Source organism: Microbacterium sp. CFBP 8801, from assembly GCF_014839455.1.
Taxonomy (GTDB): Bacteria; Actinomycetota; Actinomycetes; order Actinomycetales; family Microbacteriaceae; genus Microbacterium.
The window spans coordinates 49,976-94,573 of the sequence record NZ_JACYNU010000010.1; the positions used below are offsets into that span (position 1 = coordinate 49,976).

Below are 44,598 nucleotides of genomic sequence, written 5' to 3' on the forward strand. Positions count from 1 at the left end.
CGCTTTCTCGTGCGTGCCCCTCGTCGCCCGGACCGGATGCCGTGACGACGAGCGTCTCGTTCGCCGATGCGCTCGCGCGCACCCCCGCCGCCCGGCCACCGCCTGCACGGAGGTGGCAGCCCGTCCGCGGCGCCCGGCTTGCGGCACCCGCACCCCGCCCAGGCCCGCTCCGCGCTCTCGATGTTGCGGAGTCCGCGCCCCCGACGCCGGACGCGGTCGGCCGACGATCCCGACCCGCTCCCCCACGAGAAAGCGCCCACCCCCTCACGTCGGGGTGGGCGCTTTCGCGGCGTGCGGGGCCGCCGTCAGAACGGCAGCAGCGGGTCGACGGCGATCGCGACGAAGAGCAGCGTCAAGTACGTGATCGACGCGTGGAACACGCGCATCGGCCGCGGCTCACCACCGCGCACGGCACGCGCGTAGAGACGGTGCGACTCGTAGATGAACCACCCGCCGAACACCAGCGCCGACACGGAGTACACCAGGCCCATGGATGCCACGGGGATGAGCAGCAGCGAGCAGGCCACCGTGGCCCACGCGTACAGGATGACCTGCAGGCCGACCTGCGAACCACTGCGGGTCGCGCCGAGCATGGGCACGTCGACCTCGTCGTACTGGTCCGCGTACTTCATCGACAGCGGCCAGTAGTGCGGCGGCGTCCACAGGAAGACGAGCACGAACAGGATGACCGGCGCCCACGACAGCGATCCGGTGACCGCCGACCAGCCGATGAGCACGGGGAAGCAACCGGCGATGCCGCCCCACACGATGTTCTGCTCGGTGCGGCGCTTGAGAATCATCGTGTAGATCACGACGTAGAAGAAGATGGCCGCGGCCGACAGTCCCGCCGCGAGCGGGTTCGTGAAGACCCACAGCCAGACGGTGGAGACCGCCGCGAGCGACCAGGCGAACACCAGGGCACCGCGCGGAGAGACCTCGCCGGTGACGAGGGGGCGCTTCTCGGTGCGCTGCATGTGCGCGTCGATGTCGCGGTCGAGGTACATGTTGAACGCCGCCGCCGACCCCGCGCTCAGCGAGCCGCCGATGACGGTCGCGAACACCAGCCCCAGGTGGGGCAGACCGTTCTGCGCCAGGATCATAACCGGCACGGTCGTCACCAGCAGCAGCTCGAGGACGCGCGGCTTCGTGAGGGCGATGTACGCCCGAAGGGTGCGTCCGACGGAGCGGCGATCGGTCGTCGCAGTGACGTGCGACGTCGTCGAGATGTCCATCGTCCCCCGGGGTAGCGCGTATAGAACCTCCACGATTCTATGCCATGTCCACCACACGACCGGCCGCCTGTCGACCCCCGTCACGAGAGGCAACGGTGCCGGTCGTTCTCGCTATGCTGGCGAAGAACGCGCGCCCCGCGCCGACACCCCACCCCACTCCCACTCCTACGGTGGTGAGTGCGGCGTCGGAAGTGAAACCGGGCGCTCAGTATCGAGAAAGGCGACCCTGTTGTCGGACTTCGAATGGGATGACATCGATCGGCGCGCGGTGGACACCGCCCGCATCCTCGCGGCGGATGCCGTCGAGAAGGTGGGCAACGGCCACCCCGGAACCGCGATGTCGCTCGCACCCGCCGCGTACCTGCTCTACCAGCGCGTCATGCGCCACGACCCCGCCGACACCCATTGGCCGGGCCGCGACCGCTTCATCCTGTCGGTCGGTCACTCCTCGCTCACGCAGTACGTGCAGCTCTACCTCGGTGGCTTCGGTCTCGAGAAGAAGGACCTCGAGGCGCTGCGCACCTGGGGTTCGCTGACCCCCGGTCACCCCGAGTACGGCCACACCGACGGCGTCGAGATCACGACCGGCCCCCTCGGCCAGGGCCTGGCCTCCTCCGTCGGCTTCGCCTACGCCGCCCGCTACGAGCGCGGCCTGTTCGACCCCGAGTCGCCCGCCGGCGAGAGCCCGTTCGACCACTTCGTGTACGTGATCGCCGGTGACGGCGACCTGCAAGAGGGAGTGACCAGCGAGGCGTCGTCGCTCGCCGGCCACCAGGAGCTCGGCAACCTCATCGCGATCTACGACTCCAACCAGATCTCGATCGAAGACGACACCAACGTCGCCTTCACCGAAGACGTCCAGAAGCGTTACGAGTCGTACGGCTGGCACGTCCAGACGGTCGACTGGAAGAAGACCGGTCAGTACGTCGAAGACGTCGCCGAGCTGCACGCCGCGATCGAGGCCGCCCAGGGCGAGACGAGCAAGCCTTCGCTCATCGTGCTCAAGACGATCATCGGCTGGCCTTCGCCCGGCAAGCAGAACTCCGGCAAGATCCACGGTTCGGCCCTCGGCGCCGACGAACTGAAGGCCACGAAAGAGGTCCTCGGCTTCGACCCCGAGCAGCACTTCGCCGTCGCCGACGACGTGCTCGAGCACACCCGCGCGCTCGTCGAGCGCGGCGAGGCCGAGAAGGCCGCCTGGCAGCAGAAGTTCGACGAGTGGGCCGCGGCTCACCCCGAGCGCAAGCAGCTCTGGGACCGTCTGCAGGCGCGCGAGCTCCCCGCCGACATCGCCGACGCGCTCCCGGCCTTCGAAGCCGGCAAGGACGTGTCGACCCGTGCCGCCTCCGGCACCGTCATCAACGCCCTCGCCGCCGAGCTCCCCGAGCTCTGGGGCGGTTCGGCCGACCTCGCCGAATCGAACCTCACCACGATCAAGGACGCCAAGTCCTTCATCCCGTCGGAGTGGTCGACCCACGAGTGGTCGGGCGACCCTTACGGCCGCGTGCTGCACTTCGGCATCCGCGAGCACGCCATGGGTGCGATCCTCAACGGCATCGTGCTGCACGGGCCCACGCGCCCCTTCGGCGGCACGTTCCTGATCTTCAGCGACTACATGCGCCCCCCGGTGCGCTTGGCCGCGCTGATGAACATCCCGACCATCTTCGTCTGGACGCACGACTCCGTCGCGCTCGGCGAGGACGGCCCGACGCACCAGCCGATCGAGCAGATCGCGACGCTCCGCGCCATCCCGAACTTCGCCCTCGTGCGTCCCGCGGATGCCAACGAGACGAGCGTCGTGTGGCTCGAGATGCTGCGCCGCACGGCCGGACCCGCCGGTATCGCCCTGACCCGCCAGAACATCCCCGTGTTCGCCCGCGGCGAGGGTGCGGCATCCGGTGACGAGTTCGCCTCGGCCGCCGGTGCCGTCAAGGGCGCGTACGTGCTGGCCGAGGCCGCGAACGGCGAGCCCGACGTCATCCTCATCGCGACGGGCTCCGAGGTGCAGCTCGCCGTCGAGGCGCGCGAGACGCTGGCCGCCGAGGGCGTCCACGCCCGCGTCGTGTCGGCTCCCTCGCTGGAGTGGTTCGCCGAGCAGGACGAGGCGTACCGCGAGTCGGTGCTGCCCGCCTCGGTGAAGGCGCGCGTCTCGGTCGAGGCCGGATCCGCCCTCAGCTGGCAGGGCATCGTCGGCGACGCCGGCCGCTCGGTCGCGATCGACCACTTCGGTGCGTCGGCCGACTACAAGACCCTGTTCCAGAAGTTCGGCATCACGGCTGAGGCCGTCGTCGAGGCCGCACGCGAGTCGCTCGCTGCGGCGAAGAAGTAATCGAGGAGATAACGACCATGAGCACTCCCACTGAGAACCTCTCGGCCGCCGGCGTCAGCATCTGGCTCGACGACCTCTCGCGCCAGCGCATCCAGTCCGGCAACCTCGCCGAGCTCATCGAGCAGCGCAACGTCGTCGGCGTCACCACCAACCCGACGATCTTCGCCGGCGCCCTGTCCAAGGGCGAGGCCTACGAGGGCCAGGTGAAGGAGCTCGCCGCGGCCGACGCCAGCGTCGACGAGGCGATCTTCTCGATCACCACCGACGACGTGCGCGACGCGTGCGACATCTTCCTCCCCGTCTTCGACGCCACCAACGGCGTCGACGGCCGCGTGTCGATCGAGGTCTCGCCCGATCTGGCGCACGACACCGAGGGCACGATCGCCCAGGCGAAGGACCTCTCGGCCCGCGTGGACCGCAAGAACGTCCTCATCAAGATCCCCGCGACCAAGGCCGGCCTCCCGGCCATCACCGAGGTCATCGGCGCGGGCATCTCGGTCAACGTCACGCTGATCTTCAGCCTCGAGCGTTACGCCGAGGTCATCGACGCGTACCTCGCGGGTGTCGAGAAGGCCCAGGCCGCCGGTCACGACGTCGCGAACCTGCAGTCCGTGGCCTCGTTCTTCGTGTCGCGCGTCGACACCGAGATCGACAAGCGTCTGGCCGCGATCGGCACCGACGAGGCCGCAGCCCTCAAGGGCAAGGCCGGCATCGCCAACGCCCGCCTGGCCTACGAGCTCTACGAGCAGAAGTTCGGCGAGGACCGCGCGAAGAAGCTGCTCGAGGCCGGCGCCACGGTGCAGCGTCCGCTGTGGGCGTCGACCGGCGTGAAGGACCCCGCCCTGCCCGACACGCTCTACGTCACCGAGCTCGTCGCCCCCGGCACCGTCAACACGATGCCCGAGAAGACGCTCGAGGCGACCTTCGACCACGGCGTCATCACCGGCGACACCGTGACCGGCGGCTACGCCGAGGCGCACGACGTCTTCGACCGCCTCGCCGCGGCCGGCGTCGACGTCACCGACGCGACGCAGACGCTCGAGGACGAGGGTGTCGAGAAGTTCATCGCCTCGTGGCACGAGCTGCAGGACACGGTCAAGACCGCTCTCGACGCCGGAAGCGCCCAGGCAGCCCAGTGAGCTTCGCGGTCAAGGTCACGGGCCACGTCAAGTCGGTCGTCGACGCGGAGCTGCCGGGCCTGACCGGTTCACTCATCGCGTCGGGGATCACCGCGGGCGACGCCAGCCTCTGGGGCGCCGCCGCGGAAGACGAAGCGTCACGTCGCCTCGGGTGGGTGCGAGCGGTCTCCGTCTCGCGCCCGCTCGTGGCCGAGGTCACGGCCCTGCGCGACGAACTCGTCGCGCAGGGCGTGACCCGCGTCGTGCTCGCGGGCATGGGCGGATCCTCGCTCGCCCCCGAGGTCATCGCGCAGTCGGCCGGCGTTCCGCTGGTCATCCTCGATTCGACCTCGCCCGGACAGGTGCTCGCCGCCATCGACGGCGATGCCGAGTCCGGCGGGCTCGCCCAGACGGTGCTCGTCGTCTCGAGCAAGTCCGGCTCCACCATCGAGACCGATTCGGCCAAGCGCGCGTTCGAAGCCGCTTTCCGCGATCTGGGCATCGACCCCGCCGGACGCATCGTCGTCGTCACCGACCCGGGCTCCCCGCTCGAGGAATCGGCCCGCGCCGACGGCTACCGCGTCTTCACGGCCGACCCCACCGTCGGCGGCCGGTACTCCGCCCTCACCGCCTTCGGCCTCGTGCCCGCGGGACTGGCCGGCGTCGACATCGGCGACCTCCTCGACGAGGCGGATGCCACCCTGCTCGAGGTCGCGATCGACTCGCCCGACAACCCCGCCCTCGTGCTCGCCGCGGCGATCGCCGGAGGCGGCGTCGCGCGGCGCGACAAGCTCGGGCTCGTCACCGACGGCAGCCACCTCATCGGCCTGCCCGACTGGATCGAGCAGCTCGTCGCCGAGTCGACCGGAAAGCAGGGAACCGGCATCCTGCCCGTCGTGCTGCTGCCCGTCTCGCCCGAGCTCGAGGCGAAGCCCGCCGACCTCCAGGTCGTGCGCTTCGTCGATGACGCCCACGCCTTCCACCTCTTCGAGCGGCACACCGGTGAGGTGCTCGTCAGCGGCTCGCTCGGGGCGCAGTTCGTCGTGTGGGAGTACGCCACCGCGATCGCCGGCCGCATGATCGGCATCGACCCCTTCGACCAGCCCGACGTCGAGTCGGCGAAGATCGCCACCCGCGGCCTGCTCGACGCCCGCCCCGAACCGACCGCGCCGGCCTTCGTCGTCGACGGCGTCGAGGTGCGCGTCTCCGACCCGGCCCTGGCCTCCAGCGGCACGGTCGCCGGCGTGCTGGCGGCGCTGTGGCAGACGGTCCCCGCCGACGGCTACGTCAGCATCCAGGCGTATGTGAACCGTCTCGACCTGTCGCAGCTGGCCGGGCTCCGCGAGCTCGTCGCGGCCGACTCCGGTCGCCCCACGACGTTCGGCTGGGGTCCGCGTTTCCTGCACTCGACCGGTCAGTACCACAAGGGCGGACCCGCCAACGGCGTCTTCCTGCAGATCCTCGAACGCACCGACCTCGATCTCGAGATCCCCGGTCGGCCGTTCACCTTCGGACAACTCATCCAGGCACAGGCCGCGGGAGACGCGAGCGTGTTGGCGGAGGGCCACGGCCGTCCCGTCGTCACGCTGACGCTGACCGACCCGCAGGTCGAGGTGCTCTCACTCTTCGAGGCGGCACAATAAGCATGGTCGTAGAGATCACACCGGGTCACAACCCCCTCCGGGACCCCGAGGACCGCCGACTGAGCCGGATCGCGGGGCCGAGCGCCCTCGTCATCTTCGGCGTCACCGGCGACCTCTCGCGCAAGAAGCTCATGCCCGCGGTCTACGACCTGGCGAACCGGGGGCTACTGCCCCCGGGCTTCGCCCTGGTCGGCTTCGCGCGACGCGACTGGGAAGACCAGGACTTCGCCGAGGTCGTCTACGAGTCCGTCAAGAAGTACGCGCGCACCGAGTTCCGCGAAGAGACGTGGAAGGAACTGCTCGAGGGCATCCGTTTCGTCCAGGGCGAGTTCGACGACCCCGAGGCGTTCCAGCGGCTGAAGAGCACGGTCGACAAGCTCGACACCGAGCGCGGCACCATGGGCAACCACGCGTACTACCTGTCGATCCCGCCCAAGGCGTTCCCCCTGGTGACGACGCAGCTCAAGGCGTCGGGACTCGTCGGAGAATCCGCCGACGACACCACCGGGTGGCGCCGCGTCGTCATCGAGAAGCCCTTCGGCCACGACCTCGCCTCGGCGCGAGAGCTGAACGAGGTCGTCGAGAGCGCTTTCCCCGCCGACTCGATCTTCCGCATCGACCACTACCTCGGCAAAGAGACGGTGCAGAACATCCTGGCGCTGCGCTTCGCCAACGAGCTGTACGAGCCCCTCTGGAACCGCAACTACGTCGACCACGTGCAGATCACGATGGCCGAGGACATCGGAGTGGGCGGCCGTGCCGGCTACTACGACGGGATCGGCGCCGCGCGCGACGTCATCCAGAACCACCTGTTGCAGCTGCTCGCGCTCACCGCGATGGAAGAACCCATCAGCTTCAACGCCTCCGATCTGCGCGCCGAGAAAGAGAAGGTCCTCGCGGCGGTGCACCTGCCCGAGAACCTCGCCGAGGCGACGGCCCGCGGCCAGTACGCCGGCGGATGGCAGGGCGGCGAGGAGGTCCTCGGCTTCCTCGAAGAAGACGGCATGGCCCCCGAGTCCGTCACCGAGACCTACGCGGCCATCAAGCTCGAGATCAACACCCGCCGCTGGTCGGGCGTGCCGTTCTACGTGCGCAGCGGAAAGCGGCTGGGCCGTCGCGTCACCGAGGTGGCCGTCGTGTTCAAGCGCGCCCCGCAGCAGCTCTTCTCGCGCAGCCAGACGCAGGAGCTCGGTCAGAACGCGCTGGTCATCCGCGTGCAGCCCGACGAGGGCGTCACGATCCGCTTCGGCTCCAAGGTCCCCGGCGACGGCACGCAGGTGCGCGACGTCACCATGGACTTCGGCTACGGCCACGCGTTCACCGAAGCCAGCCCCGAGGCGTACGAACGCCTCATCCTCGACGTGCTGCTCGGCGACCCGCCGCTGTTCCCGCGTCACGAAGAGGTGGAGCTCAGCTGGAAGATCCTCGACCCGATCGAGGAGTTCTGGGCCGCCCAGAGCGGTCCGCTCGAACAGTATTCGCCCGGGTCGTGGGGACCGGCATCCGCCGACGAACTGCTCGCCCGTGACGGCCGCACCTGGAGACGCCCGTGATCATCGATCTGCCCGACACCACCGTCAGCGCGATCTCGAAGAAGCTCGTCAGCGTGCGCGAAGAGGGCGGCGCCGTCGCCCTCGGCCGCGTGCTCACGCTCATCATCGTGACCCACCACGGGGCCGAAGAGAAGGTCATCGAGGCCGCCAACGACGCCTCCCGAGAGCACCCCATGCGGGTCATCGCCGTGCTGTTCGGCGATGAGGACGAAGAGCCGCGGCTCGACGCCCAGATCCGCGTGGGCGGCGACGCCGGCGCGAGCGAGGTCGTCGTGCTGCGCGCGCACGGCGCCGCCGGCTCCAACGCCGAGAGCCTGGTCACGGGCCTGCTGCTGCCCGACGCCCCCGTCGTGGCCTGGTGGCCGGCCGAGGCGCCCGCCGACCCCGCGCACTCCCCCATCGGGCGCATCGCGCAGCGCCGCATCACCGACGCCTCGTCGCAGTCCGACCCCGCCGCGTGGGTGGCCCACCTCGGTGAGCACTACTCCCCCGGCGACACCGACTTCGCGTGGACGCGCGTCACCCGCTGGCGCGAACAGCTCGCGGCCGTGCTCGATCAGCCGCCCTACGAGCCCGTCACCGCGATCGAGGTGCGCGGCGCCGCCGACTCCCCCTCCACGGCGCTGCTGGCAGCATGGTTGGGCATGAAGCTCGACGCCCCCGTCGACTACGCCTACCTGCCCGCCGACGAATGGTCCAGCGGCATCAAGTCGGTGCGGCTCACCCGGGCGAGCGGCGACACGCTGCTCGAGCGCCCCGAGGCGAGTGTCGCGGTGCTCACGCAGCCGGGTCAGCCGACCCACGACCTGGCCTTCCCCCGGCGCACGCTCCGCGAGTGCCTGGCCGAAGAGCTGCGCCGCCTCGACCCCGATGTGCTCTACGGCCGCGTCATCACCGAGGGCCAGGAGCTGCTGCTGGCCGCGAGCGAACGGAACGCCTCATGACCGACACCGGAGCGACCAAGAACGTCATCATCAAGCACGACACCGACACGCTCGCCGAGTACGTCGCGACGCGCTTCATGAACCGCATCGTGAAGCGCGTGGCCGAGGGCAAGCGCATGCACATCTGCCTCACCGGCGGCACGATGGGCGGAGCGGTCCTGCGGACCGCGGCGCGCGACGAGCGTGCGGCGCGGGTCGACTGGTCGCTCGTGCACTTCTGGTTCGGCGACGAGCGGTTCGTCCCCCGTGATTCCGACGACCGCAACGAGAAGCAGGCGCGCGAGGCCCTCCTCGACCATCTCGACATCCCGGCCGAGAACATCCACACCGTCGCCTCGAGCGACGAGGGGCTCGATCTGGATGCCGCGGCGATCGCCTACGCCGACGAGCTCGCGCAGTTCGCGCCGTCGGACCGCAGTGAGACGGGGCCGTGGCCGTCGTTCGACATCTGCTTCCTGGGCGTCGGTCCCGATGCGCACATCGCGTCGCTCTTCCCCGATCGTCCCGAGATCTCGGTGACCGACCGTGCCACGGTTCCGGTGCGCGAATCGCCGAAGCCGCCGAGTGATCGCGTCTCACTGACGCGCCCGGTGATCAACTCGTCGAAGCGCGTGTGGATGGTGATCGCCGGCGCCGACAAGGCCGCCGCCCTCGGACTCGCCCTCGCGGGAGCCAGCTACCAGAGCGTGCCCGCCGCCGGGGCGAAGGGCCGTCGTCGCACCGCGTTCTTCGTCGACGAGGCGGCAGCCGATCAGGTGCCGCCGCAGCTCATCGAACGCGAGTACTGAGCGCGAGGACGCACGCTCCTGCGAAGAAGGACCAACGATATTCCCAGGTCGGATCCCGAAAGTCACGGCCTTGCGTTGTCTGTGGGCGCGGTCTAGGTTGCGGTTGGGGGCACCGTCACATCGAGATCTTGATCTCGCGTGGCGGCCGACGCAGTTGGGAGCGTCCGGATGCCTTATTTCGGTCGAGAACGAGAGAAGTGGTTTGCAGAGAGAATCGTCCACTCGAGAGTCGAGTCGGCGGGCCTGTTCGTAGGTGATCGTGGCACCGGCAAGTCGGCCCTCGCGTCCGAGTTCGCCCGCCACAACGGAACCGCCGTCGCGGTCGTCCGCCAGAGCGAGCGCATGTGGCCGTACTCGGGTCTCTCGGTCGTCGCGTCGGGTTTGAGCGGGCTCCGCGCGGAAGCTGTCGACGGCGTGCTCTCGCGCGGTCGCGACTGGCCCGAGCAGATGCTCGCCGAAGAGCTCAGCCGTGTACTCCGCCTGGTGCGGGACGAACCGGTCGTTCTCGTGATCGACGACCTCGACCTGATGGACGCCTCGAGCAAGACGGTGTGGGCGTACGTCTGCGGACGACTTCGCGGGACGGGCGTGAGCGTGCTCGCCACCGTGGGTCCGATGGGTCCACAGCACGCGTTCGCCGGGCTGCCCCAAACGAGGATCGACGACCTCTCGTTCGGTGAGGCCGTCGATCTCTCGCAGCTCTTCCTGGGGTCAGAGACGGCCCTCGCCGTCCTGCACATCGTGGTGTCGTCCACGAACGGCAATCCCTCGGTGATCTCGCGCGTGCGACTCACGCCGGAGGAAGCCGCGGGCGACGCCCCGCTCCCCCAGCCGCTACGCCTCGCCGACGAGGAGATCAGTCACCACAGGCTCGCACCTCGACGCGGTACCCCCGCCGTCAGTGACCTCATGGATCTCCTCGCGGTCGGACCGTTCTTCGCGCACGACCTTCTGCGGGCGGAGGCCGTCGAGCTCGGGGGCGACGTCGACGAGATGGTGGAATCCGGTCTCATTGCGACGCACGACGGCTTCGCCCGCATCTCCGATCCCGCGCGGCGTCTGAGCATTCACGCCGCGCTCCCGGCCGACGCGCGTCGTCGACTGCACGCCCACGCTGCCCAGGCCCATCGCGACAGTCACCCCGCCGTGCATCGTTGGCACGCGAGTTTCGCGGATGGCTCCGCCGCGGACGCTACGGAGCTCCTGCGGATGGCGGTGCACCTCGCTTCGGCGGGCGACCACACCGCCGCGGTGGAGTTCGCCGAACGTGGGATGCGAGGAGCCGATGCCGATGGCGAGCGCAACCCCCTCCTCGTCTCGCTCGCGGAGGCGCTGATCCTGCATGGACACGCCGTGCTGGGCCAGCATTACCTCCACCGCATCGACGGCATCCTGGACTCGGCAACCAATGCGCGAGCCGTCCGGGCACAGGTTCGCACGACTGACGTCGCCGACCACGCGATCGACGACGCTCTCGTCGATGAGGCGGTGCACCGTTGTGCGTCGGAAGACGCCGTCCGCCTCCTCGCAGAGGTGGCCCGTCTGCGGATCGCACGGGGTGAGATCGAGCACGCCGCCGTTCGCATCGCCGAGGCTCGGTCCTTGGGCGTCGCGTCGGTCGAAATCGAGCTCCTGGACCGCATCGTTCGCGAATCGGGCCACGCCGGCAGCGGGGAGGATTCGCCTGTCACGACCGATCTCGCCCGTCCGGAGGCGGCCCTGTCGCTCGACGAGTCGACCCTGGCGATCGCCGTCCACGTGCTGCGCGAGGAGTACCGCATGGCGCTACGACTCTGTACTTCGCTGCTCGATCGAAGGCCGCGCCTCGAGCCCCTCTGGAGAGAACGGGTGCTGCGACTCGTCGTGGCGGCAGAGGTCCGCGGCGGCGACGCGTCGACCACCCACGATGCGGTGGTGGCCTGGCGGCGCGAATGGCCCCCCGGCCGTACGCCGGATGCCGGCTGCGTGCTGATCCTCGCCTCGGCCGCCGCTCTCGGCACAGGCGACGACGTCGATGAGCTCGTCCGACGTGGTCGGGTTCTGTGCCGACGAGAGGGAATCGCGGCGCTGTTGCCCTGGTTCGACGTCGTCGACGGGGGGCGTGCCCTCGCCGAGGGACGCTACGACGATGCGGTCGTGTCGCTGCGGTCGGCCACCGACACACGCATCGGGACGGATCCCGCGGTGCTGCGTGCGCACGCCGATCTCGTCGAGGCACTGTGGTTGAGCGGTCGGCGCACCGAGGCCCGCTCCGTGCTCGATCAGTTCGAGCGTGCCGCGACGAAACGGGCACGGCGATGGTCGATCCTGGCCGTCGCGCGGGCGCGTGCCGTCTGCCGCTCCGAGCATCTCGGCATTTCGGCCTTCCGCGAGGCCGAAGCCGTCTACCGTCCCGACGACGCGCCCGACGAACATCATCGACTGCGGGAGGCTCGGCGGCGCACGCTGCCGCACAGCGTCCCCGAGACTCGGGCACCCCGCGTCGGGGACATCGCGGTCCCCGGCACGGGGTTGACGGAACACGAGCGGGAAGTGGTCGCCCTGGTCCAGCAAGGGCTTCGGAACCGGGAGATCGCGGCATCCCTCTTCGTCTCGCTGAGAACCGTCGAGCTCCGTCTGACCAACGTCTACCGCAAACTCGGCATCAGTTCACGCATGCACCTCGTCGCTCCGCCGCGCAGCGGTTCCGCCGGCTGAGGAAGCATCCGTGGGCCCGGTCGCGCGACGGTCGGGACTCTTCCAGCGACCGTCCGAAGCACGACCGAAGGCCGTCGCGAGGGCTCGGAGGCACAGCAGGGCATCGAGCACACGCATGAGGGGGTACAGCAGCACCGTCGATCGCGGCCGGGTGCCCGAGAGCGCGCAGGCGAACAGCGTCGAAACGAGATCCGCCGCCACGAAGGCGAGCAGGAGCGGAACGACCGGCAGCACCGTCATCACCTGTCGTGCCAGCTCGCCATCACCGCCCGGTACGACCAGTGCGACCACCGTCGCCGCCGTGGCGACCAGGAGCACCGGCAGGGTAAGCGCGAGGACGAGACTCGACAGGATCGTCTCCGCGATGAAGACCGCCAGTGCCGCCCAGAACACCCCGAGATGGATGCCGTGACGCCGGACCGTCTGCCAGAATCCGAGGTTCCACCGCCCGACCTGCCGCACGTAGTCGCCGAAGAGCGCCGGATCCTGCGTCTCGGCGATGGCGCACTCGGGATGGAACGCGATGCGACCGAGGGCCTTCGCGTGCACCTCGAATGTCATGTTGAAATCCTCGATCGACAAGCCGGGGGCGTCGATGTCGATACGACCGAGCACGTCGGTTCGGTAGAGGCTGGCGAAACCCGGCACGATCGCCACCGCGTCGGCAGCGGGCGCAGCCTGGCCGAATTTGTGCAGGTACTGCGTACACACGTACGTGCGCTCGCGATACGCGGTCAGGAATCGACCCATCCGGGTGTCCGGCGTGTCGTGGGCGGTCGTCGCACGTCCCGCCACCGCCACGACATCGGGGGTGGTGAAGAGGGGGAGCCCGGTGCGCAGATAGTCGGTGCGCGGCCGGGAATCGGCGTCGAGGAGCAGCAGCAGCGGAAAGCGCTCAGCGATCCGGAACCGCCCGAGCCCGGCCCGTATGGCCCCGGCCTTGCCGCGGTTGGGTGACACCTCGAGAGCCGTCGCCCCGGCCTCCCTCGCACGCGCGACGGTCGCATCGGTGGAACCATCCGACACCACGAAGACATTGCGTCCTGGAACGAGCGCCCGGGCGGCGGCCACCGCGTCGGCGATGACGAGTTCCTCATTGTGAGCAGCGATCAGCACAGCGACGTCGTCGGATCGAAAGTACATCGAGGGCACCAGCAGACGGGGATCGCGACGGTGGGCGCGAGCGATGCGGAGTGCTCCCACCACCCCCCACACCGCGGTGGAGACCCCCACGGTGCAGACGGCGACGAGCACGGCCAGTGCGACGGTCATGGCATCCTCTCCCCGGCGGACAGGGCCGCGTGCTCCCGACCGTACGCGGTCCGCGCGGGCCGGCCACCGCAAGGTGGATTGCGGTCTTACACACGCGTCATTGCGGTTGTCGGTACACCGCACGATGGCGTCCCGTTGCTTGACCCCCACCGGCCGGCGGGACCAATGTGGGCCGCGGATCGACGCCGAAGTCGACTCGATCCGGCCGAATCACCCGGACCGTCCGAGGGGACGCCCCCATCCCCTCGGACCCCCATTTGGAGGACCCCATGACGACTCTCGACGTGCCCACGTCCACCACGGCGATGCCGACGCCGCCGCCGACCGAGCGGACCTCCGCGTCCTTCGCCTACGACGTCGCCATCGTGGGTCTGGGCTACGTGGGTCTTCCGACCGCGTTGGCCTACCACGCGAGCGGCTCCCGCGTCCTGGCGCTCGATGTCTCACGGACGCGCCTTCGAGCCATCGCCTCGGGCAAGGCAGATCTCATCCACTCCGATCGCCAGCGGCTGAGCGCGGCCCTCCCCGACTCCGCCGCCTTTCGCCTGACCGGCGACGCGGCAGAGCTCTCGAACGCCGCGGCGATCGTCGTCTGCGTCCCCACGCCCGTCGATCACCAGCAGGTGCCCGATCTCGCTCCGCTGCGGGCGGCGTGCGCCACCGTCGTCGCCGCCGTCCGTACCGGTCAGCTCGTCATGTTGACGTCGACCACCTACGTGGGATGCACGCACGATCTCGTGGAGCAGCCGTTGCGAGACAGGGGCTTCTCGATCGGGCGCGATGCGTTCGTGGCTTTCAGCGCCGAACGCATCGACCCCGGCAACGTCGGTTTCGCGCAGGAGGTCGTTCCCCGAGTGATCGGCGGGGCCACTCAGGAGTGCGAAGAAGAGGGAGCCCGACTGCTCGCCCGGTACGCAGCACGCGTGCATCGGGTTTCCAGCCTGGCAACGGCGGAGATGACCAAGCTGCTCGAGAACACGTTTCGCGCGGTGAACATCGCCCTCGCCAACGAGTTCGCCGACATCTGCGGTGCGCTGGAGGTTCCCATCACCGAGGTGATCGAGGCGGCGAGCACCAAACCCTACGGTTTCATGGCGTTCTACCCGGGTCCGGGCGTCGGAGGGCACTGCATCCCGTGCGACCCGCATTATCTGCTGTGGCAGCTGAAGGCCCTCCGCTTCGACGCGGGCATCATCACGGAGGCCATGACCCGGATCTCCGCACGTCCGGCCCGCGTCGTTCAGCGTGTGCGCGACGAACTCGGACGCGCGGGGAAGGGAACGCTCCACGCGCGGGTGCTCGTGGTCGGCGTCGCCTACAAGCCTGACGTGGCAGACCTCCGCGAGTCGCCGGCGCTGGAGATCATGGACGGGCTCCTCGACCTCGGCGCGGAGGTGCAGTACATCGACCCGCACGCGCCGAGCGTGCGCCTGCACTCCGGACGCACGCGCGAGTCGCTCGCCGATCCCGCGACGTTCGCTCCCGACCTCGTGCTCGTGCACACGCGTCACCGCGACACCGACCTCGAGTGGCTCGCCCCCGATGCACTCGTCCTCGACGGCACGTACCGAAGCGACGACATCGCCGGTCGCGTGCTGCTGTGACATCCACCGACCATTCCGCGCGCATCCAGGAGATCCCCATGAAGACCCTTGTGACCGGAGGGGCCGGCTTCGTCGGCAGCCACCTCGTCGACCACCTCCTCCGGCTCGGCGACGAGGTCGTGGTCCTCGACGACCTGTCGACCGGCTCCGCCCGCAACCTCGCCGCCGCCGCCGAGAACCCTCGTCTCGAGATGGTCCACGGCTCGATCCTGAACACACAGACCGTGCGTACGGCGATGCAGTCGTGCGACCGGGTGTTCCACCTCGCCGCGGCGGTGGGGGTCAAACTCATCGTCGAGCAGCCGCTACGAGGGCTACGCATCAACATCCACGGCACCGAGAACGTGCTGACCGCGGCGATCGAGGCGCGGGCCTCGGTGCTGATGCTCTCCACCAGCGAGGTGTACGGAAAGAACACGGCCGACAAGCTCCGCGAGGATTCCGACCGCATCCTGGGGGATCCGCTCCTGTCGCGCTGGACCTACGCCGGGGCCAAAGGCATCGACGAGGCGTTCGCGAAAGCCTATTGCGACGAGGAGGGACTCGACGTCGCCATCGTGCGGTTGTTCAACACGGTCGGTCCGCGTCAGACCGGACGCTACGGCATGGTCCTGCCGAATCTCGTCGGGCAGGCGCTGCGCGGCGAACCGCTGACGGTCTTCGGCGACGGGCTCCAGACCCGATGCTTCTCGGCTGTCGAAGATGTGGTGCCGGCCCTCGAGCTCATCGAGCGCGACCCGCGCGCCCTCGGCGAGGCGTACAACCTCGGCGGAGCGCGCGAGATCTCGATCCTCGAGCTGGCAAGCGAGATCATCGCCACCTTGAACAGCCCCAGCGCCGTCGAGATGGTGCCGTATGCGCAGGCGTACGCGGCCGGGTTCGAGGACATGCGGCGCCGTGTGCCCGACAACACCAAAGCCCACGATCTCGTGGGGTACGAGCCCCGGACATCGCTGTCGACGACGATCGTCCGCGTCGCCGACGACCTGCTCTCGCGTGAACGTCTCGGATCCGATGCCATGTCCCTGGCACGCACCGGCGCCGTCCGCGGAGTGAACTGATGTGCGGCATCGCCGCCTCGGTCGGTCGCCACGGCGCGGCCTCTCGGGTGAAGGCCGCCCTCGAGCGTCTGGAGTATCGCGGCTACGATTCCGCCGGTATCGCCGCGCGCTCGGCTGACGGTGGCGTCGCCTACGCGCGGACCGTGGGGGGCGTGGCATCCCTGGGCACGGCCCCGGATGATCCGACCACCGCGGCCATCGGGCACACGAGATGGGCGACCCACGGCGGTGTGACGGAGCGCAACGCCCACCCGCTGCGCGACTGCACCGGTCGCCTGTTCATCGCCCACAACGGCATCATCGAAAACGCCGACATTCTGCGAACCGAGCTCGTCGCTGCGGGGCACCGGCTGACCAGCGATGTCGACTCCGAGGTCATCGTGCACCTGCTCGAAGACGCGCTGATCACTGCCGTCTCCCTCGCTGCCGCTCTCTTCGCGGCGGCAGAACGACTTCGAGGCAGCTGGGCCGTGGTCGCACTCGACACCCTCACCGGAGAGATCGCCGCCACGGCGCACGGCTCGCCGTTGATCGCCGCAGAAGCTGCCGACGGCGTGTACGTCGCGAGCGATGTGGGCGCCGTGGCCGACCGGGTCACCGAGTTCCGTGTGATCGACGACGACGATGTCGTGGTGCTCGATTCCGCCGGCATCCGATGGTGGGGCGCCGGGCAGAGCGCACCGACACCGGCGGCGCGTACCGTGCCACGCTCGCACCGCTCCCCCGTCGCGGGGCGTCACTCCGATCACATGGGCAACGAGATCGACGAGCAGCCCGCCGTAGCCCGGTCCATCGTCGACTCGCTGGCACCGCGCATCGCCGAGGGAGCGCTGTGGAACGACCTGGCGCTGCCTCCGATCGAGACGTTCGAGCGGGTGGTGATCCTCGGTTGTGGAACGTCTTTGCACGCCGGACGCGCGGTGGGCGGTGTGTTCTCGAAGCTCGGACGCCTCCCGAGCCGAGCCCTCGTGGCCAGCGAGTGCGCGGATGCCGTGTGGGAACCGCGCACCCTCGTGATCGCCCTCAGCCAATCGGGCGAGACCGCAGATGTGCTGCGCGCATTCGAGGCACTGCCGCGTACCGGCATCACGGTGCTCGCGCTCACCAACAATCCGATGTCTACGCTCGCGCGTCGTGCCGATGCGGTGATCGACTGCCTCGCCGGTCCGGAGATCGGCGTGGCGGCGACGAAGACCTTCCTCGCCCAGGTGCTGACGGGCGTCTGCGTGGCGCTGTCCGGCCTTTCGACCTCGCCCCGGCTCGCCCCGCGCGTCTTCGCCGCACAGCAGCGCGCACTGCATCATGCGCCCGCGGCCATCGAGCGGGCACTGCGGGTCTGGGGCGACATCGTCCCCGGCCTGACGAACCGGTTCGCCGAGGCGCCGGGCTTCCTCTTCCTCGGACGCGGGGGCGGCGTCGTCTACGCGGCCGAGGGCGCTCTGAAACTCAAGGAACTGACCTATCGGTGGGCCGAGCATCAGCCCGCCGGCGAGCTCAAGCACGGTCCGCTCGCGCTCGTCGGCCAGGGCACACCGGTGTTCGTCGTCGATGACGGGGACCCTCGGCTCGATGTCAGCATCGCGGAGGTGGAGGCCCGCGGCGGCCATGTCGTGCGGGTGTCAGGGCCGGGGCCGCAGACGTCGCCCTCTCGTCCGAACACTTCCGACGCCCTCCTGCTTCCCGCGTGGGGTCCCCTGGATGCCGTCGTCCCCCTGCAGATGTTCGCTCGAGCGCTTGCTCTCCACCTCGGGCACAACGTGGATCGGCCCCGCAACCTCGCCAAGTCCGTGACCGTCCAATGAGGATCGCGCCCCGTGCGACCCCGTCTCGAAAGGTCCTGCCGATGCCCACGCAGTCGATGGTGCTCCTTCCGCCCGCACACCGTTCACGTCTCCTGGCCGCTCTGGCCGTCGTATCGTTCGTGCTCGGCGCACTCGTCGCCGTTCCGACTCCCGTGCACGCCGCCACCTCCACGATCGTGAGCCTGACGTTCGACGACGCGAACTCCAATCAGCTCGACGCGCTCCCGGCGCTGAAGACCAATGGGATGAAAGCCACCTTCTACGTCCCGTCGGGCTACGTGGGCGCAGCGGGATACATGACCAGGGCGAATCTGAACACGCTCAAGACCGCGGGACACGAGATCGGCGGCCACACCGTCAACCATCCCGATCTGGCCGCCATCGGCATCGACGAGGCGCGCCGGCAGATCTGCACCGATCGCAAGACGCTCACCACCTGGGGCTTCACCGTCCGGAGCTTCGCCTATCCGTTCGCCTCGAGCACATCCGCTGTCGAACAGGCCGCGTCCGACTGCGGCTACCGGAGCGCGCGATCGCTCGGCGACATCCGCAGCCGGTTCGGCTGCCCGACCTGCGCCTACGCGGAGTCGATCCCGTCGGCGACACCCTTCGCTCTGCGCGCTCTGGATCAGGTCGAGACGACATGGACGCTCGCCGATTTGCAGCAGGGCGTGCTCAATGCCGAGAACGCGGGCGGCGGATGGGTGCAATACACCTTCCATGACGTCTGCGCGAATGCCTGCAGTACGATCGCCGTCTCGCCCTCCACCTTCGCGCAGTTCCTCACGTGGCTCGCGGCACGCCAATCCCGAGGCACGGTCGTCAAGACAGTCGGTGACGTCGTCGGGGGGTCCGCTCGTCCCGTCGTCAACGGTCCCGTGGTCCCCGCCCCCACCGGGACGACCAACGGGGTGGTCAACGCCGGCCTGGAGACGGCGGCCGCGGGAAGCGGGCCAGCCTGTTGGATGCGCGGCGGCTGGGGCACGAACTCTCCGACGTTCACGTCGGGCACCCCGGCTCACGCGGGTGCCGTCGCCAGTGCGATCTCGATGACCGGCTACTCCTCGGGCGACGCCAAGCTCTTGCCCCAGTTCGATCTCGGTCAGTGCTCTCCCACGGTCACCCCCGGACGCTCCTACTCCCTCCGCAGTTGGTACCGGGCCACGGTGGTCACGCAGTTCGCCGTCTACCTGCGCTCCAGTACCGGGGCGTGGAGTTACTGGACGTCCAGCCCGTGGTTCGCCGCGACCTCGACCTGGACCGAGGCCACCTGGACCGCGCCGACGATTCCGGCCGGATACACCGGCATCAGCTTCGCGCTGACGGTGTTCGGCAACGGCCTGCTCCGCACCGACGATCTGTCTCTGTACGACAGCGCCGGGGCGCCCCCGCCGGCCATCGGAGCGGCACAGGCCGAGACGCCTCTCTCCCGTCACGCGCCTCCGCCCGTGGACGGCTCCATCGAGGTCTTCACTCCGACCGAGAGCGACGTCGCCGGGTGAGGCGCGGCGAGAGGACGACGGCGGCGGTGCTCCTGCTCCTCACCGTCGTCCTCGGCGGCGGATGCAGCACCGCCTCCCGTCAACCGCCCGATCGCGACACGGGCTACCCGTGGCACACGAACATCGCGGCGACGACCTTCTGGGTGGGCGAGGTGTTCGACCCCGACGCCACGGACGGGAGCCAGCGGCTCTCGACCTACGACGCCGATTGGCTCGGGTCGTACGGGGGATGCGACGGCGTCGCTCACGGGGGCGCGTGCGCGACCGAGCGGCGCACCGGGGAGAACGGCTACTTCCCCACCACGATGACGCCGCTCGAGAACCCGTTCTACCTCGACCTGCCGTTCGACGACGTGAACGACCCCGAGGCTTTCGACGCCCGCGGCGATGTCGTGCCCTGGGCCTCGACGGCGCCGTACGCGGACGCGGTCCACGATCGCACCGTCAGCCTGATGAAGAACCGCTGGGTCGTCCTCCATCGCGACGGGCGCGTATGTTACGGGCAGATCCAGGACGCCGGCCCCGGTGAGTACCACGACGCCGCCTATGTCTTCGGTTCCGACGACCGCCGTCCGGCGAACGCTCGCTACAACGGCGCCGGCCTCGACGTGTCGCCCGCCCTCAACGGGTGCCTGGGATTCGCCGAGCTGAACGGCGACGACGACCGGGTGGACTGGGCGTTCGTCGATGACGCCGACGTCCCGGCCGGTCCGTGGACCACGCTCATCACCGCGAGTCCCGTGCGGTGACCACGGGCACGCAGACGAAAGGGCCGGANGACGCCGCTTCTTCTTCGGTGCGACGCTCTTTCACGTACGCGAGGTGCGTCTTGTAGGGCTCGGCCTTCGCGAGGGCCGGCGGGTTGCTCTTGTCGCGACCGGCGGGAAGGCCGGAGTGCGGGGAGTCGATGGTCTCGGGGATCTCGGCATCGGCGATGCCCGCCGCGAAGTACCGCACGGTCTCGTTGCCGAGGGCATCCCAGTACGACACGGCCACGCGGTCGGCGTGGAAGCCGTGGTCCTGCTCGCCCATCGGGCCCGCGCCTACGCGTGAACCCCGGATCGCGTTTCCGCCTGTCGCCATGTCAGATCTCCGCGAACTTGGTCAGCAGACCGAGGCCGACGATGGTGACGAACCACACCAGCGCGAGCACGATCGTGAATCGGTTGAGGTTGCGTTCCGCCAGGCCCGACGAGCCGAGCGCGGAGCTCATGCCGCCGCCGAACATGTCGGACAGACCGCCGCCGCGCCCCTTGTGGAGCAGGATGAGCAGGGTCAGCAGGAGGCTGGTGACTCCCAGGAGCACCTGCAGGACGAACTCGAGAATCTGCACTGTCGAAAGCCTTTCGCGAGCGGCCCAGTCGACCGCACAAGCGTCAAGTATACGGGGAGGCGCGCCGGGCGCACGGATGCCCGCGGCGAAGCGCCGCGGGCATCGGTGCGGGGGTCAGACCCCGACGTGCTTCTGGAAGCGGATGATCGCGGCGAACTCGTCGACGACGAGGCTCGCGCCACCCACCAGGGCGCCGTCCACATCGGGCTCGCGCATGAAGCCGGCGATGTTGCCCGACTTCACCGACCCGCCGTACAGCACGCGCGTGCGTGCGGCGGCGTCGGCGCCGAGCTTGTCGGCGACGACGGCGCGGAGCTTCGCGCAGACCTCCTGCGCCTGGTCGGGCGTCGCCGCCTGGCCGGAGCCGATGGCCCAGACCGGCTCGTACGCCACGACGATGTCGGCATCGGATGCCACGCCCTCGAGCGCGACCTCGAGCTGACCCACGGGCACGGCGCTGGCGCCGAACTTCTCGAGGTCCTCCGAGGTCTCGCCGACGCAGATGACCGGCACGACGCCGTGGCGCAGAGCCGCCTGCGTCTTGGCCGCGACGACCTCGTCGGTCTCGGCGTGGAACTGACGACGCTCGGAGTGACCGATGATGACGTACCGCGCGTTGAGCTTGGCCAGGAACTGGCCCGAGATCTCACCCGTGTACGCACCGGAGTCGTGTGCCGACAGATCCTGGCCGCCGAGGGCGAACGGGATCTTGTCGGCGTCGAGCAGCGTCTGGACGGTACGCAGGTCGGTGAACGGCGGGAAGACCGCCACCTCGACGCTGCTGTCGTCGTGCTGGGCGTCCTTCAACGTCCAGTGCAGCTTCTGGACGAACGCGACCGCCTGCAGGTGGTCGAGGTTCATCTTCCAGTTGCCTGCGATGAGGGGGGTTCGCCTGTTCTGCGCAGCAGACGATTCCGTGTCGATTACGACCATCCGAGGACCTCCAGTCCGGGGAGCTTCTTGCCTTCGAGGAACTCCAGGCTCGCGCCGCCACCCGTGGAGATGTGGCCGAACTCGTCATCCGAGAATCCGAGTTGACGCACGGCCGCGGCCGAGTCGCCGCCACCGACCACGCTGAGGCCGTCGACCTCGGTGAGAGCGGCAGCGACCGTCTTGGTGCCGGCTTCGAACGCCGCCATCTCGAACACGCCCATGGGGCCGTTCCAGAAGACGGTGCGCGAGGCGCGGATCGCGTCGGCGAAGATCTCCGCCGTGCGGGGGCCGATGTCGAGACCGAGACCCGAGGCGCCGAAGTCGGTGTCCTCGAGCGCGTCCGCGTCGGCGATCACGTGCTCGGCGTCCGCCGAGAACGAGGCCGCGACGACCGCATCGACCGGGAGGACGATCTCGACGCCGCGCTCCTTCGCCGTGGCGAGGTAGCCCTTCACGGTGTCGATCTGGTCCTTCTCGAGCAGGCTCGAGCCGACCTTGTGCCCTTCGGCGACGAGGAAGGTGAACATCATGCCGCCACCGACGAGGAGCTTGTCGACGCGGGGCAGCAGGTGCTCGATGACGCCGAGCTTGTCACTGACCTTCGATCCGCCGAGCACGACCGTGTACGGACGCTCCGGGTTCTCGGTCAGGCGGTCGAGGACCTCGAGCTCTTTCTGGATGAGCAGACCCGCGGCCGAGGGCACCAGCTGGGCGAGGTCGTAGACGCTCGCCTGCTTGCGGTGCACGACGCCGAAGCCGTCCGACACGAGCGCGTCGCCGAGTCCGGCGAGCTCCCGTGCGAAGGCCTGACGCTCGGCTTCGTCCTTCGAGGTCTCGCCCGCGTTGAAGCGGAGGTTCTCGATGACGGCGACCTCACCGTTCTCGAGCGAGGCCACGGCATCCTGAGCCGACTCGCCGACCGTGTCGCGCGCGAACGCGACCGGCTGGCCGAGCAGCTCGGACAGCCGCTGCGCGACCGGCTCGAGCGAGTACTTCGGGTCGGGCGCGCCGTCGGGGCGGCCCAGGTGCGAGCACACGACCACACGCGCGCCGGCGTTGATCAGTGCGTTGAGAGTCGGAAGCGACGCCCGCACGCGGCCATCGTCCGTGATGATCCCGTCCTTGAGAGGAACGTTGAGATCACAACGGACGATGACGCGCGTGCCGGCGAGCGACCCCAGCGAATCGAGGGTGCGCAGAGCCATGAAGGTTTACAGGCGCTCGGCGACGTACTCGGTGAGGTCGACGAGACGGTTCGAGTAGCCCCACTCGTTGTCGTACCACGACGAGACCTTGACGAGGTTGCCGCTGACGTTGGTCAGCTCGGCGTCGAAGATCGACGAGTGCGGGTTGCCCTGGATGTCGCTCGAGACGATCGGGTCTTCGGTGTACTGCAGGATGCCGTTGAGGCGACCCTCGGCAGCGGCCTTCTTGTAGACCTCGTTGACCTGGTCGACGGTCAGACCCTCGGTGGGCGTGACGATCGTGAGGTCGACGATCGAGCCGGTGGGAACCGGAACGCGGTACGACGAGCCGCTGAGCTTGCCGTTGAGCTCGGGCAGCACCAGGCCGATGGCCTTGGCGGCACCGGTCGAGGCGGGAACGATGTTGATCGCTGCACCGCGGGCACGACGCAGGTCGCTGTGCGGGCCGTCCTGCAGGTTCTGGTCGGCCGTGTAGGCGTGAGCCGTCATCATGAAGCCGCGCTCGATACCGAAGGCCTCGTTGAAGACCTGGGCGAGAGGAGCGAGGCAGTTCGTGGTGCACGACGCGTTCGAGATGATGACGTCGGTCTCGGGGTTGTACGTCTCTTCGTTGACGCCCATCACGATGGTCGCGTCGTCACCCGTGGCGGGAGCCGAGATGAGGACCTTCTTGGCACCGCCGGTGATGTGCTTCTTGGCGTCTTCGGCCTTGGTGAAGCGGCCGGTCGACTCGATGACGATGTCGACGCCGAGCTCGCCCCAGGGGAGGTTCGCCGGGTCGCGCTCTTCGAAGACCTTGATGGTCTTGTCGCCGACGGTGATGGAGTCTGCGGTGTACGAGACGTCCTCGGCGAGAACGCCGCCGACGGAGTCGTACTTGAGGAGGTGCGCCAGCGACTTGTTGTCGGTGAGGTCGTTCACCGCCACGATTTCGAGGTCGGCACCCTGCGCGAGAGCCGCGCGGAGGTAGTTGCGTCCGATACGGCCGAAGCCGTTGATTCCGATCTTGACGGTCACGGAATATCTCCTGAATCAGTTGTGCGCGAGAAGCGCGTGATTGCGGTGTTCGCTGGCGGACAACGGCGTCCCGGTGAGGTGTCCCACCGGGACGCCGCACCGTTTACGACAGTACCAGCAGACCCGTGGTCTTCTCTCGGGCCGCGGCGAAGCGGTCCTGGGCGTCGGCCCAGTTCGCGATGTTCCAGAACGCCTTCACGTAGTCGGCGCGGACGTTCTTGTAGTCGAGGTAGTAGGCGTGCTCCCACACGTCGAGCAGCAGCAGCGGAACCGTGCCGGCGACGATCTGGCCCTGCTGGTCGAAGAACTGCTGGATCAGCAGGTTCTGACCGATCGAGTCCCAGAACAGACCCGCCCAGCCCGAGCCCTGGACGCCGAGAGCGGCGGCGGTGAACTGCGCGCGGAACGCGTCGAACGAACCGAACTGGTCGTCGATGGCCGACTCGAGATCACCGGTGGGCTTGTCTCCGCCGTGGGGCGAGAGGTTCGTCCAGAAGATCGAGTGGTTGGTGTGACCGCCGAGGTTGAACGCGAGGTCCTTCTGCAGACGGTTGATGTTGGCGAAATCGCCCTTCTCGCGCGCGTCGGCGAGGAGCTCGAGGGTGGTGTTCGCGCCGTTGACATAGGTCTGGTGGTGCTTGCTGTGGTGCAGCTCCATGATGGTCGCACTGATGTGCGGCTCCAGCGCCGAGTAGTCGTAGGGCAGTTCGGGCAGCGTGTAGGTCGCCATGTTCTCTACTTCCGATCGGTCGCTGCCGAGGCCTCTTCACCGGGAAGGCGTGCCGAGGAACCGAGCAGCGAGGGTGACGTTTTCATCCTAGTGACGGGTAACGCACGAGCCACGGGGTTGCTTCCCCGAATGACGGAGGATAGATCGCCCGGGCGCGTCGCTCAGCGTGACGAGAGCGCCTCGGATGCCGGAACACACACGGCGAGAAACGGGCGGCGTAGACGCGGGCTCGATGCGCGCCGACTCGATCCGCATAGGAGGAGCACGAACGCTCCGCGGGCCCCACCACTCCGCCTGCGCGTCGACCGCGCGGCATCCGGACTCGGGGAGTCAGTCCTCGGCGCCGACCGGAACCGCGGCCTCGGTGCCGGGGATGCCCTCGACCTCGGCTTTCTTGTCGGCCATCGCCAGCAGACGGCGGATGCGACCGGCCACGGCGTCTTTGGTCAGGGGCGGGTCGGCGTGGTGACCCAGCTCGTCGAGGCTCGCGTCGCGGTGGGCCAGGCGCAGAGCGCCGGCCTGCTGCAGGTGGTCGGGAACCTCGTCGCCGAGGATCTCGAGCGCGCGCTCGACGCGCGCGCACGCGGCGACGGCCGCCTGGGCGGAGCGACGCAGGTTGGCGTCGTCGAAGTTGACGAGACGGTTCACGCCCGCGCGCACCTCGCGGCGCTGACGCATCTGGTCCCACTCCCCCGCGGTGCGGCGCGCGCCCATCTCGTACAGGGCACCCCGAATGGCTTCTCCGTCGCGCACCACGACGCGCGGCACACCGCGCACCTCTCGCGCCTTGGCGGGGATGCCGATGCGGTGCCCCGCGCCGACGAGGGCCATCGCGGCCTCCGACGACGGGCACGAGATCTCGAGCGCCGCCGAGCGGCCGGGGTCGCTCAGGGTGCCGCTCGCCAGGAACGCACCGCGCCAGATGGCGCTGAGGTCGGGACGCGATCCCGTCGTGAGCTTGTTGGGGAGGCCCCGCACGGGGCGACGGCGCTGGTCGAGCAGGCCGGTCTGACGAGCGAGTGTCTCGCCCGCCTCGATGACGCGCACCGCGTAGTGGCCGCCGGTGCGTCCGCCCGACCCCTGCACGTGGTGCAGCTCGGGACGCACGCCGTACAGCTCCATGAGGTCGCGGGCCACCCGGCGGGCCAGGATGTCGGAGTCGAGTTCGGCCTCGACGGCGACGCGGTTGGCGATGGAGTGCAGACCACCGGAGAAGCGCAGGAGGGCGGTGAGCTCGGCGATCCGCGCGGTCGGGCGCGGGTCGCGGACGGTGATGAGCTCGGCCTTCACGTCGGCGGTCAGGGGCACGGTTCTCCTCGGGTGGGGGCAGCGGGGACGACGGTACAGCCTACTCGCGACCGAGGTCGCGGTGAGCCACACGGACGGCCACCCCGGGCACATCGGACAGACGTGCAGCGAGTTCACGGGCCATGACGACCGACCGGTGCTTGCCGCCCGTGCAGCCGATCGCCACCACCGAGTGCCGCTTGTTCTCGCGCTGGTAGCCCTCGAGCACGGGGTTCAACGCCGCGGCGTACGCGCCGAGGAACTCCGCCGCCCCCTCCTGCCCGAGCACGTACTCGCGCACGCGCGGGTCTTCGCCCGTGAGAGCGCGCAGGTCTTCGTTCCAGAACGGGTTGGGCAGGAAGCGCATGTCGGCGACGAGGTCGACGTCGGGGGGCAGCCCGTACTTGAAGCCGAAGCTCATGAGGGTGACCGTGTGGCGTGCAGCACCCTCGTCGCCGAAGAGGGCGACCGTGCGCAGCGACAGCTGGTGCACGTTCAGCGACGACGTGTCGATCACGACGTCGGCGGCCTCCCGCACGGGTGCGAGACGTTCGCGCTCCCGGCGGATGCCGTCAAGGATCGTGCCCTCGCCCTGCAGCGGGTGCGGGCGCCGCACGGCTTCGAACCGCCGCACCAGCACCGCGTCGCTGGCATTGAGGAACACGACGCGCACCTGACGGCCCGCCTGCAGACTGCGCATCGCCTCGGGCAGATCGCTGAACAGGCTGCGACCGCGGACGTCGACGACCACCGCGACGCGCGGAACCGCCCCGCCGGCGAGCTCGGTGAGCTCGAGCAGCGGACGCAGCATCTGCGGCGGGAGGTTGTCGACGACGTACCAGTCGAGGTCTTCGAGGGCATTGGCCACGGTCGACCGCCCCGCGCCGGACATTCCCGTGACGATCAGCACCTCGCCTGGCTCGTCGCGTGCCGGTTCCATGGGCGATCGCCTCCCGTTGTCGTGTCCAGCCTACCGAGACAGGTGCGTGTGGATGGCCTCGGCCAGTGTCGGCCCGATACCCGGCAGCTCCGTGATCTCGTCGGGGGTGGCGTTCTTCAACGCCGAGACCGACCCGAAGTGGCGCAGCAGCGCTTTGATGCGGGTGTCGCCGAGTCCCGGCACCTCGGTGAGCACGCTCGTGATGTCGCGCTTGCGGCGCTTGCGTTGATGCACGATCGCGAACCGGTGGGCCTCGTCGCGCAGGCGCTGGAGCAGGTACAGGGCCTCGGAGGTGCGCGGCAGGATCACCGGGTACTCCTCCCCCGGCAGCCACACCTCCTCGAGACGTTTGGCGATCCCGCAGAGCGCGATCTCCTCGTGCCCCGCGTCGGCCAGCGCGCGTGCCGCGGCCGCGACCTGGGGCTGGCCGCCGTCGACGACGAGGAGCTGCGGGCGATACGCGAAGCGGGGGCGCTTCCGCGCCGTCACGACATCGCCGTCGGCCGTCGCCTCTTCGGAGTCGGGCGACGTCACGATCGCGCCGTCGATCGTCTCGGGCTCGATCTCGTCGGGTCGGTCCAGATACGCCACGCGTCGCGTGAGCACCTGGTACATCGAGTCGGTGTCGTCGGTCGTCTCGGCGACCCCGAACGAGCGGTACTGGTCTTTGCGGGGAAGCCCGTCTTCGAAGACCACCATCGAGGCCACGACGTTGGTCCCCGACAGGTGCGAGATGTCGAAGCACTCGATGCGCAACGGAGCCTCGGTCATGCCGAGCGCCTCCTGCAGGTCGGTGAGAGCCTGCGACCGGGCGACGTAGTCACTGGTGCGACGCGTCTTGTGGAGCATCAACGCCTGCTGCGCGTTGAGGGTGGCGGTCTTGAGCAGGTCGGCCTTGCGCCCGCGCTGGGCGACCTGCAGCGTCACCGGGCGGCCGCGCCGATCGCGCAGCCAGTCCTCGAGCTGCGGGGCGTCGTCGGGCAGCTCGGGAACCATCACCTGGCGCGGGATGTCGGCGGCATCCGCATCGCCGTAGGTGCGCTGCAGCACCTGGTCGACGAGGTCGGCGCCCGAGATGTCGATCTCTTTCTCGATCGTCGTGGCGCGCACGCCGCGCACGCGCCCGCCCCGCACGACGAAGTGCTGCACGGTGGCGGCGAGTTCGTCTTCGGCGATGCCGAAGAGATCGGCATCGGTGTCGGGCGCCAGCACCAGGGCGCTCTTGCCCAGCACGGCGTCGATGGCCTGCAGACGGTCCCGGTAGAGGGCGGCGGCCTCGTAGTCCATCGCCGCCGACGCCTCTTTCATGCGGGCGGTGAGCTCGCGCGCGAAACGCTGGTCGCCGCCCGACATGAAGGCGACGAAATCGTCGACCATCGCACGGTGCTCGGCGATGGTGACCTTCATCGAGCAGGGTCCGCCGCAGCGGCCGATCTGCCCGGGGAAGCACGGCCGCCCCGAGGCCATGGCCTTCTTGTACGACGAATCGCTGCAGGTGCGGATCGGGAAGACCTTGATCATCAGGTCGATCGTGTCGTGCACCGCCCACACCTTGGGGTACGGCCCGAAGTACTTCGCCCCGCGGATCTTGGGGTTGCGGGTCACGATCACGCGCGGCGCCTCGTCGGCGAGGGTGATCGCCATGAAGGGGTACGACTTGTCGTCGCGGTAGCGCACGTTGAAGGGCGGATCGAACTCTTTGATCCACATGAACTCGAGCTGCAGCGAGTCGATGTCGCTGGGCACGACCGTCCACTCCACGCTCGCCGCGGTCGTGACCATGCGGCGGGTGCGTTCGTGCAGCGAGTGCAGGGGCGCGAAGTAATTCGACAACCGGGCGCGCAGATTCTTGGCCTTGCCGACGTACAGCACACGGCCCTCGGCATCGCGGAACCGGTAGACCCCCGGGTTGGTGGGGATCTCGCCGGCTTTCGGACGATAGGGCAGGTGCGACATCCGTTCTCGGGATGCCACGGCTCAGCCCGCCGCGCTCACGAGCTCCGGCTCGGCGCGTGCGGCGTCGAGCGCGGCGGCGTTGCGCTGCGTCCCCGTGCGTCCGGACTCCAGCAGCTCGGCCAGGAACGCACCCGTGTGGCTCGCCTCGACCTTCGACACCTGCTCGGGGGTTCCGGTCGCGACGACCATGCCGCCGCCGGAGCCGCCCTCGGGGCCGAGGTCGATCACCCAGTCGGAGCTCTTGATCACGTCGAGGTTGTGCTCGATGACGATCACGGTGTTGCCCTTGTCGACGAGGCCGTTGAGCACCTTGAGCAGCAGCGAGACGTCTTCGAAGTGCAGGCCCGTGGTGGGCTCGTCGAGCACGTAGATCGACCGACCGTTGCTCCGGCGCTGCAGCTCGGTCGCGAGCTTCACGCGCTGCGCCTCTCCACCCGACAGGGTCGTCGCCGACTGCCCGAGGCGCACGTAGCCGAGGCCCACGTCGACGAGCGTCTTGAGGTAGCGGTGGATGGCCTGGATCGGCTCGAAGAACTCGGCGGCCTCGGCGATCGGCATCTCGAGCACCTCGGCGATGTTCTTGCCCTTGTAGTGCACCGACAGGGTGTCGCGGTTGTACCGCTTGCCGTGGCAGACCTCGCAGTCGACGTACACGTCGGGCAGGAAGTTCATCTCGATCTTCAGCGTGCCGTCGCCCGAGCAGGCCTCGCAGCGTCCGCCCTTGACGTTGAAGCTGAAGCGCCCGGCCTGGTAGCCGCGCACCTTCGCCTCGGGCGTCTCGCTGAACAGGCTGCGCACGCGGTCGAACACGCCGGTGTAGGTCGCCGGGTTCGAGCGCGGGGTGCGGCCGATGGGCGCCTGATCGACGTGCACGACCTTGTCGAGGTTGTCGAGCCCGGTGACGCGCGTGTGCTTGCCGGGGACGCGGCGCGCCCCGTTGAGCTTCGAGGCGAGCACTTCGTACAGGATGCCGTTGACCAGCGTCGACTTGCCCGAGCCGCTGACGCCGGTGACGGCCGTCAGCACCCCGAGCGGGAAGTCGACCGTGACGTTCTGCAGGTTGTTCTCGCGTGCACCGACGACCGTCACCTGACGCTTCTTGTCGATCTTGCGGCGCTTCTTGGGCGCCTCGATCGCGCGGCGTCCCGAGAGGTACGCGCCGGTGAGGGAGTTCTCGTCGGTCAGGAGCCCGGCGAGGGGGCCGGAGTGAACGACATTGCCGCCGTCGACGCCGGCCCGGGGACCGATGTCGACGACCCAGTCGGCCGCGTGGATGGTCTCTTCGTCGTGCTCGACGACGATGAGGGTGTTGCCGAGGTCGCGCAGCGTCTCGAGCGTCTGGATCAGGCGGCGGTTGTCGCGCTGGTGCAGACCGATCGAGGGCTCGTCGAGCACGTAGAGCACGCCGGTGAGGCCGGAGCCGATCTGCGTGGCCAGTCGAATGCGCTGCGCCTCGCCGCCCGACAGCGTTCCGGCCGCCCGGCCGAGGCTGAGGTAGTTGAGGCCGACCTGCAGCAGGAAGTCGAGGCGGGCGCGGATCTCGCGCAGCACGGCGGCGGCGATGGTGGCCTCACGGGCCGTGAGCTTCAGCTTCGAGAAGAACTCCCGGGCGTCGGCGAGGCTCATGCGCGAGGCCGCGGCGATCGACGTGTCGTCGACGAGCACCGCCAGCACCTCGGGCTTGAGGCGATCGCCGTCGCAGACGGCGCAGGGGACCTCGCGCAGGTACTCCGACCACCGCTGACGCTGCGTGTCGGATTCGGCCTGCAGGTACTGCCGCTCGATGTAGGGCACGACGCCCTCGAAGCCCGACGCGTACCGCATCTCACGGCCGTAACGGTTCTTCCACTTGACCGTGACCTTGTAGTTCTCGCCGCGCAGCACCGCCTGCTGCACGTCGTGCGAGAGCTTGCGCCACGGGGTGTCGAGCGAGAAGTCGAGGTCGCGGGCGAGCCCCTCGAGCAGGCGCTCGTAGTACTGGAAGAGCCCCTTGCCCTGCGTGGTCCACGGGAGGATCGCCCCGTCGCGGATCGACAGCTCTTCGTCGCCGAGCATGAGGTCGACGTCGACCGACATGCGCGTGCCGAGGCCGGAGCACACCGGGCAGGCGCCGAACGGGGCGTTGAACGAGAAGGTGCGCGGCTCGATCTCGGTCAGCTGCAGCGGGTGGCCGTTGGGGCACGCGAGCTTCTCGGAGAACGACTGCCAGGCGTCGTCGCCCTCTTCGTCGACGAAGTTCACCTGCATGATGCCACCGGCCAGGCCCATGGCCGTCTCGACCGAGTCGGTGACGCGGCTGAGGTTGTCTCCGGATGCCACGAGTCGGTCGACGACGACGGCGATGTCATGCTTGTAGCTCTTCTTCAGCGTCGGCGGCTCGGCGAGCTGCACGAGGTCACCGTCGACGACGGCGCGGGCGTAGCCCTTCGCACTGAGCTCCTTGAAGAGGTCGACGAACTCACCCTTCTTCTGCGTGACCACGGGGGCGACGATCTGGTACCGCGTGCGCTCGGGCAGCTCCATGAGCTGATCGGCGATCTGCTGCACGGTCTGACGCTGGATGCGCGCGCCGCAGTCGGGGCAGTGGGGGACGCCGATGCGCGCCCACAGCAGACGCATGTAGTCGTGGATCTCGGTGATCGTGCCCACCGTGGATCGCGGATTGCGGTTGGTCGACTTCTGGTCGATCGAGACCGCCGGGCTGAGTCCCTCGATGAAGTCGACGTCGGGCCGGTCGACCTGGCCGAGGAACTGACGTGCGTAGGCGCTCAGGGACTCGACGTACCGTCGCTGGCCCTCGGCGAAGATCGTGTCGAACGCGAGGCTCGACTTTCCCGAACCGGACAGCCCCGTGAACACGACGAGCGAGTCGCGCGGAATGTCGAGGTCGACGTTCTTCAGGTTGTGGACACGGGCACCCCGAACGCTCAGCTTTCCGCTGGTGCCGGAGTTCGCTGACGACGAGGGAGAGGAAACGGGAACGATGGGCACGTGTTAAGTCTAGGTCGGGCCTCCGACATCGGCCCCGGGTTCGCACCCGGCGCACGGATGTGCATGCCCGCGCCGGGTCTTTCTCAGTCGCGCGGCGAGGCGGCGAAGGGCGCGAGATCATCGCGCAGGGCGACGAGCTGACGCTCGTCGATGCCGACGCGCGCCATGATCTGCGCGGGCACCGCGAGCGCGCGTTCGCGCAGTGCCCGACCCTCGTCCGTCAGGTCGATGTCGAGCACGCGCTCGTCGGTGGCCCGCCGGGTACGCGCGACGCGCCCCTGCGCCTCGAGTCTCTTGACGAGCGGCGAGAGCGTGGCCGGCTCCATGGCGAGTTCGGCAGCGAGGTCGCCGAGCGATCGCGGGGCGCGCTGCCACAGCGCGAGCATGACCAGGTACTGCGGGTGCGTCAGCCCGAGCGGCTCGAGCACGGGGCGATAGATCGACACCACGTTGCGCGCGGCCGTCACGAGCGCGAAGCACACCTGGTTCTCGAGCTTCAGGGGATCGTCCACACCACACCTTCCCATTCGTTAGTACACTAAAGATCATGACACGAAAGGATGCCGATCGCCCACCGCTCCGCGAGCGCGTGCGCGAAGCCGGTGGCTGGTACCAGTACCTCAACACGCGCCTCATCAAGGTGGCCGGCCCGGCATCGGTCGGCCCGTACGAGACGACCCCCGAGCCGGTTCGGACCGGTCGGCCCTGCCCGCTCTGCGGGCACGCGATGACGGAGCACTCGGTCGACCGCACCGGCCCGAAGCCCCTGCTGCACTGCCCCTGACCACGTCCCGGACGTGCGCACGCACGCGCGCGACCGATGCCCGCGGTTCGTGCGCACGCCAGCCGAGGCGCAGCGCTCATCAGCCGCGCGTTGATCCGAGACACAGCGCATGACAGCCGTGCGTTCAGCCGAGGCGCAGCGCACCCCGGCCGCGCCGTCACCTGAGACGCGGACGCCCGTTCTCGTCGAGGGGCCATCCCGGATTGACCGCGATCTCCCACGGATGCCCGTCGGGGTCGACGAACACACCCGAGTACCCGCCCCACGGCGTCGGCGCACCGCCACGACCGAGGCGTGCACCGGCGGCAACGGCGGCGTGCAGGATCGCATCGACCTCGGCGGCTCGCCGGACGTTGTGGGCGAGTGTGATCCCGCCCCATCCCCCGGCGTCGTCCACGGCGGAGTCCTCGGCGAGCGACGCGCGGGCCCAGAGCGCCACCACCATGCCCCCGGTGTCGAAGAACGCCACCTCACCCTCGACGGAATCCGCGTGGCGTCTCCACCCGAGGCCCTCGTAGAATTCCAGCGACCGAGCCAGGTCGCGCACGCCCAGCGTGATCAGCGACACTCTCTGCTGCATGAGCCCTCCTGCGGCATCCCCTGTGGCATCATCCCCCGCGACGTCATCGCCTGCAACGTCATCGCCTGCCGCATCTCGTGACTCCCCCGGCTGCGCGACGGTTCTGCCACCGGGTCAGGCGTGACCGGCCCGCTCCATCGCCCGCAGCTCCTTCTTCATGTCCTGCACCTCGTCGCGCAGTCGGCCGGCGAGCTCGAACTTCAGCTCCGCCGCGGCCGCGAGCATCTGCTGCGTCAGATCGGCGATGGTCGACTCGAGCTGGTCGGCACCCTCGGCGGCGATACCGGTCCGGCGCAGCGACGGAGTCGGCGACTTGCCCTTGCCCCCCTTGTCGGTGCGCGCGAGCAGCTTCTTGGTGTCGGAGGCCTCACGGTTGAGCACGTCGGTGATGTCGGCGATCTTCTTGCGCAGCGGCTGCGGGTCGATCCCGTGCTCCAGGTTGTAGGCGACCTGCTTCTCCCGGCGGCGCTCGGTCTCTTCGATGGCCTTCTGCATCGAGTCGGTCATGCGGTCGGCGTACATGTGCACCTCGCCCGACACGTTTCGCGCCGCGCGGCCGATCGTCTGGATCAGCGAGGTGCCACTGCGCAGGAACCCCTCTTTGTCGGCATCCAGGATCGCCACCAGGGAGACCTCGGGAAGGTCGAGCCCCTCGCGCAGGAGGTTGATGCCCACCAGCACGTCGTAGACGCCGGCCCGCAGCTCGGTGAGCAGTTCGACGCGGCGCAGGGTGTCGACGTCGGAGTGCAGGTAGCGCACGCGCACCCCGTGCTCGCCGAGGAAGTCGGTGAGCTCCTCTGCCATCTTCTTCGTCAGGGTCGTCACGAGCACGCGCTCATCGCGTTCGACACGCACCCGGATCTCTTCGAGCAGGTCGTCGATCTGCCCCTTCGAGGGCTTCACGATGATCTCGGGATCCACCAGCCCCGTGGGGCGGATGATCTGCTCCACGACACCGTCGGCGATCCCCATCTCGTACCGCCCCGGCGTGGCCGAGAGGTACACCGCCTGCCCGATGCGCTCCTTGAACTCGTCCCAGCGGAGCGGTCGGTTGTCCATGGCGCTGGGGAGGCGGAAGCCGTGCTCGACGAGCGTGCGCTTTCGCGAGGCGTCGCCCTCGTACATGGCCCCGATCTGCGGAACCGTCACGTGCGACTCGTCGATCACCAGCAGGAAGTCGTCGGGGAAGAAGTCGAGCAGGGTGTGCGGCGGGTCGCCGGGCATGCGGCCGTCCATGTGACGCGAGTAGTTCTCGATCCCGGAGCAGAAGCCCAGCTGCTGCAGCATTTCGAGGTCGAACGTCGTGCGCATGCGCAGCCGCTGCGCCTCGAGCAGCTTGCCCTGGGACTCGAACTCTTTGAGTCGCTCCTCGAGTTCGTGCTCGATGGTGCCGATGGCGCGCTGGACCGTCTCGGTACCGGCCACGTAGTGCGAGGCCGGGAAGATCGGCACGGAGTCCATCTTCTCGATGACGTCGCCCGTGAGCGGGTGCAGCGTGTACAGCGCCTCGATCTCGTCGCCGAACATCTCGATGCGGATGGCGTACTCCTCATACACCGGGATGATCTCGATCGTGTCGCCGCGCACGCGGAAGTTCCCGCGCGAGAAGTCGACGTCGTTGCGGTTGTACTGCATCGAGATGAACTTGCGGATCAGCGCATCGCGGTCGTAGCGCTCCCCCACCTGCAACGCGACCATGGCGCGCAGGTACTCCTCGGGCGCACCGAGGCCGTAGATGCAGGACACCGTCGACACCACGATGACGTCGCGGCGGGACAGGAGGGAGTTGGTGGTGGAGTGCCGCAGACGCTCGACCTCGGCGTTGATCGAGCTGTCCTTCTCGATGAACGTATCGGTCTGCGGGACGTACGCCTCGGGCTGGTAGTAGTCGTAGTACGACACGAAGTACTCGACGGCGTTGTTGGGCATGAGCTCCCGGAACTCGTTCGCCAGCTGCGCGGCCAGGGTCTTGTTGTGCGCCAGCACCAGGGTGGGGCGCTGCACCTGTTCGACCAGCCACGCCGTCGTGGCCGACTTGCCGGTTCCGGTCGCGCCCAGCAGGACCACGTCGGTCTCGCCGGCGTTGATGCGCGCGGCGAGGTCGGCGATCGCGTGTGGCTGATCGCCGGAGGGGGTGTATTCGCTGATGACCTCGAAGGGGCGAACGGATCGGGTGGCCTGCATGCTTCCAGCGTAGGCGGGGCCTCCGACATCGGGGGCGGGTTGCGTTCGCCCTGGGCGAGCGCGCCGGCGCGCTCGCCCTCAGCCGGCCTCGGCCACGCGCGCCCAGAGCTCGTCGACCTGGTGGCGCGTGGCGTCGAGGTCGGCAGCGGTGTCGATGACCACATCGGCCAGGGCGAGGCGTTCGTCGTCGCTGACCTGCGATGCGATCCGCGCACGCGCATCGTCCTCGCTCATCCCCCGGGTCTCGACCAGACGCCGCACGCGCACCGCCGCCGGGGCGTGGGCGACGACGACGAGATCCCACTCGTCCCCCGCCCGTGCCTCGGCGAGCAGGGGGACGTCGTAGACGACGACGGCCTCGGGGTCGGCGTCGAGCGCCGCGCGGAAGCGCCGGACCGACTCCGCCCGCACCGCGGGATGCACGAGCGCGTTCAACGCGGCCAGTCGATCGGGGTGCCCGAACACGCGAGCACCCAGCGCCGCGCGGTCCAGCGATCCGTCGGCGCGGAGCACCTCGGGGCCGAACTCCGCGGCGATGCCGTCGAGGACCGGGGTCCCCGGCGCCTGCACTTCGCGCACGATCGCGTCGGCGTCGACGACGACGGCGCCCTTGGCGGCGAGAAAACCGGAGATGGTGGACTTGCCCGAGGCGATTCCGCCCGTCAACGCGAGAAGAGGCACGATCCGAGGATGCCATACCTCGGCCCTCGCGCCCGGAGACGTCCCGCGGGCGGAGCGTGGTCTAGCATTCGTCCAGAGGCGGGATCTTCTCCGGCCCCCACCGAGGAAGCACGACGATGACCGACCCGAACATCACGGTGGTGATCGAGGACGACCTCGACATCCGCACGCTGATCGCCGCGGTGCTCGAGAGCGCGGGCTTCGTCGTGCACACGGCCCCGAACGGCTTCGACGGGATCGATCTCGTCCAACGTTACGATCCGGCCGTGACCACGCTCGATGTGAGCATGCCCGGCATCGACGGGTTCGAGACGGCCCGGCGGATCCGCGAGTTCAGCTCCACGAAAATCCTGATGGTGAGTGCCCGCGTCGACGAACTCGAGCAGCTCTCGGGCCGCGATGCCGGCGCCGACGACTACCTCACGAAACCCTTCCGCCCGCGAGAGTTGCGCGAGCTCGTCCAGAAGCTCGTGGCGTCGAGCTGAGCGACGCCGGGCGACGCCCGGGCGGGCCCGCCCGCGTTCAGTGCCCGGTGAGGCCGAACGGCTGATCGCCCGTGAGCGCCGCCTGCGCCGCCGCGGCGTCGGCCCGCTCGGACAGGACCGCGGCGTCGTGCCCGTGCTCGTCCGAGAGCGCCATCCCGACCCCGACGACCGGGACGACCGACGCCCCCACCCCCGCCAGGTCGGCGATCACCCGCGCGTGCAGCACCCGCCCGGCGCGACGCACGTCGGTCGTCGGCGTGGTCGTGAACGCCACGTTCAGCCCCGTGGCATCCATCTCCCCCACCAGCGCCATCGTGGGCGCGTGGCGGCGGACCGACGCCCAGAGCTCGCGGGCGATCCCCTCGCCTTCGTCGGGTCCGAAGGCGGTCACCACGCGACGCAGGTCGTCGATGCGGATGCCGATGACGCACACGCCCTCGCCCGCCCGTTCCGCCCGCGCACAGGTGATGGCCAGAGCGGCTTCGAACGATTCGCGCAACAGCACGCCGTCGCGATCGACGGAGAGCCGTCGGATGTCGGGCAGTCCGCGCAGCGCCGACTCGTTCGCGCGCAACGCCGAGGTGACGATGACCGCGGCGATCACCAGGGTCATGGTGAGCAGTGCGGACACGCGGGTGTCGAAGACGGTGCGGAACAGGTCGCTGTCGGGGCCGACGGTGACGAAGACCACGCTGCGGGCGAGGAACCAGACCGCTTCCACGCTCAGCACCAGGGTGAGCCCGCCCGAACTCCAGCGTCGGCCGATGGCGGCGCGCCGCGTCTCGACGGCGCCGGCGATCGCGAACAGCGCGTTGCCGAGGAAGTACGGCACGGCGCCGGCCCATTCGCCGCCCTCGGGGCCGGCGATGAGCGCGGCCGAGATGACGATGAAAACCGTCACCGCCATCACGACGGCGGGCGCCCTCATGGCGTGCCGGTTGTACGACACGCACCCCAGCCAGATGAAACCGGTGGCGGCGACGAAGGCGCCGTTGCCGAGCGCGACGGCCATCCAGGCGTCGGGGAGGAGCATCCACGCGAGATAGCAGACGGCCGACAGCGTGCCCGACAGGTAGGCGCCCGCCCACAATCGTCCCGGCGGGGAATCCTGCGACATGAGGGTGTCGAGCAGGAACATGACGGTGGACACGACGATGACGAGCGACGCCGCCGCCTGCAGCGTCAGCACGTCGAGGTTCACCCCTCTTCTCCGGTCCGGGGAAGCCGCACGGCGAAGGCGGCGCCGTCACCGGGTGCGGTGCGCACCGTGATCTCGCCGCCGTGGGCTCGCACGATGTCGCGGCTGATGGCCAGCCCCAGCCCGCTCCCGTGCGTCGAGGACTTGCGCACGGCGTCACCGCGGAAGAAGCGCTCGAACAGACGCGCCTGCTCGCTGACGCTGATGCCCGGGCCGTCGTCGGCGACCACGACGGTCACGGATCGGGCATCCGCCGTCACGGTGACGGCCACCGCTCCGCCGCGCGGGTTGTACTTGACCGCGTTGGAGAGCAGGTTGTCGATCACCTGCCGCACCCGGTGCGCGTCGACGACGGCGATGACTCCGTCGTCGATCCCCGTTCCGTCGAGGCGGATCTGCTGTTCGACGGCGCGCGGCATGATCGAGTGGATGGCGGTGCGGACCAGGGCCGAGACATCGGCCGGCGCACGTTCCAGGTCGACCCCGAAGCCCTCTCCCGATGCCGTGGACAGGGCGAGGATGTCGGCGACCAGTTCCGACAGACGTGCCGCATTGCGCTCGGCCACCTCGAGCCGCTCCCGGGTGGCCTCGGTGATCGTGTCGTCGTCGAGGGCCAGATCGAGGTACCCGAGGATCGAGGTCAGCGGGGTGCGCAGCTCGTGCGAGACGCTCGCGACGAAGTCCTCCCGGATGCGACGCGCCTGCTCCTCCACGGTGACGTCGCGCGACACGATGATGCCGCCGGCATCCTCGCCCGCTCGAGCGGGGAGACGCCGCGCGGTGACGCTCAGCGCGCGGCGGCCCTCGCCGGGCTGTCCGTACCAGACGAGCTCGCCCTCGAAGGCTTCGCCGGCGCGCGCGCGGGCCAGTGGGGCGTCCCGCGGCGCGATGGGCGTCGCGCCGTCCGCGGCGAAGACGGCCAGGTCGCGTCCCAGGGCGTCGACGGGGTCGAGCAGGCGCGCGTGCGCGGTGTTCGTGACCACGAGCTCCCCCGTCGGCGTCACGCTCGTGACGCCGAAGTCGACGGCATCCAGCACCTCGGTGACCAGGTCCTCCTGTCGGCGCGACCGGTCGACGGCGCGCCGGAGCTCGGTGGACTGCTTCTCCAGCAGAGCACGTTGGGCGCGGGTCCGGCGGGAGGTCAAGTGCGCCATGGATGCCAGAGCGGCGAGGGTGAAGGGAAGGATCAGCGTGGAGGCGCTGAAGCGTTGCAGGGGGTCGGTCGCCAACTGCTGCACCATGACCGCGCAGATCACCGCGGTGAACGCGATCACGCCGCGCAGGCCGAGGATCATGCCCACCCAGATCGCGGGGAAGGCCCAGAGCAGACCCACTCCGGCGAGGGGAGCGCCCACACGCAGCATGGCGACCGCGAGCACGTCGACGATGGGCACGAGACCGACGGTCCACCACGGAATCCGCTGCCACGGCGCCAGGACGCTAACGATGGCGACGATGAAGATCACGGCCGCACCGGCGACGAAGAAGGGGCCCGAGACGACCTGACCAAGCGCGATCGACACCACGACAACGATCAGGGTCGCTGCCGACAGAAGCAACTGGTTCGACAGGATGCTGCGACGGAGGCCGAGACGCTCACTGTTCATGGTGCGCCATGGCCTCGACCATAGCCTTTTCATTGGCTCGGTGGGGCGCGGGCACCCGTGGCGCGCAGAAATGGCGCCCGTCGCGCAGCGCTCGGTTCAGAAGCCGAAGTCTCCCCCGAAATCACCGCCGAAGTCGCCGCCGAAGTCGCCGCCGAAGTCACCGCCTCCAAAATCGCCCCCGCCGGCGTCCACGGCGCCGGCGTCACCCTCGCCCCCGGTGGAGTCGGCGACGGCCGAATCGGCGGACGCCCCGTCGGCGAATCCGGCGTCGTAGCCGGGATCGAAGAGCGCGCCCACGAGCGCCGACCCCACCACGTAGCCGCCGATGGTGCCGAGCATCGAGGCCCCGAGCATCGATCCGAACCCGGGTCCGCCCCCGAACGAGCGCCCGCCGAAGGTGCGCTCCATGAAACCCGGCTGCGTGTACTCGGCGCGGGTCGCCGCGCGCGCCAACGACGACGGATTATCGCTGCTCGGACGCTCCGATGCCGGCAGGCCAGCCGAAATCTCCTGCAGCACCTGCTGGCGCTGCGCGGGAGTCAACCGGCCGAACGCCTCGGCGTGCACCTGCTCGACCGTCTCGGGCGGCGCCGTGCGCAGAAGGTAGCGGTACCGCTCGACGGCCTGGCGATCCTCGTCGGACCCTGCGTCGGGGCCCGCGACCGGGCTCGACATCGCCCCGGTCGGGCTCTGGGGCGGGGGCGGCGCATAGCGCCCGTCGCCGTCGCGCAGCCCGCTCGCGGCCTGCCGGGATGCGGGTGGCACGGCGGAGCCCCGTTCGGGGGTGTCGCCGGAGCCGAACAGTCGATCGAGGAAGCCCATCAGATCCCTTTCCCGGGTGGTGTCCGCTCACGGTAGGAGGCGAGGCTTGGAGCGGGCTGGGGCTTGTGCCGTGCGCCCCGGCTCCCCGGGTGTCATCCCCGTCGGGCGAGAGCCTCGCTCGTCCACCGCGCGTATCGCGCCCAGGGGTCGTCGACCCCCTCGGCCAGAGCTGCCACGTGTGCCGACAGCACAGGGCTGCGGCGGAACCATTCCGTCCGGTCGAATCGGTCGTCGGCGAACTGGGCGTGCCGACGGCGTTCGACCAGACGATCGCCGAGTTCGAACGCCAGCAGCTCGTCGTGCCAGATCGCGGCCAGACGCCTGCGAGGGCGGGCCGAGGTGCCGATCTTGATGCGGTCGCCGAATCGCAGGTAGTAGACGACGTCGACGCGCGGCGGCGGGAGCTCACCGTCGATCGGATCCCCGTGCCGCCATTCGCACACGGCGCACAGCCACCCACTCGGCCACCGCACCCCCAGACGCGATCCGCAGAGGATGCAGGGGGTCGGGAGCAGATCGGTCACCCCGTCGGCGGATGCCGCCCACTCGGCGCTGACGGCCAGATGCCACGCGCAGAGCGAGACGGGGGCGTCGGCGACGGCGGGCGCGAGGCAGCGATCGGCGAGACAGTCGGGGGCGGACACGGCTCCACGCTACGTCCGGCCCCCGACATCGGGGCTCACTCCCCCGCGACCGGGGCCTCCAGCGTCAGGAAGAGCCCGGCGTACGGCCCGAGCTCGAGCGAGAAGCTCTGCAGTTCGTCGACGCGACCCACCACGTCGCCCGTCTCGGCGTCGACGGCGGTGCTCTGCGGGACCAACCACTCGGAGCGCACCGTTCCCTCGATCGTCTCGCCCGAGAAGTTCAGCACCGTGATCTGCAGCGGGGCCTCGTCGAGGTGCTTGTCGCCACCGTCGAGCCGGTGCACCATCACGAGCATGCTCGGGTGTCCGACCTGCGGGATGTCGACCTGCGAGGCGACGGCGATGCCGTTCTCGCGACGGATCCGCAGCACGTCGCGGAGCCCCGAGAGGAACGAATCGGGGTCGTCCTGCTGGCTGCCCAGCGAGCCGTAGAGCGACCGGGCCCGCGGCATCCCGGATGCCGATGACGAGGCCTCCGGGGCCACGTCGAGCAGGTCGTGCGCCCCGCGCTCGATCCATCGCGTGTCGCCCGACGAGATGAGGTGTCGCACATCGTCGGCGGGGAGGGTCAGGGATCCGGTCAGATCCCATCCCGACAGCGCGAACACCCCGGGCTGCCACGAGTTGTACTTCACCAGCAGCAGGTGGGCGTCGCGGATCGCCGGCACGTCGCTCTCGGAGATCTCGGCGAGAGTCGCCTTGCCCTGCGTCGCCGCGATGAGCGACGTCATCGTGCACGCGATGCCGTTCTGCGTGAAGACGAGGTTGTAGTCGGCCTCGACGGTCAGCTTCTCGGTCAACTCGGATCGCACCATCTCGGCGATCTCGCCACCGGTGTGCTCGCCGTGACGGAACGGATACAGGGTGTCGCGATGCGTGGTCGCCCAGTGCACCAGCTCATACGTCAGCTCGTCGTGGTTCTGCATGCCGTGCACGAGCTGCGCCGGTTCGAGACCGGTCTCGAGCGCGGTGGTCAACGCGAGGCGAAGGAACTCCGTGTTCGCCGTCGCCAGAGCGTGGTGGTATCCCGGACGCGTGACGAAGTCGTACGAGAGGTCGGCACCCACCGCACCGGTGTCGCGGATGTCCTCCATCGTGAGGTTCAGCTCCTGGAAGGTGAACCCCCCGACCTTGCGCACCATGCCGGCGATGATGTGGTTCGCCGCGTGCGACAGGGGGTGCCCCTCCGACCAGGCCGGAAGACCCTCCGCGCTCTTCTCGACGCCGAGGAACCCGTTGGCGTCGAGGCGCAGCGCGCTGGTGCCCAGGTCTCCGAGGGAGTGCAGCGCGTCGCCGATCACCAGACGCATCCCCGCGAAGGTGGGGTCGAGCCAGTTGATCGACGGCTGGCCCTCTTTGAAGTAGTGCAGGTAGACCCACCGGCGCTCCATGCCGTCGGTGCCGACCACCGGGGCGGTCGCGCTCCAGTTGGTCTCTTTCACGCCCGGCGTGTAGAAGATGACCCGCTGCAGTTCGCCGATGATGTATCCGCGCGCACTGAGCTCGCGCTCGGTGTCGGAGTCGAGGTTGACCGAGTCCCGACCCGCGGGCACCTCCGGCAGGAGTCCCCAGTCCTCCCGGGGAATCTCGACCATGTGGTAGATGCCGGGGTAGTCCTTGTACGCCATCTCGGCGAGCCGGAAGTCGGCCCCCTTGCCGGTGTGGCCGGGCACGATGTCGTCGATGACGCTGCCACCGTGTGCGTCGGCCACGTCGGCGACGCGGCGGAAAGCGTTCTCATCGCCGAAGTCCGGGTCGATCTGGGTGCTGATGCGGTCGAAGTGGCCGTCGACGCTGGGGGTCTCCTGCCATCCGGTGATCCCGCCGGCCCGCTTCACCGGACCCGTGTGGATGCCGTTGATGCCCACCCACTCGAAGGCCTCCCAGAGCGCCTCGTTGCCGAGGGATTCGAGGAAGGATTCCCCCGGTCGCGTGATCAGCGAGATGGGATAGGCGGTGAACCACACGTCCGTCGAATCGATGGCGCGTCGCGCGTCGGGGCGAGCGTAGGGGTTCCGCCACATGGACGGCTGTCCCGACAGCTGTCGGCTGAGGACGTCGGCGTCTTTGAGCATCGACTGGCGCACGAGCCACTCGACGTACGAGGGGTTCATTCCGTTCGCGTTGCGCGGATCCGTCAGGAACCGTCGCAGAGTTCCCCCTCGGAACTGATCCCGCGGGCGGAGCCTGCGGGGTCGAGCCGGGTACCTCTGCTCGTCGTAACTGATCTCCGACGCGGTCTCGGCCACGTCGTCTGCAGTCACCTCTCCCACCGTCTCGCCATCGGTACCCTGATCCATCGTCCGCTCGTCGGCGTCGTCCACTCCCGACCTCCTCACGTCTGACCTCCGACGCTACCCGGTTCCGGCGACATCGCCCCGGGCCATTGACCTCGGCGGGTCGGATAGGAGAAGGGCTCAGACGGTCACGGCGAGGGGCGAACCGCGCGCAGCGACACGAGGGCGGCGCCGAGAGCCGCGGTGCACATCGCCAAGACCACGACGAGGAACCAGAACCACCCCACCGAGCCGAACACCACGCCGAGCAGCCATCCGAACACGCTCGACCCGGCGTAGTAACCGAGGTAGTACAGAGACGACGCCTGCGCGCGCGCCTCGGGCGCGGCTGCGACGGGCGTCCACCCCGATGCCACCGCGTGCGCGCCGAAGAAGCCCGCGGTGAAGAGGATCAACCCCACCACCACGACGACCAGAGCCGGGACCGCCATCAGCGCGACCCCCGTCGCCATCACGCCGATCGAGAGCGCCAGCACGGGGAACCGCCCGTACCGCACGGCCAGGGCCCCCGCGCGTGGGGATGACGCCGTGCCCGCGAGATAGGCGAGGAAGAGCAGGGTGACCAGGGCGGGCGCCAGCGAGAAGGGTGGAGCGGCGAGGTGGAACCCCAGGTAGTTGTAGACCGCCACGAACGCACCCATGAGCAGGAAGCCCTGCGCGTACAGCGCCCGCTGCACCGGGGATCGCAGATTGACGCCGATCCTCCTGCGCACCGTGGGTCCGCGCTCTTCGCGATCGCGCCCCGACACGAAACCCCGCGCACGGGGAATGAGAACCAGGAAGATCACCGCCGCCACGACGCAGACAAGAATGACGGATGCCACTCCCCACCGCCATCCGGCGAGCTCGCCGACCCAACCCGACACCACCCGGCCCGACAGGCCGCCCACGGTGGTTCCCGCGATGTACGAGCCGGCCGCCGCCGCCACGTGTCGAGGATGCACCTCTTCGCTCAGGTAGGCCAAGGCCACGGCAGGAACGGCGCCGAGCGCCGCCCCCTCGAGCAGCCGCAGCGTCAGCAGCACGACGAGGTCGTCGGCGAGCAGGGTCGCCGCCCCGAGCACGGTCGCCACGACGAGACCGGATGCCATCGCGGGCACCCGACCGATGCGGTCGGCGACCAAGGACCAGGGAAGCACCGCGGCCGCCAGCCCGAGCGTCGACGCAGAAACCGTGAGGGCTGCCGAGGCCGGTCCAGACCCGATGTCGTCGGCGATCTGAGGAAGCACCGCTTGGGTGGCGTACAGCTGCGCGAACGTCGCGACGCCGCCGAAGAACAGACCGATCAGCAGCATCCGGTAGTCGCGACTCCCGGGTACGTGCCCCGAGAACGCGCTCACCCCTCGACTCTAGCCAGTCCCCCGGGTACGACGAAGCGC

General features: G+C 69.4%; 35 protein-coding genes and 1 pseudogene. 14 read left to right on the forward strand and 22 right to left on the reverse strand.

Features of this window, described 5'->3' with window-relative positions; all coding sequences use genetic code 11:
* Positions 1-305 precede the first annotated feature (305 nt).
* Entirely contained in the window at positions 306-1,232 is a 927-nt protein-coding gene (locus tag IFR11_RS12400; protein WP_070408064.1) for a heme o synthase, read from the reverse strand.
* A gap of 229 nt (positions 1,233-1,461) precedes the next feature.
* Between IFR11_RS12400 and tkt the strand changes: the two genes are divergently transcribed.
* The 7 genes from tkt (at position 1,462) to IFR11_RS12435 (ending at position 12,304) form a co-directional block, all read left to right on the forward strand.
* On the forward strand, positions 1,462-3,561 hold the full coding sequence (tkt, locus tag IFR11_RS12405) for a transketolase (RefSeq protein ID WP_055940078.1): 2,100 nt from the start codon (positions 1,462-1,464) through the stop codon (positions 3,559-3,561).
* 17 nt (positions 3,562-3,578) lie between these two features.
* Complete coding sequence (gene tal / locus IFR11_RS12410) at positions 3,579-4,700, forward strand: transaldolase (protein WP_191916352.1); 1,122 nt, start codon at positions 3,579-3,581, stop codon at positions 4,698-4,700.
* The gene (locus IFR11_RS12415) at positions 4,697-6,322 is read left to right on the forward strand and encodes a glucose-6-phosphate isomerase (RefSeq protein WP_191916353.1); all 1,626 of its coding nucleotides are present in this window, start codon (positions 4,697-4,699) and stop codon (positions 6,320-6,322) included. Before tal ends, IFR11_RS12415 begins: the two co-directional genes overlap by 4 nt.
* Before the next feature lie 2 nt (positions 6,323-6,324).
* Positions 6,325-7,875, forward strand: a complete 1,551-nt coding sequence (gene zwf, locus IFR11_RS12420) for a glucose-6-phosphate dehydrogenase (RefSeq protein WP_055837719.1) — start codon at positions 6,325-6,327, stop codon at positions 7,873-7,875.
* Positions 7,872-8,819: a glucose-6-phosphate dehydrogenase assembly protein OpcA gene (locus IFR11_RS12425; RefSeq protein ID WP_191916354.1), complete on the forward strand. Its 948-nt coding sequence runs from the start codon at positions 7,872-7,874 to the stop codon at positions 8,817-8,819. Before zwf ends, IFR11_RS12425 begins: the two co-directional genes overlap by 4 nt.
* The gene (gene pgl, locus IFR11_RS12430; RefSeq protein ID WP_191916355.1) at positions 8,816-9,607 is read left to right on the forward strand and encodes a 6-phosphogluconolactonase; all 792 of its coding nucleotides are present in this window, start codon (positions 8,816-8,818) and stop codon (positions 9,605-9,607) included. The genes IFR11_RS12425 and pgl overlap by 4 nt, the downstream gene beginning before the upstream one ends.
* Before the next feature lie 168 nt (positions 9,608-9,775).
* Positions 9,776-12,304 carry a helix-turn-helix transcriptional regulator gene (locus tag IFR11_RS12435; RefSeq protein WP_191916356.1) on the forward strand — a complete coding sequence of 843 codons (2,529 nt, stop codon included), beginning with the start codon at positions 9,776-9,778 and terminating at the stop codon, positions 12,302-12,304.
* On the opposite strand, the gene IFR11_RS12440 is transcribed toward IFR11_RS12435, so the two are convergent.
* Positions 12,257-13,576 (reverse strand): glycosyltransferase, encoded by a 1,320-nt coding sequence (locus IFR11_RS12440; protein WP_191916357.1) that lies wholly within the window; start codon positions 13,574-13,576, stop codon positions 12,257-12,259. The genes IFR11_RS12435 and IFR11_RS12440 overlap by 48 nt on opposite strands.
* Positions 13,577-13,845: 269 nt before the next feature.
* Between IFR11_RS12440 and IFR11_RS12445 the strand changes: the two genes are divergently transcribed.
* From IFR11_RS12445 to IFR11_RS12465, 5 genes are read left to right on the forward strand one after another with little or no spacing between them, the layout of a single operon-like run.
* Positions 13,846-15,180 (forward strand): nucleotide sugar dehydrogenase, encoded by a 1,335-nt coding sequence (locus IFR11_RS12445; protein ID WP_213016640.1) that lies wholly within the window; start codon positions 13,846-13,848, stop codon positions 15,178-15,180.
* Positions 15,177-16,241 (forward strand): NAD-dependent epimerase/dehydratase family protein, encoded by a 1,065-nt coding sequence (locus IFR11_RS12450; RefSeq protein WP_342030297.1) that lies wholly within the window; start codon positions 15,177-15,179, stop codon positions 16,239-16,241. The genes IFR11_RS12445 and IFR11_RS12450 overlap by 4 nt, the downstream gene beginning before the upstream one ends.
* Entirely contained in the window at positions 16,241-18,043 is a 1,803-nt protein-coding gene (gene glmS, locus IFR11_RS12455; protein WP_191916358.1) for a glutamine--fructose-6-phosphate transaminase (isomerizing), read from the forward strand. Before IFR11_RS12450 ends, glmS begins: the two co-directional genes overlap by 1 nt.
* Before the next feature lie 41 nt (positions 18,044-18,084).
* A complete protein-coding gene (locus IFR11_RS12460; RefSeq protein ID WP_191916359.1) occupies positions 18,085-19,545 on the forward strand; it encodes a polysaccharide deacetylase family protein in 1,461 nt (486 codons plus the stop codon).
* Between the two features lie 26 nt (positions 19,546-19,571).
* Entirely contained in the window at positions 19,572-20,294 is a 723-nt protein-coding gene (locus IFR11_RS12465; protein WP_191916360.1) for a hypothetical protein, read from the forward strand.
* A 29-nt stretch (positions 20,295-20,323) separates the two neighbouring features.
* Here the strand turns inward: IFR11_RS12465 and IFR11_RS12470 are convergent.
* The 11 genes and pseudogenes from IFR11_RS12470 to IFR11_RS12520 form a co-directional block, all read right to left on the reverse strand.
* A pseudogene (locus tag IFR11_RS12470) lies at positions 20,324-20,628 on the reverse strand (RNA polymerase-binding protein RbpA); the annotation flags it as partial.
* Between the two features lies 1 nt (position 20,629).
* Positions 20,630-20,878, reverse strand: a complete 249-nt coding sequence (gene secG / locus IFR11_RS12475; RefSeq protein ID WP_013586744.1) for a preprotein translocase subunit SecG — start codon at positions 20,876-20,878, stop codon at positions 20,630-20,632.
* A 114-nt stretch (positions 20,879-20,992) separates the two neighbouring features.
* Positions 20,993-21,811, reverse strand: a complete 819-nt coding sequence (gene tpiA, locus IFR11_RS12480) for a triose-phosphate isomerase (protein ID WP_055837733.1) — start codon at positions 21,809-21,811, stop codon at positions 20,993-20,995.
* Positions 21,802-23,016: a phosphoglycerate kinase gene (locus tag IFR11_RS12485; protein ID WP_055837734.1), complete on the reverse strand. Its 1,215-nt coding sequence runs from the start codon at positions 23,014-23,016 to the stop codon at positions 21,802-21,804. The genes tpiA and IFR11_RS12485 overlap by 10 nt, the downstream gene beginning before the upstream one ends.
* Positions 23,017-23,022: 6 nt before the next feature.
* Complete coding sequence (gene gap / locus IFR11_RS12490) at positions 23,023-24,033, reverse strand: type I glyceraldehyde-3-phosphate dehydrogenase (RefSeq protein WP_055837737.1); 1,011 nt, start codon at positions 24,031-24,033, stop codon at positions 23,023-23,025.
* 103 nt (positions 24,034-24,136) lie between these two features.
* The gene (locus IFR11_RS12495; RefSeq protein WP_055837740.1) at positions 24,137-24,763 is read right to left on the reverse strand and encodes a superoxide dismutase; all 627 of its coding nucleotides are present in this window, start codon (positions 24,761-24,763) and stop codon (positions 24,137-24,139) included.
* 330 nt (positions 24,764-25,093) lie between these two features.
* Positions 25,094-26,071: a DNA-binding protein WhiA gene (gene whiA / locus IFR11_RS12500; protein WP_055837743.1), complete on the reverse strand. Its 978-nt coding sequence runs from the start codon at positions 26,069-26,071 to the stop codon at positions 25,094-25,096.
* A 40-nt stretch (positions 26,072-26,111) separates the two neighbouring features.
* Positions 26,112-26,990 (reverse strand): RNase adapter RapZ, encoded by an 879-nt coding sequence (gene rapZ, locus IFR11_RS12505; RefSeq protein WP_055940070.1) that lies wholly within the window; start codon positions 26,988-26,990, stop codon positions 26,112-26,114.
* A 30-nt stretch (positions 26,991-27,020) separates the two neighbouring features.
* Positions 27,021-28,946, reverse strand: coding sequence for an excinuclease ABC subunit UvrC (gene uvrC / locus IFR11_RS12510; RefSeq protein ID WP_191916361.1), 1,926 nt, complete (start codon positions 28,944-28,946; stop codon positions 27,021-27,023).
* 21 nt (positions 28,947-28,967) lie between these two features.
* Positions 28,968-31,937 carry an excinuclease ABC subunit UvrA gene (gene uvrA / locus IFR11_RS12515; RefSeq protein WP_191916362.1) on the reverse strand — a complete coding sequence of 990 codons (2,970 nt, stop codon included), beginning with the start codon at positions 31,935-31,937 and terminating at the stop codon, positions 28,968-28,970.
* An 83-nt stretch (positions 31,938-32,020) separates the two neighbouring features.
* Positions 32,021-32,449 carry a MarR family winged helix-turn-helix transcriptional regulator gene (locus IFR11_RS12520; RefSeq protein ID WP_055940067.1) on the reverse strand — a complete coding sequence of 143 codons (429 nt, stop codon included), beginning with the start codon at positions 32,447-32,449 and terminating at the stop codon, positions 32,021-32,023.
* 35 nt (positions 32,450-32,484) lie between these two features.
* Between IFR11_RS12520 and IFR11_RS12525 the strand changes: the two genes are divergently transcribed.
* Positions 32,485-32,721 (forward strand): hypothetical protein, encoded by a 237-nt coding sequence (locus IFR11_RS12525; RefSeq protein ID WP_055837761.1) that lies wholly within the window; start codon positions 32,485-32,487, stop codon positions 32,719-32,721.
* A 157-nt stretch (positions 32,722-32,878) separates the two neighbouring features.
* On the opposite strand, the gene IFR11_RS12530 is transcribed toward IFR11_RS12525, so the two are convergent.
* The 3 genes from IFR11_RS12530 to coaE form a co-directional block, all read right to left on the reverse strand.
* Complete coding sequence (locus tag IFR11_RS12530; protein ID WP_191916363.1) at positions 32,879-33,301, reverse strand: VOC family protein; 423 nt, start codon at positions 33,299-33,301, stop codon at positions 32,879-32,881.
* 114 nt (positions 33,302-33,415) lie between these two features.
* Complete coding sequence (gene uvrB / locus IFR11_RS12535) at positions 33,416-35,485, reverse strand: excinuclease ABC subunit UvrB (protein WP_055837767.1); 2,070 nt, start codon at positions 35,483-35,485, stop codon at positions 33,416-33,418.
* Positions 35,486-35,563: 78 nt separating this feature from the next.
* The gene (gene coaE / locus IFR11_RS12540) at positions 35,564-36,166 is read right to left on the reverse strand and encodes a dephospho-CoA kinase (RefSeq protein ID WP_055837770.1); all 603 of its coding nucleotides are present in this window, start codon (positions 36,164-36,166) and stop codon (positions 35,564-35,566) included.
* A 116-nt stretch (positions 36,167-36,282) separates the two neighbouring features.
* Here coaE and IFR11_RS12545 point away from each other — a divergent pair, with 116 nt between their 5' ends.
* Positions 36,283-36,651: a response regulator transcription factor gene (locus IFR11_RS12545; RefSeq protein WP_055837772.1), complete on the forward strand. Its 369-nt coding sequence runs from the start codon at positions 36,283-36,285 to the stop codon at positions 36,649-36,651.
* Between the two features lie 37 nt (positions 36,652-36,688).
* Here IFR11_RS12545 and IFR11_RS16805 read toward each other — a convergent pair whose 3' ends face one another.
* From IFR11_RS16805 to IFR11_RS12575, 6 genes are all read right to left on the reverse strand, one after another.
* Positions 36,689-37,852 carry a diguanylate cyclase domain-containing protein gene (locus tag IFR11_RS16805; protein ID WP_191916364.1) on the reverse strand — a complete coding sequence of 388 codons (1,164 nt, stop codon included), beginning with the start codon at positions 37,850-37,852 and terminating at the stop codon, positions 36,689-36,691.
* Positions 37,849-39,456 carry an ATP-binding protein gene (locus tag IFR11_RS12555; protein ID WP_055837778.1) on the reverse strand — a complete coding sequence of 536 codons (1,608 nt, stop codon included), beginning with the start codon at positions 39,454-39,456 and terminating at the stop codon, positions 37,849-37,851. Before IFR11_RS12555 ends, IFR11_RS16805 begins: the two co-directional genes overlap by 4 nt.
* Positions 39,457-39,552: 96 nt before the next feature.
* Positions 39,553-40,278: a hypothetical protein gene (locus IFR11_RS12560; RefSeq protein WP_244630757.1), complete on the reverse strand. Its 726-nt coding sequence runs from the start codon at positions 40,276-40,278 to the stop codon at positions 39,553-39,555.
* A 92-nt stretch (positions 40,279-40,370) separates the two neighbouring features.
* The gene (locus tag IFR11_RS12565; RefSeq protein WP_055837781.1) at positions 40,371-40,922 is read right to left on the reverse strand and encodes a GIY-YIG nuclease family protein; all 552 of its coding nucleotides are present in this window, start codon (positions 40,920-40,922) and stop codon (positions 40,371-40,373) included.
* A gap of 35 nt (positions 40,923-40,957) precedes the next feature.
* Positions 40,958-43,222: a maltose alpha-D-glucosyltransferase gene (gene treS / locus IFR11_RS12570; RefSeq protein ID WP_244630765.1), complete on the reverse strand. Its 2,265-nt coding sequence runs from the start codon at positions 43,220-43,222 to the stop codon at positions 40,958-40,960.
* Positions 43,223-43,347: 125 nt separating this feature from the next.
* Positions 43,348-44,559 carry an MFS transporter gene (locus IFR11_RS12575; protein WP_342030299.1) on the reverse strand — a complete coding sequence of 404 codons (1,212 nt, stop codon included), beginning with the start codon at positions 44,557-44,559 and terminating at the stop codon, positions 43,348-43,350.
* Positions 44,560-44,598: the final 39 nt, after the last annotated feature.

What these genes read in the sequence shown, in the direction of transcription:
- tpiA (WP_055837733.1), bottom strand. Translation starts at nt 21,811, where the DNA reads ATGGTCGTAATCGACACGGAATCGTCTGCTGCGCAGAACAGGCGAACC.
- treS (WP_244630765.1), bottom strand. Translation starts at nt 43,222, where the DNA reads ATGGATCAGGGTACCGATGGCGAGACGGTGGGAGAGGTGACTGCAGAC.
- uvrC (WP_191916361.1), bottom strand. Translation starts at nt 28,946, where the DNA reads ATGTCGCACCTGCCCTATCGTCCGAAAGCCGGCGAGATCCCCACCAAC.
- IFR11_RS12525 (WP_055837761.1), top strand. Translation starts at nt 32,485, where the DNA reads ATGACACGAAAGGATGCCGATCGCCCACCGCTCCGCGAGCGCGTGCGC.
- IFR11_RS12445 (WP_213016640.1), top strand. Translation starts at nt 13,846, where the DNA reads ATGACGACTCTCGACGTGCCCACGTCCACCACGGCGATGCCGACGCCG.
- IFR11_RS12545 (WP_055837772.1), top strand. Translation starts at nt 36,283, where the DNA reads ATGACCGACCCGAACATCACGGTGGTGATCGAGGACGACCTCGACATC.
- IFR11_RS12495 (WP_055837740.1), bottom strand. Translation starts at nt 24,763, where the DNA reads ATGGCGACCTACACGCTGCCCGAACTGCCCTACGACTACTCGGCGCTG.
- rapZ (WP_055940070.1), bottom strand. Translation starts at nt 26,990, where the DNA reads ATGGAACCGGCACGCGACGAGCCAGGCGAGGTGCTGATCGTCACGGGA.
- glmS (WP_191916358.1), top strand. Translation starts at nt 16,241, where the DNA reads ATGTGCGGCATCGCCGCCTCGGTCGGTCGCCACGGCGCGGCCTCTCGG.
- IFR11_RS12530 (WP_191916363.1), bottom strand. Translation starts at nt 33,301, where the DNA reads ATGCAGCAGAGAGTGTCGCTGATCACGCTGGGCGTGCGCGACCTGGCT.
- zwf (WP_055837719.1), top strand. Translation starts at nt 6,325, where the DNA reads ATGGTCGTAGAGATCACACCGGGTCACAACCCCCTCCGGGACCCCGAG.
- IFR11_RS12485 (WP_055837734.1), bottom strand. Translation starts at nt 23,016, where the DNA reads ATGGCTCTGCGCACCCTCGATTCGCTGGGGTCGCTCGCCGGCACGCGC.
- IFR11_RS12440 (WP_191916357.1), bottom strand. Translation starts at nt 13,576, where the DNA reads ATGACCGTCGCACTGGCCGTGCTCGTCGCCGTCTGCACCGTGGGGGTC.
- IFR11_RS12435 (WP_191916356.1), top strand. Translation starts at nt 9,776, where the DNA reads ATGCCTTATTTCGGTCGAGAACGAGAGAAGTGGTTTGCAGAGAGAATC.
- IFR11_RS12460 (WP_191916359.1), top strand. Translation starts at nt 18,085, where the DNA reads ATGCCCACGCAGTCGATGGTGCTCCTTCCGCCCGCACACCGTTCACGT.
- IFR11_RS12400 (WP_070408064.1), bottom strand. Translation starts at nt 1,232, where the DNA reads ATGGACATCTCGACGACGTCGCACGTCACTGCGACGACCGATCGCCGC.
- IFR11_RS12555 (WP_055837778.1), bottom strand. Translation starts at nt 39,456, where the DNA reads ATGAACAGTGAGCGTCTCGGCCTCCGTCGCAGCATCCTGTCGAACCAG.
- uvrB (WP_055837767.1), bottom strand. Translation starts at nt 35,485, where the DNA reads ATGCAGGCCACCCGATCCGTTCGCCCCTTCGAGGTCATCAGCGAATAC.
- IFR11_RS12560 (WP_244630757.1), bottom strand. Translation starts at nt 40,278, where the DNA reads ATGGGCTTCCTCGATCGACTGTTCGGCTCCGGCGACACCCCCGAACGG.
- pgl (WP_191916355.1), top strand. Translation starts at nt 8,816, where the DNA reads ATGACCGACACCGGAGCGACCAAGAACGTCATCATCAAGCACGACACC.
- tal (WP_191916352.1), top strand. Translation starts at nt 3,579, where the DNA reads ATGAGCACTCCCACTGAGAACCTCTCGGCCGCCGGCGTCAGCATCTGG.